Annotated in this window: 45 protein-coding genes (1 of these 45 cut by a window edge); 35 read left to right on the plus strand and 10 right to left on the minus strand. The window is 62.6% G+C overall.

Features of this window, described 5'->3' with window-relative positions; all coding sequences use genetic code 11:
- Positions 1–357: 357 nt before the first annotated feature.
- The 5 genes from ACTJJN_RS18305 to ACTJJN_RS18325 are packed head-to-tail and all read left to right on the plus strand — an operon-like array spanning position 358 to position 6,470.
- Positions 358–3,189, plus strand: a complete 2,832-nt coding sequence (locus ACTJJN_RS18305; protein WP_014755856.1) for a xanthine dehydrogenase family protein molybdopterin-binding subunit — start codon at positions 358–360, stop codon at positions 3,187–3,189.
- A complete protein-coding gene (locus ACTJJN_RS18310) occupies positions 3,182–3,718 on the plus strand; it encodes a (2Fe-2S)-binding protein (protein WP_014755857.1) in 537 nt (178 codons plus the stop codon). The genes ACTJJN_RS18305 and ACTJJN_RS18310 overlap by 8 nt, the downstream gene beginning before the upstream one ends.
- Positions 3,719–3,720: 2 nt before the next feature.
- Positions 3,721–4,932, plus strand: coding sequence for a cytochrome c (locus tag ACTJJN_RS18315; protein WP_012051706.1), 1,212 nt, complete (start codon positions 3,721–3,723; stop codon positions 4,930–4,932).
- 3 nt (positions 4,933–4,935) lie between these two features.
- Positions 4,936–5,907, plus strand: a complete 972-nt coding sequence (locus ACTJJN_RS18320; RefSeq protein ID WP_012051707.1) for an XdhC family protein — start codon at positions 4,936–4,938, stop codon at positions 5,905–5,907.
- Entirely contained in the window at positions 5,904–6,470 is a 567-nt protein-coding gene (locus ACTJJN_RS18325) for a nucleotidyltransferase family protein (protein WP_221101164.1), read from the plus strand. Before ACTJJN_RS18320 ends, ACTJJN_RS18325 begins: the two co-directional genes overlap by 4 nt.
- Positions 6,471–6,534: 64 nt before the next feature.
- Here the strand turns inward: ACTJJN_RS18325 and ACTJJN_RS18330 are convergent, their stop codons facing one another.
- Genes ACTJJN_RS18330 through ACTJJN_RS18340 form a run of 3 tightly spaced genes read right to left on the minus strand, consistent with a single transcriptional unit; the run spans position 6,535 to position 8,650 of the window.
- Positions 6,535–6,633, minus strand: a complete 99-nt coding sequence (locus ACTJJN_RS18330) for a T6SS immunity protein Tdi1 domain-containing protein (protein WP_080756757.1) — start codon at positions 6,631–6,633, stop codon at positions 6,535–6,537.
- Positions 6,634–6,666: 33 nt separating this feature from the next.
- Positions 6,667–7,284: a GAD-like domain-containing protein gene (locus tag ACTJJN_RS18335; RefSeq protein WP_143494136.1), complete on the minus strand. Its 618-nt coding sequence runs from the start codon at positions 7,282–7,284 to the stop codon at positions 6,667–6,669.
- 19 nt (positions 7,285–7,303) lie between these two features.
- Complete coding sequence (locus ACTJJN_RS18340; protein ID WP_440781490.1) at positions 7,304–8,650, minus strand: DUF6861 domain-containing protein; 1,347 nt, start codon at positions 8,648–8,650, stop codon at positions 7,304–7,306.
- 258 nt (positions 8,651–8,908) lie between these two features.
- On the opposite strand from ACTJJN_RS18340, the gene ACTJJN_RS18345 reads away from it, so the two are divergent.
- The 3 genes from ACTJJN_RS18345 to ACTJJN_RS18355 all read left to right on the plus strand — a co-directional run bounded on the left by ACTJJN_RS18345 (position 8,909) and on the right by ACTJJN_RS18355 (position 12,629).
- Positions 8,909–9,592 (plus strand): response regulator, encoded by a 684-nt coding sequence (locus ACTJJN_RS18345; protein WP_004576176.1) that lies wholly within the window; start codon positions 8,909–8,911, stop codon positions 9,590–9,592.
- Positions 9,589–10,911: an ATP-binding protein gene (locus ACTJJN_RS18350; protein ID WP_003254253.1), complete on the plus strand. Its 1,323-nt coding sequence runs from the start codon at positions 9,589–9,591 to the stop codon at positions 10,909–10,911. The genes ACTJJN_RS18345 and ACTJJN_RS18350 overlap by 4 nt, the downstream gene beginning before the upstream one ends.
- Positions 10,912–11,237: 326 nt before the next feature.
- The gene (locus ACTJJN_RS18355; RefSeq protein WP_012051710.1) at positions 11,238–12,629 is read left to right on the plus strand and encodes an aspartate aminotransferase family protein; all 1,392 of its coding nucleotides are present in this window, start codon (positions 11,238–11,240) and stop codon (positions 12,627–12,629) included.
- A 74-nt stretch (positions 12,630–12,703) separates the two neighbouring features.
- Here ACTJJN_RS18355 and ACTJJN_RS18360 read toward each other — a convergent pair whose 3' ends face one another.
- The 3 genes from ACTJJN_RS18360 to ACTJJN_RS18370 form a co-directional block, all read right to left on the minus strand.
- A complete protein-coding gene (locus ACTJJN_RS18360) occupies positions 12,704–13,825 on the minus strand; it encodes a cupin-like domain-containing protein (RefSeq protein WP_012051711.1) in 1,122 nt (373 codons plus the stop codon).
- Positions 13,826–13,889: 64 nt separating this feature from the next.
- Positions 13,890–15,179: a pyoverdine-tailoring periplasmic protein PvdN gene (pvdN, locus tag ACTJJN_RS18365; RefSeq protein ID WP_012051712.1), complete on the minus strand. Its 1,290-nt coding sequence runs from the start codon at positions 15,177–15,179 to the stop codon at positions 13,890–13,892.
- Between the two features lie 16 nt (positions 15,180–15,195).
- Positions 15,196–16,542, minus strand: coding sequence for a dipeptidase (locus tag ACTJJN_RS18370; RefSeq protein WP_029611829.1), 1,347 nt, complete (start codon positions 16,540–16,542; stop codon positions 15,196–15,198).
- Between the two features lie 182 nt (positions 16,543–16,724).
- On the opposite strand from ACTJJN_RS18370, the gene pvdP reads away from it, so the two are divergent.
- The 6 genes from pvdP (at position 16,725) to ACTJJN_RS18400 (ending at position 21,789) form a co-directional block, all read left to right on the plus strand.
- On the plus strand, positions 16,725–18,350 hold the full coding sequence (gene pvdP / locus ACTJJN_RS18375) for a pyoverdine maturation tyrosinase PvdP (protein WP_017148195.1): 1,626 nt from the start codon (positions 16,725–16,727) through the stop codon (positions 18,348–18,350).
- Between the two features lie 121 nt (positions 18,351–18,471).
- Positions 18,472–18,948 carry a sigma-70 family RNA polymerase sigma factor gene (locus ACTJJN_RS18380; protein WP_012051715.1) on the plus strand — a complete coding sequence of 159 codons (477 nt, stop codon included), beginning with the start codon at positions 18,472–18,474 and terminating at the stop codon, positions 18,946–18,948.
- Between the two features lie 168 nt (positions 18,949–19,116).
- Positions 19,117–19,596 carry a hypothetical protein gene (locus tag ACTJJN_RS18385; RefSeq protein ID WP_012051716.1) on the plus strand — a complete coding sequence of 160 codons (480 nt, stop codon included), beginning with the start codon at positions 19,117–19,119 and terminating at the stop codon, positions 19,594–19,596.
- Positions 19,597–19,668: 72 nt separating this feature from the next.
- Complete coding sequence (locus ACTJJN_RS18390) at positions 19,669–20,994, plus strand: MFS transporter (RefSeq protein WP_012051717.1); 1,326 nt, start codon at positions 19,669–19,671, stop codon at positions 20,992–20,994.
- Between the two features lie 94 nt (positions 20,995–21,088).
- Positions 21,089–21,385, plus strand: coding sequence for a type II toxin-antitoxin system MqsR family toxin (locus ACTJJN_RS18395; protein ID WP_010954960.1), 297 nt, complete (start codon positions 21,089–21,091; stop codon positions 21,383–21,385).
- Positions 21,386–21,387: 2 nt separating this feature from the next.
- Positions 21,388–21,789 carry a type II TA system antitoxin MqsA family protein gene (locus tag ACTJJN_RS18400; RefSeq protein WP_003254235.1) on the plus strand — a complete coding sequence of 134 codons (402 nt, stop codon included), beginning with the start codon at positions 21,388–21,390 and terminating at the stop codon, positions 21,787–21,789.
- 71 nt (positions 21,790–21,860) lie between these two features.
- On the opposite strand, the gene ACTJJN_RS18405 is transcribed toward ACTJJN_RS18400, so the two are convergent.
- Positions 21,861–23,543, minus strand: coding sequence for an electron transfer flavoprotein-ubiquinone oxidoreductase (locus ACTJJN_RS18405; RefSeq protein WP_012051718.1), 1,683 nt, complete (start codon positions 23,541–23,543; stop codon positions 21,861–21,863).
- 535 nt (positions 23,544–24,078) lie between these two features.
- Between ACTJJN_RS18405 and ACTJJN_RS18410 the strand changes: the two genes are divergently transcribed.
- The 9 genes from ACTJJN_RS18410 (at position 24,079) to ACTJJN_RS18450 (ending at position 30,963) form a co-directional block, all read left to right on the plus strand.
- Positions 24,079–24,828, plus strand: coding sequence for an electron transfer flavoprotein subunit beta/FixA family protein (locus ACTJJN_RS18410; RefSeq protein WP_003254232.1), 750 nt, complete (start codon positions 24,079–24,081; stop codon positions 24,826–24,828).
- The gene (locus ACTJJN_RS18415; RefSeq protein WP_010954958.1) at positions 24,829–25,758 is read left to right on the plus strand and encodes an electron transfer flavoprotein subunit alpha/FixB family protein; all 930 of its coding nucleotides are present in this window, start codon (positions 24,829–24,831) and stop codon (positions 25,756–25,758) included.
- A gap of 75 nt (positions 25,759–25,833) precedes the next feature.
- Positions 25,834–26,655: a substrate-binding periplasmic protein gene (locus ACTJJN_RS18420; RefSeq protein ID WP_012051719.1), complete on the plus strand. Its 822-nt coding sequence runs from the start codon at positions 25,834–25,836 to the stop codon at positions 26,653–26,655.
- A gap of 9 nt (positions 26,656–26,664) precedes the next feature.
- Entirely contained in the window at positions 26,665–27,018 is a 354-nt protein-coding gene (locus ACTJJN_RS18425; protein WP_003254227.1) for a DUF4398 domain-containing protein, read from the plus strand.
- Positions 27,015–27,827 carry an OmpA family protein gene (locus tag ACTJJN_RS18430; protein WP_088513742.1) on the plus strand — a complete coding sequence of 271 codons (813 nt, stop codon included), beginning with the start codon at positions 27,015–27,017 and terminating at the stop codon, positions 27,825–27,827. The genes ACTJJN_RS18425 and ACTJJN_RS18430 overlap by 4 nt, the downstream gene beginning before the upstream one ends.
- A gap of 171 nt (positions 27,828–27,998) precedes the next feature.
- Positions 27,999–29,441, plus strand: a complete 1,443-nt coding sequence (locus tag ACTJJN_RS18435) for an aminotransferase-like domain-containing protein (protein ID WP_003254223.1) — start codon at positions 27,999–28,001, stop codon at positions 29,439–29,441.
- Between the two features lie 64 nt (positions 29,442–29,505).
- Positions 29,506–29,940 (plus strand): hypothetical protein, encoded by a 435-nt coding sequence (locus ACTJJN_RS18440; protein ID WP_088513741.1) that lies wholly within the window; start codon positions 29,506–29,508, stop codon positions 29,938–29,940.
- Positions 29,941–30,069: 129 nt separating this feature from the next.
- Positions 30,070–30,324 carry a YkgJ family cysteine cluster protein gene (locus ACTJJN_RS18445; RefSeq protein WP_088513740.1) on the plus strand — a complete coding sequence of 85 codons (255 nt, stop codon included), beginning with the start codon at positions 30,070–30,072 and terminating at the stop codon, positions 30,322–30,324.
- Positions 30,325–30,357: 33 nt separating this feature from the next.
- Positions 30,358–30,963, plus strand: coding sequence for an START domain-containing protein (locus tag ACTJJN_RS18450; protein WP_029380551.1), 606 nt, complete (start codon positions 30,358–30,360; stop codon positions 30,961–30,963).
- A 129-nt stretch (positions 30,964–31,092) separates the two neighbouring features.
- On the opposite strand, the gene gltA is transcribed toward ACTJJN_RS18450, so the two are convergent.
- On the minus strand, positions 31,093–32,382 hold the full coding sequence (gene gltA / locus ACTJJN_RS18455; RefSeq protein ID WP_012051724.1) for a citrate synthase: 1,290 nt from the start codon (positions 32,380–32,382) through the stop codon (positions 31,093–31,095).
- A gap of 352 nt (positions 32,383–32,734) precedes the next feature.
- Here gltA and sdhC point away from each other — a divergent pair, with 352 nt between their 5' ends.
- From sdhC to ACTJJN_RS18510, 11 genes are all read left to right on the plus strand, one after another.
- Complete coding sequence (gene sdhC / locus ACTJJN_RS18460; RefSeq protein ID WP_008091902.1) at positions 32,735–33,121, plus strand: succinate dehydrogenase, cytochrome b556 subunit; 387 nt, start codon at positions 32,735–32,737, stop codon at positions 33,119–33,121.
- Positions 33,115–33,483, plus strand: coding sequence for a succinate dehydrogenase, hydrophobic membrane anchor protein (gene sdhD / locus ACTJJN_RS18465; RefSeq protein ID WP_003254214.1), 369 nt, complete (start codon positions 33,115–33,117; stop codon positions 33,481–33,483). The genes sdhC and sdhD overlap by 7 nt, the downstream gene beginning before the upstream one ends.
- A 3-nt stretch (positions 33,484–33,486) precedes the next feature.
- The gene (gene sdhA, locus ACTJJN_RS18470) at positions 33,487–35,259 is read left to right on the plus strand and encodes a succinate dehydrogenase flavoprotein subunit (protein ID WP_003254213.1); all 1,773 of its coding nucleotides are present in this window, start codon (positions 33,487–33,489) and stop codon (positions 35,257–35,259) included.
- Between the two features lie 11 nt (positions 35,260–35,270).
- The gene (locus ACTJJN_RS18475; RefSeq protein ID WP_003254212.1) at positions 35,271–35,975 is read left to right on the plus strand and encodes a succinate dehydrogenase iron-sulfur subunit; all 705 of its coding nucleotides are present in this window, start codon (positions 35,271–35,273) and stop codon (positions 35,973–35,975) included.
- A gap of 246 nt (positions 35,976–36,221) precedes the next feature.
- Positions 36,222–39,053 (plus strand): 2-oxoglutarate dehydrogenase E1 component, encoded by a 2,832-nt coding sequence (locus tag ACTJJN_RS18480; RefSeq protein WP_003254210.1) that lies wholly within the window; start codon positions 36,222–36,224, stop codon positions 39,051–39,053.
- A gap of 42 nt (positions 39,054–39,095) precedes the next feature.
- The gene (odhB, locus tag ACTJJN_RS18485) at positions 39,096–40,319 is read left to right on the plus strand and encodes a 2-oxoglutarate dehydrogenase complex dihydrolipoyllysine-residue succinyltransferase (RefSeq protein WP_003254209.1); all 1,224 of its coding nucleotides are present in this window, start codon (positions 39,096–39,098) and stop codon (positions 40,317–40,319) included.
- A 93-nt stretch (positions 40,320–40,412) separates the two neighbouring features.
- Positions 40,413–41,849 carry a dihydrolipoyl dehydrogenase gene (gene lpdA, locus ACTJJN_RS18490; protein ID WP_021784850.1) on the plus strand — a complete coding sequence of 479 codons (1,437 nt, stop codon included), beginning with the start codon at positions 40,413–40,415 and terminating at the stop codon, positions 41,847–41,849.
- A 171-nt stretch (positions 41,850–42,020) separates the two neighbouring features.
- On the plus strand, positions 42,021–43,187 hold the full coding sequence (gene sucC / locus ACTJJN_RS18495) for an ADP-forming succinate--CoA ligase subunit beta (RefSeq protein WP_003254205.1): 1,167 nt from the start codon (positions 42,021–42,023) through the stop codon (positions 43,185–43,187).
- A complete protein-coding gene (sucD, locus tag ACTJJN_RS18500) occupies positions 43,187–44,071 on the plus strand; it encodes a succinate--CoA ligase subunit alpha (protein WP_003254203.1) in 885 nt (294 codons plus the stop codon). Before sucC ends, sucD begins: the two co-directional genes overlap by 1 nt.
- A gap of 403 nt (positions 44,072–44,474) precedes the next feature.
- A complete protein-coding gene (gene brnQ / locus ACTJJN_RS18505; protein ID WP_440781491.1) occupies positions 44,475–45,788 on the plus strand; it encodes a branched-chain amino acid transport system II carrier protein in 1,314 nt (437 codons plus the stop codon).
- A gap of 235 nt (positions 45,789–46,023) precedes the next feature.
- Positions 46,024–46,773, plus strand: a complete 750-nt coding sequence (locus tag ACTJJN_RS18510) for a DUF599 domain-containing protein (protein WP_003254200.1) — start codon at positions 46,024–46,026, stop codon at positions 46,771–46,773.
- Between the two features lie 27 nt (positions 46,774–46,800).
- Here the strand turns inward: ACTJJN_RS18510 and ACTJJN_RS18515 are convergent, their stop codons facing one another.
- Positions 46,801–47,343 (minus strand): thiamine pyrophosphate-binding protein, encoded by a 543-nt coding sequence (locus ACTJJN_RS18515; protein WP_440781492.1) that lies wholly within the window; start codon positions 47,341–47,343, stop codon positions 46,801–46,803.
- Complete coding sequence (locus ACTJJN_RS18520; protein WP_003254197.1) at positions 47,340–48,536, minus strand: PepSY-associated TM helix domain-containing protein; 1,197 nt, start codon at positions 48,534–48,536, stop codon at positions 47,340–47,342. The genes ACTJJN_RS18515 and ACTJJN_RS18520 overlap by 4 nt, the downstream gene beginning before the upstream one ends.
- A gap of 248 nt (positions 48,537–48,784) precedes the next feature.
- Between ACTJJN_RS18520 and ACTJJN_RS18525 the strand changes: the two genes are divergently transcribed.
- Positions 48,785–57,671, plus strand: part of the annotated coding region (locus tag ACTJJN_RS18525) for a non-ribosomal peptide synthase/polyketide synthase (protein ID WP_440781493.1) (this coding region is incomplete at its 3' end). 6,494 nt of the annotated region lie beyond the right edge of the window; 8,887 of its 15,381 annotated nt are in view.

A 57,671-nucleotide genomic window follows, 5' to 3' on the forward strand; every position in this document is an offset into this window, starting at 1 on the left:
GGTTGGGGTGGTCAGGGAGTAGTAAGAGTTTGGTTCTGGATTTGCAGGGTCTTCGTTGTTGGATTTTCGAGGGGGCGGCGCTCGATCTCACAGGCGCTGAAACTCTCCCGGCGAACACCTACCAGGCGCTGAAACTCTCCCGGCGAACACCTACCAGGCGCTGAAACTCTCCCGCCAAACACCTACCCGCCAAAGCGCGAATTCCGCCTCTTGCCCTATACACACCGCGACACATTGTCGGCTTGACTTTGCCTATACCCACCCAATTGCTGTAAAGTTGACGCCAAGGTCAGCTTTTCTCAAGCCAGGCCAAGAATCAAAAGAAAGGGCAGGCCCCAACTGCCCAGAGGATCAAGCATGTCCAACCGTGATATTTCCCGGCGCGCCTTTCTGCAAGGCGGCCTGATCGCTGGTGTCGGCGTGACCATGGCGCCACTTGGCAGCCAGGCCTTCGCCGCGTTGATGGAGGAGCGCGTCACCACCTCGCCGCAGAAGTGGATGAACCACGACGGCAAGGCGCGTTTCCGTAACGATGCGTTGTCCAAGGTCTGCGGCGACAAAGTGTTCGCCCGCGACATCCGCGCCAAGGACATGCCCGGGTGGCCCGCGCAGCAGGGCCATGCGCTGCTGCTCAAGGCCACCACGGTTGATCGTATCTATGCCGGGCATGACCTCAGCCTGCTCGGCACCGACCTGCAGCCGGACCGCATCGTCACCGCCGCCGACCTCGAACAGGACGGCATTGCCTGGCCCGAGGCCCATTCGCCCGACCCGCTGCTGCCGCCCGGCAAGGTGCCGATGTTCATCGGCCACCCGGTGGCGATCCTGATCTGGCACGATTTCGAGCGCTTCCGCCAGGCCAAGCGCAAGCTGCAGTTCAATCAGCAGGCGATCCGTTACGGTGCCCAGGCGCCGCTGTACCAGCGCGACCCTTATGGTAGCTTCCGCTTCGTGCGGGTGGGCGGCGCCACGCCGTTCGACGACGATGAGTTCTCCAGCCTGAAGAACGCCATGCTGTTCCCCACCATTCTCAACCGCAAGCCGGTGTGGTCGAAGCAGCCCAACCAGCACGGCGACCTGACCGAGCAGGGTTTGTTCTACGCCAAGCGCATGGCCGAGCAGCTGGACAACCCGCCCGAGGACTGGCTGGTGTTCGACGAGCGCTACAAGACGCCGTCCATCGAACCTGCCGCGCTGGAGCCGGACAACGGTAACGGCTGGTATGACCCGGCCACGGGCACGCTGCACTTCGTGGTCGCCACTCAGTGCCCGTTCGAAGTGGCGCAGGAATGCGTGCACATGATCAAGCCGTCGCGCTTTGCCCTGAACACGCTGAACATGCATCCGGGCTATACCGTGGGCTATGGCTCGAAAGACAACAACATCTTCGTCTTCTATGCCGCGGTGGCTGCGCTTTACGGCGCCGGCGTGCCGATCCGCCTGGCCAACGACCGCTACGAGCAGTTCCAGAGCGGCATCAAGCGCCATGCCTTCGATATCCGCTACCAGCTGGCGGTGGACAAGAAGGACAACAGCTTCAAGATCTTCCGCGCCGACATGAGCTGCGACGGCGGCGGGCGCATCAACTACAGCCCGTCGGTGGCAGCCGTGGGCGCCACGGCAGCGCAGTCGATCTACTACATGCCACAGAACGACCTGTCGGTGACCGCCTACTATTCCCGTGGCGTCGAGGCCGGCTCCATGCGCGGTTACGGCACCCTGCAGAGCATGGCGGCCACCGAGATGATGGTGGATGAGATCGCCGGCCGCCTGGGGGTCGATGCCATCGACCTGCGCCGCGCCAACGCGCTGAAATCGGGCATGAAGAACACCCAGGGTGCGGTCCCGGCCGGCGCCCTGCGCCTGTACGAGATCCTCGACAAGGCCGCTGTGCACGAGTGGTGGCGCAACCGCGATGCACGCAAGCAACAGATGGACGCCAGGGACCCGGACCACTGGTACGGCGTCGGCTTCGCCATCTGCCAGAAGGACTTCGGCACAGGTTCCGAGGCGCCGATGGCCAGTGTCGAGTTCAGCGCCGATGGCCGCATCAGCCTGCGCCATATCGGCACCGAGCTGGGCACCGGCATGTCCACCTCCCAGGCTTTGGTGGTCAGCGATTTCCTCGGCCGTTCGGCCGACGAGGTGACGACTGCAGTCACCGAATGGCCAGAGCTGCAATTGAGCACTAGCGGAAACCCGTACCTGATCAGCCAGCCGGAGCAGGACGCCGCGCTGCGCAACCCGCGCTGGGTCGGCAAGCTGGCGTCGCCATCGTCGGCGACCAACTCGGCGTTTTACTTCAGCCATGCCACCCGCGAAGCGGCGCGTGTGCTGTTCAATCATGGGTTGTGGCCGGCGGCCATGGCGATCTGGAGCCAAGGCCCGCACGGCGGCCAGGCCAACCCGCTGGTGGTGCGCCGCGAAAATGCGGTGTGGGTCAACGGTGAGCTGACCGGCAATGGCCTGGCGCCGATTCCGTTTGCCCAGCTGGCGCAGAAGGCCCACGACATGGGGCTGGTTACTGGCGTGAGCGTGCACGGCTTCAACCGCTGGAGCTGGGCCGAGGCCGACTTTGTCATCGATGGCGTGCGCGAGCGCTTCCCCCTCGATGCCATGGCGGTGAAGTACGGCGATGGTGCGGTGAATGCCAAGAAGGCGCAGATGGGCAGCCATGGCTATCACCTGCTCGACCGGCAGAATGCGGCCTACCCCGACACCCAGCTGAACAACGCCATGGTCACCTACTACAGCCCGGTGGCGACCATCGTCGAGGTCAAGGTCAACAAAGGCACCTTGGAGACGCAGGTGCTCAACCACCACAGTTGGGTCGAGTGTGGCCGGGTGCTGGTGCCGGAACTGGTCAAGGGCCAGCTCGAAGGCGGTATCGCCATGGGCATTGGCCATGCACTGACCGAAGAAATGCCGTTGTACGAGGGTGGGCCCGGGGAGGGCGACTGGAACTTCAACCGCTACCGCCTGCCGCATGCGCGCAATGTGGCGGTGTGGCAGCAGACCAGCGAAATCCTCCCGCCGCTGTCACCGACCGACCCCTCCAAGGGCATCGCCGAAGTGGTGATGATCCCGGTCGTCGGTGCCATCGGCAATGCCGTCGCGCATGCCATCGGCAAGCGCGTGCGCGATCTCCCCATCACCCCAGCCCGTATCAAGGAGGCCCTCAATGGCTAACCGTCCACTGCAACTGACGCTCAACGGTCAACCGGTCGGGCCGGTCGAGGTTCCCGCGGACCTGGCGATGATCGACTACCTGCACGAACACCAGAACCTCACCGGCTCGCGCCTGGGTTGCGGCCAGGGCATCTGCCACGCCTGCGTGGTGATCGTCGACAACCCCGACGGCACCAGCGAAGAAGTGCGCACCTGCATCACCGGTGCGCATTACTTCGAAGGCAAGAAGGTTCGCACCATCGAAGGCCATGCCAAAAAAGACCAGGCCGGCAACCTGACGCTCAACCCGATCCAGCAGAAGTTCGTCGACCTGTTCGCCTTCCAGTGCAGCTACTGCGCACCAGGCTTCGTCAACGCCGCTACCGTGCTGGTGGAAACGGCCCAGCGCCAGCCGCTGAAGAAGAGCGAAGTGGAAGACCGCATCGAGGCCAGCCTCGGTCACCACATCTGCCGCTGCACAGGCTACGTGCGTTACTACGATGCCACCCGCAAGGTGCTCAACGATCTCGGCCTGGTCAAGGAGGGTTGAACATGGGCTTCGTACGTAGCGCCTCGGCGTTGGCCCTCGGGCTGGCGGTCAGTTCGTTTGCCTTGGCGGCCGACGATGCGCAGGTCAAGCGCGGTGAATACCTGGCCCGCGCGGCCGACTGCATGGCCTGCCATACCGCCGAAGGCGGCGCGCCGTATGCGGGCGGCTTGCCGATCCATTCGCCGTTCGGCACCATTTATGGCAGCAATATCACCCCGGACAAACAGTACGGCATCGGCAACTACAGCGCCGACGAGTTCTTCGCCGCAGTCACCGAGGGCAAGCGCAAGGACGGCGCCAACCTTTATCCTGCGATGCCTTACACCTCGTACCACCTGATCAAGCGTGAAGACTCGGACGCGATCCTCGCCTACCTGATGACCATACCGCCGATCAACCGCCCGGCACCGCAGACCGCGTTGCGCTTCCCGTTCAATGTGCGCATGGGGCTCAGCGGCTGGAACATGCTGTATGGCAAGAGCGTGCAACTGCAGCCGACCGAGGGTAAAAGCACGGCCTGGCAGCGCGGCCAGTACATGGTCGAGGTCATGGGCCATTGTGGCGAATGCCATACCCCGCGCAATCCGATCGGTGCGCTGCAGCAGGACCAACGCCTGAGCGGCGGCCTGCTGGGTGGCTACCTGGCGCCAAGCCTGCTGGCCCAGGACCTGGCCGAGCGCGGCTGGACGCAGCCGGACCTGACCACCTTCCTCAAGCACGGCATCAGCGCCCAGGGCAGCATGTTCAACGAGATGTTCCCGGTGGTGCACCACAGCACCCAGCACCTGGAAGATGCAGACCTTGCGGCCATGGCCACCTACCTGCTGGGCGACCAGCCGCCGCCGGCCAAGGCTATCGAGGCCGTTGCCCTGGAGCGGATGAGCGACAGTGCCAAGCGGGGCCACCAGCAGTACCTGAACGTCTGCGCCGGCTGCCATGGTGTCGACGGCGAGGGCAAGCCGCACATCGCCGTGGCCATGCGCGGCAACACCGTGCTGCGTCAGGCCGACTCGCGCAATCTGGTCAAGGTGGTCCTCGAGGGTATCCGTGAACAGCAGTTCACCGGCTTCGAGCGCATGCAGCCGATGCCGGGCTTTGCCGACAAGCTTGATGACCAACAGGTGACAGATATGGTCAACTACTTGCGCCAGGCCTGGGGTGGATTGCCCGGCGACCTGAACGTACAGCAGCTCGCCGAGCTGAAGGCGGAGTAAAGCGTGCAGCATCTCGATCTACAGGTGATCCGTCAGGCTTTGCAGTGGTCCTGCAACGGTCAGCGGGTATGGTTGTGCACGGTGCTCGCCACCTACGGCTCGGCACCGCGTGCGCCGGGCTCGCTGCTGGCGGTGAACGCCAGCGGCCAGTGGCTGGGCTCGCTGTCCGGTGGCTGTGTCGAAGACGACTTTCTCGAACGCGTGGCCCTGGGGGAATTCCCGGAGCCGGTTGCCATCGTGCGTTATGGCGACGGCAGCGACCCGCGTTCGCGCGTTCGCCTGCCGTGTGGCGGTGTGCTGGAAGTGCTGGTGGAGAACCTGCCGGTTGAATGCGAGGTGCAGGCGCATCTGCGTGAGTTGGAACGTGCGCTGCTGGGCCAGCGCCGGGTACTGCGTGAGGTGAGCCTGCCTACGGGTACCCGCCAGCTGCTCGATGACCATAGTCAGGGGCCACGGGTCGAACGGGAAAATGCCCGGGTGCGCTTGCGTGTCGGCGCCGCCCAGCGGCTGCTGCTGGCCGGCTATTCCAGCGTGGCGCATTTTTGCGCCGAATTCGGCAGGGGGCTGGGTTTTGAGGTCATCCTTTGCGAGCCGCGTGACGAAGTACTCGACGGCGTAGTGCTGAATGGCATAGAGGTGCGCCGCGAGCTGCCGTCGGAATTCATCGCCCATGGCGGTTGCCATGCCGATACGGCAGTGGTGGCATTGACCCATGATCCAAAAATCGATGACCTGGCCATGCTTGAAGCCGTACGGACCGAAGCGTTCTACATCGGCGTGATGGGCTCCAAGGCCACCTCCGACAAGCGTCGCGAACGCTTGCAGCGAATTGGTGGCCTGGGTTGCGACGAGCTGGCGCGCATCCATGCGCCGATAGGCCTGAACCTGGGCAGCAAGACCCCGGCCGAGATCGCCCTGGCGGTACTGGCCGATATCCTTCGTGCGCGCAATGGCATCGAGCGGGCGGCGCTGTGAGCGTGGTTGCGTTGGTATTGGCGGCAGGCAGCAGTGTGCGTTTCGGCGCTGACAAGCGCCGTTCGCTGCTGGCTGACGGTCGAAGCTTGCTGGTACACAGCGTAGAGAGCGCCTGCGCAGTGTTCGATGATGTGCGGGTGGTGTTGCGTGAAGGGGAGCGAGGCGTGGACCTGGGGTTGCCTGCGCGGTGCAGGGTGGTCTCCAGTCCGGATTTCACATTGGGCATGGGCCATAGCCTGGCGGCCGGGGCCGCTTCGCTGGCTGACAGCGAGGCGCAGGCAGTAGCGATTCTGTTGGGTGATATGCCCTGGGTGGCGTCCGCGACCCTGGATTTGCTTGCACGCGAGGCCAGTGGGTCAACGATAGTCCTGCCTTGTCATGCTGGACGACAGGGCCATCCGGTGTTGTTCGGGCGCGATTTCTGGCCGGCGCTTGCCCGGTTGAAGGGTGATGAAGGGGCGCGTTCGGTGCTGAAGGCCCATGTGGACCGTTGCGTCCGGCTGGATGTCGAGGATGCCGGCGTGCTGCAGGATGTCGATTCGCCCGATGCGCTGCGCCAGTGAGCGTTGTAAGCGCGTGCTAATCATCTTCCTTTTCATCGAGTTCGTAGGGTCCCAGTTCGCCCGTCTACGCTAGCAGAATCAGATGCACGTCGGCCTTCAGCCGCTGAAGATTGGCCAGGCTGGCAGACACGCCCAGCATCAACGCCGGGACGAAGCCGTGCATCTCATCCGCCGCTTTTCACGGCCAATACTGTGTTTAGAAGTCAGAAAAGCTATAGGGTTCGAGGGTGGAGATCTGTGCAAGTAGTATTAAGTGCTCGACAGCTTTGACTTTTTCTAGGTGGGCAAGATCGCAGGGGCCACCGAATGCCAAGGCTGGAACGAAACCATACATCTCATCATGATTGAGTTTGCCTAATTTGTTATATGCAGGCTCGAATAAATCGCCAAAGTCGTTGGACTCCCGTTCGATCAATAGAAAGAAATCTTGCACCTCCTTGTCCATGTTGCCTGCATCAAGTTCATTCACTCTGCCGCAGTATTGTGAAGTGTGGGCTACGATGTCTAATGAAAAACCGGAATTTTCTCCGTACAGATAGAGATCACCAAAGGCGCCCCGAGCGATGACATGATAGGTATCTCGCCCTTCGAGCGCAGTGCCCTCTATGAATGAGGCGGCTACGCCCTCGTAGTCTTGCGGATTGACCGTCCAGAATATTCCATCACCATATCCGCACCATCCGTGCTCGGTCCAGTATTCCAACAGTTTCTTCGGCAATTTACCGCTGTAGCGCTCGATGCTAGAAGGAGGCACCTCCTGCCTGAAAATCGGCTCGCCCATCTCTTCTATGAAGAGGGAGAAGAATTCGTCCATTGTCGCGCTCCTTATCTTGTTAGCATTTGTGCAGTCTGACATTTAAAAAGCCTGATGCGCGGCCATCTTTGGCTTGTTCTTCGACTGATCTTGTCAGCTCTCCTACCCTGCTTCTCCATTGGGGACCTATAGTGGAATTTACTTGCCTATCCCCGAAGTCAGAGATGACATCCTTGCCGCCGGCGATTAGATCTGGATTGTGCAGCGCAGCAAGAGAGGACATCGTTTCCTTAGCCTGCATCGTTGAAATTTTTCTTGCTTCAATTGGGTTCATGTCCTTGGGCAGTTTTCTATAAGCTCTTTTCCTTAGGTCGTCATACAGTTTTTGTCTTGCTTTTCTCGCAGTTTTTGGATCTCGCTTTATGGGGTTTGCAATATTTTCCAGGAACTCTTCAACCGTCAGCCGATTGAGTCCATCTTGTTGTCCCTTTAACTGCCGCTCAAACTCGCCATGCTTCGACGCTGGCAATTTATCCGCCTTGAAACACGCCACCGTATGCAACGGCATCCTACCGGGCTTAGCTGTCGAGGGCTCCTTGTCTTTTCCCGCCTGCCGATTCGGCTGAACTGGCTGCGGATCATCCATCGCCCCTTTGCGCCGCTCCGGCACTTGCAGATCCGGCCGTTTCTTCAACCCCTCTTCATGCTGGAGCATCCATTGCCCCAATCGCGCGCCTTTGCGGCTGGCCGCCATCTCCTGGGCCAGCACTCGGGCATCGCCGCGCCCGCGGGTGAGGTATGACACGATCGCCCCCAACAACAGCACCACGACTTCCACATGGCCTTGGGCAATCTGATGCGTGGCCCGAGATATCGCATAGGGGTCGTCCCGGCAGAACGGGCCGGTGCCTTCATTGCCGCAGGTGCCTTCCCAGGCGAAGCGGATGCCATCGACGTAGTACTCGCCGATACGCGGTAAGCCCTCGACGAAGAACTCGGCAATGGAGGCCAGCCCCAGCGCTCCGAGGATCCAGCCGCTGACCTTGAGGCCCATGGCCGCGCCTGCGCCAGCGAACGGAATGGTTCCGGCGCCGCCGGCGAATGCGCCTACCCCCGCGCCAAGCAGGCCGCCGGTAACGGTGCTGCCGATGACGATCATCGCCATCTGCTGCACAACCCTCAGCAGTTCGTCGACGATACTGTTGATGTCGAGGTCGGCGAAGCGCTGGCGTAGCATGTTCGCCGCCTGCCATTCAGCCTGGTAGAAGGCTGTGCGGACAGCTTCGATCCGGCGCAGGTTGAGGCCCAGCGAGGCGACCTCTTCATTGAGGCCGGTGCGGAACTGGCCACCGCTTGGGTAGCCCACCATGGCGATGACACGTGACTCGATCTCGTGCCACGAGGGCACGAGGTAATCCAGGTACATGAGGTGTCTCCCTGACAGCGTGTGCAGGGGGAAATCCCATCATGGATTCGGATCAGAGGTTTCTGGGTCAGTTGTAGGAAAGGGCGACTTCGTTTCTGTTGTGTTCGAGAAGCTCGGGAATTGGCGTTGAGGCTGCGAGGGGCAGGGTGGCGACCCGCGCGGCGCTCGATCTCCCCCCAACCCTCCCCAAAAGGTCCATAATCCCCCCTTAATCCGCCCAAGGTGCAATACCAGCCACACCACTCCGGGAGCCCCACCATGCACGTTCTGCTCTGCGAGGACGACGACCTGATCGCCGCCGGCATCTGCGCCGGCCTCACCGCTCAGGGTCTGACCGTGGACCGGGTTGGCAACGCCGCCGCTGCGCGAGCGATGCTGCAGGCCGCGCAGTTCGACGTGATGATCCTCGACCTCGGCCTGCCCGACGAAGACGGCCTCAAGCTGCTGCGCCGCCTGCGCGAAAAAGGCGAGACCCTGCCGGTGCTGGTGCTCACCGCCCGCGATGCCGTCACCGATCGTGTCGATGGCCTGCAGGCCGGTGCCGACGATTACCTGCTCAAGCCCTTCGATCTGCGCGAGCTGGCCGCACGCCTGCATACCTTGCTGCGGCGGGTGGCCGGGCGGGCGGTGAACGTGATCGAGCACGGCCCGCTGCGCTATGACCCGAGTAGCTGCGAGGCGACCCTGGCCGGCCAGCATGTCGACCTGTCCCGCCGTGAGCAGGCCCTGCTCCAGGCGCTGCTGCAGAACCCCGGGCGAGTGCTGTCCAGCGAGCAACTAAAGGACTGCGTATACGGTTTCAGCGACGAGGTCGAGAGCAACGCCCTGAATGTGCACATCCACCACCTGCGTCGCAAGCTGGGTAACGGCATTGTCGAGACCGTGCGTGGCCTGGGCTACCGGCTGGGCCCGGCGCAGGCACCGCAAGAGGCCGCATCATGAGCCTTCGGGTACGCCTGAGCCTGATCCTCGGCAGCGCCTTCGTGATCATCTGGGCGCTGGCCGCGGCGTGGATGCTGCGTGACCTGCGCCAGCAGATGATGTTTTCCCTCGACCAGCGCCTGGTGGCGTCGGCGCGTATGGTCGCCGGGTTGATCGACCAGTTGCCGCAGCCGCTGACTGCCAAGGGCGGGGAGGCGCATTTTTCCGCCGACCAGTTCAGCGTACCGGACGGCATGGCCTGCCAGGTCAGCTCGCTGCGTGGCGAGATCCTCGCCAGCAACCACAAGCACGATGGCGCCATGGACGACGAGCGTAGCGGGTTCCGTGACCAGACCATCGACGATGCGCTTTGGCGCACCTTTACCTACAACCACGGCGATGTGCGCATCACCACGGCCGACCGGCACATGGAGCGCGAGGCACTGAACCAGTCGATTCTCCTGGCGGCATCGGCGCCGGTACTGATGGCCCTGCTTGGCAGCCTGGGGCTGTTGTGGATCGGCCTTGGCAAGGGCCTGGAGCCGCTCAACCGCATGCGTGATGCGTTGCGCCGCAGGCGTGCGGACAGTGTCGAGCCGCTGCAGGTGGCGGGCATGCCCAGCGAGTTACAGCCGTTGCTGGAGACCCAGAACCAGCTGTTCCTGCGCATTGCTCAGACCCTCGAGCGTGAGCGGCGCCTGACCGACGATGCCGCGCATGAACTGCGCAGCCCGTTGACCGCGATCAAGACCCACCTGCAGGTGGCGCGCATGACCGACGGTGCAGTGCGCGAGCAGGCGCTGGAACATGCCGAGCAGGGCACCGACCGCATGCACCGCACGCTTGAGCAGTTGCTGATGCTGGCGCGGGTGGAAGGCAGCCTGTCGTTCGAGGATGGCGTGCAGTGCAGCGCCGAGCAGGTGGCGCGGCAGGCGATGCAGGATGCGGGCGGCGGCGACAACCGGCGTATCGTGCTGCGTCTGCCTGAGGAGGCTACGCAAATCTACCTGGGCATGCCGGCACCGTTGGCGGTGGCAGCACTGCGCAACCTGCTGGACAACGCCTTGCGTCATGGCGGTGATGAAGCTGTAGAGCTGGACGTGCAGATGGCAGACGGCCAAGTGGGCTTCATGGTGCGTGACCATGGGCCAGGGATTGCCGAAGCGGACCTGGAGCACCTGACCGAGCGCTTCTGGCGTAATGGGCAAAGTGGTGGTTGCGGGTTGGGGCTGGCGATAGTGCAGGCGATCGTGCAGCGGTGTGCCGGTAGCCTGCGCTTTGACAGCCGTAGTGACGGCTTGCGGGTCTTGTTGCGGGTACCGGCGCGTCCGGTGCATTGATGTTTATTGCCTGTGCTGGCCTCTTCGCGGGTGAACCCGCTCCTACGGGCGGTGCGTTCTGTGGTGCGGGGTTGTCTGTGCTGGCCTCTTCGCGGGTGAACCCGCTCCTACGGGCGGTGCGGTCTGTGGGGGCGGGTTTGCCTGTGCTGGCCTCTTTGTGGGTAAACCCGTTCCTACGGGGGGTGCGGTTCTTGTAGGAGTGGGTTTACCCGCGAAAGGGCCGGCACAGACAAAAATAAAATCCAGTAACAACCGCTAAATCCTCCCCCCACTCAAGCGTTTCCAAAGCGATAACCGCCCATCCGCTTGCTTGCGAGGATTCACCCATGTCCACCGCTTCCAGCCTTGCCCAGGTTGCACCGGCCAGCTTGCCGCATCCCTTGTACGAATTCACCGATTCGCCTTTGCTGCAACGCCAGCAACAGCAGGAATCCAACGCCCGCAGCTACCCGCGGCGCATCCCGCTGGCGCTCAAGCGCGCCCGGGGCATCCATGTCGAAGACGTCGAAGGCCGCCAGTTCATCGACTGCCTGGCCGGCGCTGGCACCTTGGCGCTGGGTCATAATCACCCGGTCGTAGTCGAGGCAATCCAGCGCGTGCTGGCTGACGAACTGCCGCTGCATACACTCGACCTGACCACACCGGTCAAGGACCGTTTCGTCCAGGACCTGTTCGGCATCCTGCCCGAGGCGCTGCGTCGCGAGGCCAAGGTGCAGTTCTGCGGCCCAACCGGTACCGACGCCGTTGAAGCGGCGCTCAAACTGGTGCGTGGTGCAACCGGGCGCAGCACCGTGCTGGCCTTCCACGGCGCCTACCATGGCATGAGCCAGGGCGCGTTGAGTCTGATGGGTAGCCTTGGCCCCAAGCAGCCACTGGGTGCGTTGCTGAGCAGCGGCGTGCAGTTCATGCCGTACCCTTACGACTACCGCTGCCCGTTCGGCTTGGGCGGCGAGGCCGGGGTCAAGGCCAACCTGCATTACCTGGAAAACCTGCTGCTCGATCCGGAAAGCGGCGTGCCGCTGCCCGCCGCCGTGATCCTCGAAGTGGTACAGGGTGAGGGCGGGGTAATTCCGGCCGACATCGAATGGCTCAAGGGCGTGCGGCGCATTACCGAGCAGGCGGGCGTGGCGTTGATCGTCGATGAGATCCAGAGTGGCTTCGCCCGTACCGGGCGCATGTTCGCCTTCGAGCACGCCGGCATCGTGCCCGATGTGGTCACCTTGTCCAAAGCCATCGGTGGCAGCCTGCCGCTGGCGGTAGTGGTCTATCGCGACTGGCTGGACACCTGGAAGCCGGGTGCACATGCCGGTACCTTCCGTGGCAACCAGATGGCCATGGCGGCGGGTTCGGCGGTGATCCACTACCTGGTCGAGCATCGCCTGGCCGAGCATGCCGAGGCCATGGGGCTGCGCCTGCGTCAGCACTTGCAGCAATTGCAACGTGACTATCCGCAATTGGGTGATGTACGCGGGCGTGGCTTGATGCTTGGGGTCGAACTGGTGGAGCCGCAGGGCGAGCGTGATGCCTTGGGGTATCCACAGGCCAACCGAGAGCTGGCGGCCAAGGTGCAGCGCGAGTGCCTCAAGCGCGGGTTGATCCTGGAACTGGGCGGGCGGCATGGCGCGGTGGTGCGCTTCCTGCCGCCGTTGATCATCAGCGCTGAGCAGATCGATGACGTGGCGCAGCGCTTTGCAGAGGCGTTGATCGCGGCAGTCTGAACCTTTGTCAGGGCCGCGTTGCGGCCCATCGCCTGCGCCAATGGTCCATCAAGATCAGGTTGCCGTCACGCCGGTTACCAGCCGCGTCCGGAGTCTACCCAGAAGTTCACGGACAGCGACGTGGACACTGACTCTACCTGGTGGAACCAGCCCTCGGGCAGGAACAGCAAGTCGCCGGCCTGCAATACCACGCGCAAGAAGGGCACTTCACGGGCTTCGGGGAAGCGCTCGTAGTCGGGGGCATCGGGGTTGAAGTCGCAGCCGTCCAGGCCGCCCTTCGGGCTGGTTGACCAGGTGCCCAGTGCGGCACGATGGTGCGGTGCTGCCAGGATGAACGATTTTTGCCCCCAGACCTGGGCGAACAGGTTGTCGGTGTCATCCCGGTGCAGGGGTGTAAGGGTGCCTTTGGGACCGATCCAGATGCGCGGTGGAATGAAGCGCTGGCGATCGAAGTAGTCCGGGTAGCGGATCAGAGCCTGCAGCTTTTCCGGCACGATATTGTTGCCCATGTAGGCGGGCGGCTCGCCGGGCTTGGCCGGCTTGTCGAGCGAAGCGATGAAGTCGGCCATGGGGGTGGCGCGGAAGTCGCGGTCGGTAGAGAAGGTCTTCTTCACGTAGTCACCATGCCGGGTGATGCCCTGCAGCTCGGCAAAGTGGGCCAGCGAAGCGTCACGGCCCATGGTGAACAGCGGCCAGTCGCCAAGGGCATCGCTCAGCACCACTGGCACGCCCGTTGAAAGGTGTTCATGGTGAAACCGCGACGGCGGCATTTCGGCCCGTGACAGGCGTTGTACCTCATACAGCACGGGTTGGGCTGCCGAGACCTCCTCGCTGTAGCGTCCTGGCGTGGGGTAGCGCTGGTTCATTGCTGCCTTGCTGGTGGTCGCGCCTTGCCGCGCGCTGCTGATAACCTGCGGCAGCAGGGTCGCCAGGCCCATGTTGCCGGTTATTTTCAGGCGTCCACTGGCGAAAAGCTCCTCTACGTCGACAGCGCCCGCCATGATGCCGAGGAAGTCATCTTGAGCCACTTCGATCGTGACGTCCGGAGCCTCATGCCGGCCACCCCCCGTGCAGGGGTTGTCGCATACCTCGGACCAGTAGGCGAGTCCCTGGCCGAAGTCGAACTGGAACACGCCTTCGATGCCGACGGCATGGGCATTGACGAACAGTTTTTCGAGTATGCGCTGAAGGTCCACGGTAAGCCTCGTCGGTTGTCGTTGTGCAGGGTTGGCATGGGCGCGTGTGGCCGGGCCCGGGTTGTCAGGCGCGCAGGCGTTGGCGCAGTACTTCGACCAAGCGGTCGATTTCCGCTTCGGTATTCAGCAAACCCGGCGCAGTGCGCACCACTGGCCCGGCATCGCGCGAGACGGCGTCGACGATGATGCGTTGGCTAGTCAGGTACCTGGCCAGCGCGTCGGCGTCCTGGCCTTTGCCGCGAAAGAAGGTGAAGCCCGCCGAATGGGTGCTGCTGCGCGGCGTCACCAGCTCGATGGCAGGCAGGCTTTCCAGCTGTTGCTTCAGGTAGTCGTTGAGGGCGTGGATGCGTGCCTGCACGGCAGCCTTGCCGGTTTGCAGGTGCAGTTCGAACGCCTTGCCCAGGGCCCAGCGGTGCTCGAAGGCGTGGTAACCGCCCGGGCTCATGATGGTGGCGAAGTCTTCGTTTTCCGAGAAGGTGGCGATGCTCGGTTGCAGCTGCCCCAGTGCCGAGGATGCGGCGCAGATGATGCCTGTCCCGCGGGGGCCGAACATCCACTTGTGGGTCCCGGATATGAAGTAGTCGCAGTTCAGGTCGGCGAAGCGCATGTCCTCGACGCCAAAACCGTGAACCCCGTCGATGACATACAGGATATGGTCGCGTTCGTCCCTGTTCTGATTGACCTCGCGTAGGAGCGCACCGATTTCGCCAACCGGCAGTTTCACCCCGCTGCCCGAATGTACCCAGGTCATGCCCAGCACGCGCGTTTGCGGGGAAATGGCGGCCCGCACGGTACCCAGCACCTGGTCGGTGCTCACCTGCCAGGGTTGCTCGAACAGGCGTAGCCTGCGTACCGGGTTGCCATCGCGGGCGCTGCGGTAGTTCATGGTCTGCCGTGCGGCGGAATGCTCGTGCACCGTGGTCAGGATTTCCTGGCCGGGCGCCAGCTTGATGCCGCCATAAATCAAACCCAGGCCCTCGGTAGTGCTGCCCGTCAGGGCAATCTGGCGTGGCGCCACCTCCAGGTAGCGTGCCGCCCATTGGCGTACCTCAGCCTCATGCTTCCACTCCGACTGGGCATCCCAGTCGACCATCAGCGCCGGGTGACGGTCGAAACGTGCACGCAGGGCCTCGATGGCTTCGCGTACCGGCCTTGGATGAGAGGTGATCAGAAAGTTGGCGAAGTGCGCATAGTTTGGGTTGAGTTCGAACAGGCGGCGAAAATCGGCCCATCGTTGGTTGCCGGCGCTCGGTATCGGCGTGGCGGCCTCGGCAACGGGTAGCAGATCGCTGGCGAGGGGCAGGCCGGCGGCGAGGATGCCGGCCCTTTTGAGAAAATTGCGGCGGTCGTTCATAAAGGTGCCCAATGGCTTAGCGCAGAGAAGTGTCGGTACCGCGGGCGGCGCTCTGTACCTGTGCCCAGACGCGCAGGAAGTTGCCACCCCAAAGCTTGGCGATGTCGGCTTCGGAGTAGCCGCGGGTAATGAGTTCGGCCGTTACGTTGCGTGCTTCGCTGGCGTCGTGCCAGCCGTCGATGCCGCCGCCTTCGTTGAAGTCCGAGCTGATGCCTACGTGGTCTATGCCGATCTTGCGCACGGTGTAATCGATGGCATCACCGTAGTCCTTCAGGGTCGCTGGCGGCTCCTGTTCGAGGATTGCGTAGAGTTCGTTGGCATATTGCCCGACCTTCTGCTCGGGCCAGCCGGCTATGACCGGGTCGCCAGGCATCAGCGCGTAGTTCAGGTCAGCCAGTGGCGGCAGCGCGTAGCGGGCACGCAAGGCATTGAGCTTTTCCTGGGTCTGCGCGCTGAGCGGCTTGAGGTAGCTGGAGAACGCGACCAGTTGCACGACCCCGCCGCCTTCCTTGATCAATTGCATTTCCTTGTCGGACAGGTTGCGGTTGATATCGACCATGGCCCGTGGTGCCGAGTGCGACGCCACCACCGGAGTACGGCTGAGCTGAATGACCTGGTTCAGCGCCTTGCTGGACATCTGCGAGACATCGATGATCACGCCCAGGTCATTGAGCCGCTGTACGGCGCGCTTGCCGATGGGGGACAGACCCTCGAGCGCATCGACAGTGTCATTGAAGAACGGCAAGGGGCGAGACGAGTCGGCCCAGCTGTTGTTGCCGACGTAGCTGAAGCCGAACATGCGCACCCCGCGCGCCGCCCAGCGGTCGAGCTGGTCGATATCGTCCCCCAGCGCATACGCATTGAGCATGCTCAGGAACACCGCGAACTTGCCTTCGCCGTGCAGGCGCCGCATGTCCTGTGGGGTGTAGGCGATGGCGACGCGTTCGGGGAAGTCGCGCACCATTGCGGTGATGGCGTTGTAGCGCACTTCCTGGGTGTGGCGGGCGGCCTCGACGAAGCCTGGTGTGGGGCGATGCGGGCTGTTTGCGCCCGTCCAGGATTCGGGCCAGGCAAAGATGGTCAGCGCCGCGCCAGACAACCGCCCTTGGGCAGCCTTGGCCAGGTCGAAGCGGCCCGGCCCGTCCTTGTCGGCTTCGCTGCCTTCGTTGCCGAAGTCCAGCGGCAAGGTGACATGGCTGTCGAACGAGATGATGCGTTCCTGCAAGTCGTTGGCTTGACGAACGACTTCCCGGGCGTAGCCGCCAGGGGCCGCGAAATGGTACCAGGCAGCCAGACCGGCACCCGCGGCGACTGCCGCAGCCAGGCTGATGTACAGGGCTTTTTTCCAGCGTGGTGTCGTCATCTTGGTCTCGGTAGGTTCGCCGTCGAGGGAGGGCACAGAGGCCGTCGCTACCTGGGGTGAACGAGTCGACACGGAGGAAATTTAGCCGCCCCGGCCGCGGCGTTAAATTTCAGTGCAGGTACAACGTTCTAGCCTTGGACGGGCCGTGCTCCATGGCCGCAATGAAGGCGCAGGTAGTTGCAATGACGATTTCTCGACGCGGGTTCATCGCTGCTGTGGCATTGACGGGCGTAGCGGTACCCGGAGCGCTGTATATGCAGCGCCAGCGGGATGCCGAGGCGTTTGCGGAAACGCCTGGCGAGGCTGTTGTCGAGTTGGCCGATACCCGCCTGCAGCAGCTGGGCGACACCCTGCGGGGCATCTGGCGCTGGACTGCACATGGCAAGGATGCCCAACTGCTGGGTTTGCCCGACGGGGAGCTGGAATTGTTTCTGGATGTCGCCAGCAATGGCCGGGGGCTGCGAGGTTACCTGGACACCGCCGAACGCCTGCGCAGTGAGCAGGAACCCCGTTATCGGGTCATGGGTGACTTGCTGACGGACAAGCCCGGGATGTTGCGCTGGCGGCTGTTTTCAACCGAGCCCGGTGCAGGGCAGGCGCGCTATGAATGCCATGTGGTGCTCGATGAGGTCTGGGGCGCCTATGGCAATGCCGGGCCGGCAACGCTCAATGGTCGTATCTCGGCCCTGGACCGCGCCCTGTCTCTGCCTGTTCTGGACAACGGCTTCCTGGCCTTGAAGCGGCCTTTCCCGGAGGCTCGCGAACGTACGCCGCTGTCGCCACAGCTGCTGGCTTGGCTCATTTCGCCGGAGCATCGGCTGTTCCACCAGCTATGGCACGCATCGCGGGACAAGTGGCACAAGCTGGAAGAGGACAAGCAATCCGCCCTGCGTGGCTTGGGCTGGCAACCCGGGCCGCGTGGCCAGGAGCGTGATGCGCGTGGCCGGCACAAGGATCGCAACGGTTCCGGAGAGGACTTCCTGTTCATGCACCGGCACATGCTTGGCAGTGCCAGGGCCCTGCAGGACCTGCCTTCGTGGACGCGGTTCCCGCTGCCTCAGCCGGAGCTCGAGCGTGACCGCATCGGTTTCGCCCGTTACTTCGACAACCACGACGGCAATGCCTTGCCACCGACCTGGCTGGCCCATGACGACCAGGAGTACACCCAGTGGGTACGCGACATCAAAAGCCCGGATACCTTCCACGGCAACTTTCAGGTCTGGGAGTCGCGCTACAGTGATCCGGAATACCTGAGCAAGCTGACCTTGGGGCAGTTCGGCTCAGAACTGGAGCTGGGCCTGCATGACTGGTTGCACATGCGTTGGGCGGCGGTGCCGCGCGACCCGTCCAACGGTATGCCGGTGCCTGCTGCACGTACCCCGGGTGATTTCGCTGAGCGCTGGTTCGAAGCACGCAACGATTTTCTCGGCGACCCGTTCTCGTCACATGTAAACCCGGTGTTCTGGCATTTTCATGGCTGGATCGACGACCGAGTCGACGATTGGTTTCGAGCCCATGAGCGGGTCCACCCGGGTGAGATCCGCCGCTTGCAGGTGAACGGCGTGCCCTGGTTCGCACCCGGGCGTTGGGTGGCGGTGGCTGACCCGTGGCTGGGTCCCGATACCCATGGCTGTTCGACGGTGCCGGGCTTGCGGCCCGGTCGAAGCGTCGAAATGGACCCGGAAACCATGAAGCTGGCGTTGCGCATCATTTATGGCAACGAAGACCTCTTTGCCCGGCTGCAACCACGGGTGCCGCAGCGCCCCTGGTATGCCCGCAATCTCAAGGTTGTGCGGCCGTCGGGCTGACGGTGAGCACAGCGCAGGTGTACGTTGCTGAGAATCATTATATTTTGTAAGATCGCACGCTGATATCACTCAGTTCTGCATCTGCCCCAGCGTGGGTGTGCAGACGATTCCAGGTGTGTTTGTGGAACGTTACTATCGTGAGTTGGTGAGTTTCCTGTCCGCGCGCTTGGGTAACCGTCAGGCGGCAGAGGATGTTGCCCACGATGCCTACCTGCGGGTACTGGAGCGAACGGACAACGGGCAGATCGAGCATCCGCGCGCATTCCTGTATCGTATCGCCCTGAACCTGGTGATCGACCGTCATCGTCGCCATCTGGTGCGTCAGGCCGAACCGCTTGAGATACTCGACAGTGATGAGGGCGGGCATGTGCCGGCGCTGTCGCAGGAACTGCAGCTCAACCAACGCCTGGCCCTCATGCAGCGGGCGCTTGACGAACTGACCGGCCCCTGCCGCGAATGCTTCCTGCTGCGCAAGATCGAAGGCCTTTCACATCTGCAGATCGCCGAGCGGCTGGGCATCTCCCGCAGCCTGGTGGAAAAGCACATCGTCAATGCCATGAAGCACTGCCGGGTGCGCATGCGGCAATGGGAATCCTGATTGCCAGGTTAAAGGCAAATGCAAATTCCGTCAGTCAATCACTTGATTTATGCGGCTTTCCCGACTTCTATCAAAGAAGACCGTTGCCGGGCATGGCCTTGGCATTAGCCGTTACTGGCGCAGTAGGGTCATGGAGCGTGCCCATTATCCAATGGCCCAGGTCCGACCATGGTAAACAAGACCCTGCGCATTCTCATCGCCGATACACACCCGTGCCAGCGCCTTCAGCTGGAGCGGTTGCTCAATGGTTTGGGCTATTACCGGATAGCCCCAGTGGCCAGCTTCGAGGAGCTGCAGCGCCTGGTGCAGTGCGCCTTGCAGCCCTTTCACCTGTTGCTGGGCAATATCGAGCTGGCCAGCCATTGTGGCGTCGATCTGGAGCGCTTCTGCCGTGTCAGCACACAGATCCAGCATGCCCTGCTTTACCATTCCAGCCAGTTGAAAGTGCCAGCAGTGCCGCAGGCCGAGCGCCAGGCGGTCAGCCTGAGCCTGCCTCAGGCGCCCGATAACGAGGCGCTGGAGACGTTCATGGCAATCATCGACGCACCGATGGTGGTCGGCAGGCTACCGCTGCCGGGCACCCTGCCGGCCAGTACAGCGCGGCCACGGCCGCGAGCCAACTTTGCGCATACGGTGTTCAACCGCTAGCGGTACCACCGGCGGGGCAATCGGGCAGCTATTTGTTATGCTCTTGCCCTTTGCCGATCTGCGGACCCTGCCATGACTGCCATCGATACCGCTCGCCCGCCCCGGTTCAGCCGCGGCGACCATCGGACCCTGGGCCTGGCGGCGCTGGGTGGCGCGCTGGAAATCTACGACTTCATCATTTTCGTGTTCTTCGCGCTGACCCTCAGCCAGCTGTTCTTCCCGCCCGAGATGCCCGAATGGCTGCGCTTGCTGCAAAGCTTCGGAATCTTCGTCACCGGCTATCTGGCGCGGCCGCTGGGCGGCATCCTGATGGCGCACTTCGCCGACCACCTGGGGCGCAAGCGGGTATTCAGCCTGAGCATCCTGATGATGGCCCTGCCGTGTCTGCTGATCGGGGTGATGCCGACCTATGCCGACATTGGCTATGCCGCCCCGCTGATCCTGTTGGCCTTGCGCATCCTCCAGGGGGCTGCCGTAGGCGGTGAAGTGCCAAGCGCCTGGACGTTCGTTGCCGAGCACGCGCCCAACGGGCGGCGCGGTTATGCCCTGGGCTTTCTGCAGGCCGGGCTGACTTTCGGCTACCTGCTGGGGGCGCTGACCGCCACCTTGCTGGCGCAACTGTTCACCCCGCAGGAAATCCTCGATTACGCCTGGCGCTACCCGTTCCTGTTGGGTGGGGTGTTCGGTGTGGTGGGTGTGTGGCTGCGCCGCTGGCTCAGTGAAACACCGGTGTTCCTCGCCCTGCGCGCGCGCCAGGAGCAACCTGTGACGTTTCCGCTGCGGCAAGTGCTGGGCGAGCACCGCCGGGCGTTGATCCCTGCCGCGTTGCTGACCTGTGTGCTGACCTCGGCGGTGGTGGTGCTGGTGGTGATCACGCCGACGGTGATGCAGCAGCGCTTCGGCATGACTGCCGGGCACACCTTCGCCCTCAGCAGTGTGGGCATCGTCTTCCTCAACATGGGCTGCGTGCTGGCCGGGCTGCTGGTCGACCGTGTGGGTGCCTGGCGCGCGCTGATGCTGTATAGCCTGTTGCTGCCGCTGGGTATTGGCGCGTTGTACGCCAGCCTGGTGGGGCAGTGGGGCATGACCTGGCTGGCCTATGCGCTGGCGGGGTTGAGCTGTGGCGTGGTGGGGGTGGTGCCCTCGGTGATGGTGGGGCTGTTCCCGGCGCAGATCCGCGTATCGGGCATTTCCTTCACCTACAACGTGGCCTACGCACTGTGGGCCAGTACCACGCCGTTGGCACTGATTGCGCTGATGCCGTGGAGCCCGTGGGTGTGTGTCGGGTTTTGTCTGATCATGGGCGCGGTGGGGCTGCTGACGGCCTTGTATTTCGGGCGTCGTGAGCCATTGGCGTTTGCGGCTGAGCCGATGCCGGTCATGTGTGGCGACAAATGAGCCGGTAACGGCTGCGGGGCATTGGGGCAGACTTCCAGGTGGGGGCTATTGGAATAACCTATTAGCCAAATTTAACCTGGAAGGTTAATTTCTCATGGAAAAGAGAATGCCTCATTGCCCGCTGGAGCGGGTAAAAGCCCTGGCTGCGGCAAGGCGAATCCGCCCTACGGGTGCTGCATTGAAAGGCGCCAAGGCGCTGGGAATGGATTTTCCGGGCATGCTTGAGGTGATCACCAGCTTGAAGCGCACTGATTTCTACAAGAGCATGACCAGCCATATTGACCACCGGGTTTGGCAGGATGTGTATCGCCCGCTTACAGCAATTGGGTACGTTTATTTGAAATTGTCCGTGGTAGACGACGTGCTCATCGTGTCTTTCAAGGAGTTGTAACCATGAGATGTCCAATATGCGGCGGCTCGGAGCTTGCACCTGACATTCAGGGCATGCCCTATAGCTACAAAGGCGAGATGACAGTGATCCCTGAGGTAAGTGGCGATTACTGCTCCGCATGTGGTGAATGTGTACTGAGTCATGATGAAGCCATGCGCGTCAGTCACTTGATGACGGCATTCGAGCGCCAGGTCAACGCAAATGTTGTGGATCCTTCCTTTATTGCCTCCATACGCAGAAAGTTCGACCTCGACCAGCGTGAAGCGGGGGAAATCTTCGGTGGTGGGGTCAATGCGTTCTCCCGTTATGAAAACGGCAAGACCACCCCGCCAGTGGCGTTGGTGAAACTGCTCAAGCTGCTGGATCGCCATCCAGAACTCTTTGAGGAAGTGCGTACTGCCTGATAATGGCAGCCAACAAAAAGCCCCCGGCTCATGAGAACCGGGGGCTTTTTGTTGCCGCAAGGGCAGGGGCCTTACATGTTCGGGTAGTTCGGCCCGCCAGCGCCTTCAGGGGTGACCCAGGTGATGTTCTGGGCCGGGTCCTTGATGTCGCAGGTCTTGCAGTGCACGCAGTTCTGCGCGTTGATCTGGAAACGCTTGTTGCCGTCTTCCTGGGTGACCACTTCGTACACGCCGGCCGGGCAGTAGCGCTGGGCTGGCTCGTCGTACAGCGGCAGGTTGCTGGCGATCGGTACGCTCGGATCGGTCAGCTTCAGGTGGCAGGGTTGTTCCTCTTCGTGGTTGGTGCTGGAGAGGAATACCGAGCTGAGCTTGTCGAAGCTGAGCTTGCCGTCCGGTTTCGGGTAGTCGATCTTTTTCGAGTCGGCGGCCAGCTTGAGGCAGGCATAGTCCGGCTTGGTGTCGTGCAGGGTGAACGGCAGCTTGCCACCGAACCAGTTCTGGTCGACATAGTTGAACGCCGCGCCCAGCAGCGGGCCGAACTTGTGCATGGCCGGGCCGAAGTTGCGGCTGGCGAACAGTTCTTCGTACAGCCAGCTCGCCTTGAAGGCGCTGACATAGCTGTTCAACTGATCACCGCCTTCGCTACCGGCGATCAATGCGTCGGCCACTGCTTCGGCAGCAAGCATGCCGGACTTCATCGCGGTGTGGCTGCCCTTGATCTTGGCCACGTTCATGGTGCCCAGGTCGCAACCGATCAGCGCGCCACCCTCGAAGACCATTTTCGGCAGCGAGTTGATGCCGCCCTTGGCCAAGGCGCGGGCGCCGTAGCTGATGCGCTTGCCGCCTTCGAGGTACTGGCTGATCACCGGGTGGTGCTTGAGGCGCTGGAATTCGTCGAACGGCGACAGGTAGGGGTTGGCGTAGGACAGGTCGACGATCAGGCCGACCACCACCTGGTTGTTTTCCAGGTGATAAAGGAACGAGCCACCGGTGTTTTCCTTGGCCACCACGTCCAGCGGCCAGCCGGCGGTGTGTACCACCAGGCCCTGTTCGTGCTTGGCCGGGTCGATTTCCCAGATTTCCTTCAGGCCGATGCCGTAGTGCTGGACGTCGGACTCGCTGTCGAGGTTGAAGCGTTTGATCAGTTGCTTGCCAATATGGCCACGGCAGCCTTCGGCGAACAGGGTGTACTTGGCGCGCAGCTCCATGCCCGGGGTGTACAGGCCGTCCTTGGGGTTGCCTTCACGGTCGACACCGAGGTCGCCGGTAACGATGCCGCGGACCACGCCGTTGTCGTCGAACAGCGCTTCCTGGGCGGCGAAGCCCGGGTAGATCTCTACACCGAGGTTTTCGGCCTGCTGCGCCAGCCAGCGGCACAGGTTGCCCAGCGAGATGATGTAGTTGCCATGGTTGTGCATGGTCTTGGGCACGAACAGGTCAGGCACCTTGGTCGCGCTGCCGGCATCCTTGAGCACGTAGATGTCGTCGCGCTTCACTTCGGTGTTCAGCGGTGCGCCGAGCGCTTTCCAGTCGGGGAACAGCTCGTTCAGGGCGCGGGGCTCGAACACTGCGCCAGAGAGGATGTGGGCGCCGACTTCAGAGCCTTTCTCCACCACGCAGACGCTGATTTCGCTACCGGCTTCGGCGGCCTTCTGCTTCAGGCGGCAGGCGGCGGACAGGCCCGCCGGGCCGGCGCCGACGATGACCACGTCGAATTCCATGTATTCGCGTTCCACTGGTTCTCTCCTACTCATCAAGGCTCGTGCTGTTGCTTTGTCTTATGGGTGCGGGGCATTCGCAGCGGTTCTACGCAACGGCGGAACTGTAGCTGGGCAAATGACGGACTACACCGTTTTGTCTTGGCCGCGCATTATATCTACACCACTTGGCGGGTCCAATACAAACGTTTGTTTGAATTTGCCGCAGGCCAGTAAAATCACAGGAACGCGGCTGGAGGGTGACCGATTTGCCGTATTGACCGGAATGGGTGTTACGGTCAAGATACGAGCGGTTTTACGTTCGCCGTAGGCTTGCAGCCGGGCGCAGGTACACCTCTAAAGACCAGGTGTGGAGCAGGGTTTTGCGGGCTTAGGCCAGTTTGTAGTGGAGTTTACACGCCACGACAGGAAATGACCCGTGAGGATTTGTCGCAAGAGTCCGAACAAGACTGTTTGGTCACTGTGAAGTTGCTGCCTCCCGATACGTTTTTAGAGGTGCCCTTGTACCCACGCGCATCGCTGGGCTCTGCCCCAGGCGACTATCTATTCACCGGAGAGTAACGAGGAATCCATGAAGGTTCTTGTAGCTGTCAAACGAGTGGTCGACTACAACGTCAAGGTTCGCGTCAAAGCGGACAACTCCGGCGTCGACCTTGCTAACGTCAAGATGTCCATGAACCCCTTCTGCGAAATCGCCGTCGAAGAAGCCGTGCGCCTGAAGGAAAAAGGCGTTGCGACCGAGATCGTCGTCGTTTCCGTCGGCCCGACCACTGCCCAGGAGCAACTGCGTACCGCCCTGGCCCTGGGTGCCGACCGTGCCATCCTGGTAGAAGCCGCTGACGAACTGAACTCCCTGGCCGTGGCCAAGGCGCTGAAGGCCGTTGTCGACAAGGAGCAGCCGCAGCTGGTCATCCTCGGCAAGCAGGCCATCGACAGTGACAACAACCAGACCGGCCAGATGCTGGCCGCGCTGACTGGCTTCGCCCAGGGCACCTTCGCTTCCAAGGTCGAAGTTGCTGGCGACAAGCTGAATGTCACCCGTGAAATCGATGGCGGCCTGCAGACCGTTGCGCTGAACCTGCCCGCGATCGTCACCACCGACCTGCGCCTGAACGAGCCACGCTACGCGTCGCTGCCGAACATCATGAAGGCCAAGAAGAAGCCGCTGGAGACTGTTACTCCAGACGCACTGGGCGTTTCCCTCGCCTCCACCAACAAGACCGTGAAGGTTGAAGCCCCGGCTGCCCGCAGCGCGGGCATCAAGGTCAAATCGGTGGCCGAACTGGTCGAGAAGCTGAAGAACGAAGCGAAGGTAATCTAAATGACTATCCTGGTTGTCGCTGAATACGAGGCCGGCGCCGTAGCCCCGGCCACCCTGAACACTGTCGCTGCAGCCGCCAAGATCGGTGGTGATGTGCACGTCCTGGTCGCTGGCCAGAACGTCGGTGGCGTTGCCGAATCCGCTGCCAAGATCGCCGGCGTTGCCAAGGTGCTGGTGGCTGATAACGCCGCCTACGCCCACGTCCTGCCGGAAAACGTCGCGCCGCTGATCGTCGAGCTGGCCAAGGGTTACAGCCATGTGCTGGCCCCGGCTACCACCAACGGCAAGAACATCCTGCCACGTGTTGCCGCGCTGCTGGACGTGGATCAGATCTCCGAGATCATCTCGGTCGAGTCCGCCGACACCTTCAAGCGCCCGATCTATGCGGGTAACGCCATTGCTACCGTGCAATCGAGCGCGGCCATCAAGGTGATCACCGTGCGTACCACCGGCTTCGACGCCGTGGCCGCCGAAGGTGGCTCGGCTGCCGTCGAGGCTGTTGGCGCTGCGCACAACGCCGGCATTTCGGCTTTCGTTGGCGAAGAGCTGGCCAAGTCCGATCGCCCAGAGCTGACCGCAGCCAAGATCGTCGTTTCCGGCGGCCGTGGCATGGGCAACGGTGACAACTTCAAACACCTGTACAGCCTGGCCGACAAGCTCGGCGCCGCCGTCGGTGCTTCGCGCGCCGCGGTCGACGCAGGCTTTGTGCCGAACGACATGCAGGTCGGCCAGACCGGCAAGATCGTTGCGCCACAGCTGTACATCGCCGTCGGTATCTCCGGCGCGATCCAGCACCTGGCCGGCATGAAAGACTCCAAAGTGATCGTGGCGATCAACAAGGATGAAGAAGCGCCGATCTTCCAGGTGGCTGATTACGGCCTGGTTGCTGACCTGTTCGAAGCGGTGCCGGAGCTGGAAAAGCTGGTCTGATCCGCCTGCTTCACTTATAAAGAACCCGGCCCTCGTTTTGAGGGTCGGGTTTTTTTATGGCTTGAGGGGTGAGGGATGACGTTGCGCGGAACGGGCAGGGTGCTGGCATGTGTGGCGCTGTTGGTGTCACCACTGGCCATGGCCGCAGGCAAGTGCGAGCGCCTGGTGGCGACCGGCAGCCCTGATGCGCCGCCCTATTCGTGGCAGGACCCGAAAGACCCGAAGCACCTGATCGGCGCCAACGTTGACCTGTTGCGCCAGGTGGCGGAAGAGCTGGGTGTGAAGGTCGAGGTGCTGAGTGCCGGTCGCCGTGATCAGGCGCTGGAAGAGGTGCGCAGCGGGCGCATGGACCTGCTGCTCGACACCCCCATGCAGGTGGAGCAACTGACCGCGCTGGACTACATCCATCCGCCGTTGCAGCTCAATGAGTACCTGGTGTGGACCCGCCACGATGCAGCGGTGACCTTTGATGGCCCGGCCGATCTGGCCAGGTACCAGGGCAGTTTGTCCGAGCGTGCGCGCCTGACCCCGGCCTTTACTGCGTTCGCCAAGGCCCAGCTCAAGCTGGTGCCGGCGCAGAACCTGACCCAGGCGTTCCAGAAACTGGTACTCGGCCAGGTGGATTATGTGCTGGCTGGCCGTTACTCCGGTATGGCCATGGCCCAGAGCCTGGGTATGAGCAATGACCTGATAGCCCGCGGCTTGCCGGTGGACAGGCCGGGCCTGTACCTGGCGCTGTCGCACAACTCGGCGTGCAATGACAGCTGGTTGCGTGGGCAATTGGCAAAAAAACTGACAGAATTGCCGATCTCTGGTGCATCCGAAGCTGTGCTGCAACGTAATGTCGAGCGCTGGAAAGCGCAGTTGCACGTGCCTGCGGACGCCCCCAAACACTAGGAAGATTGCGTGAGAACCCAACCACTAATCCTCGCCCTGGCCGTGCTCGGCCTGGCTGGCTGCGCCAATGATCCGGCCCCTGACGAGCAGATGCGCATTTCCGAACAGGCTCTGGACCAGGCCAAGGCCGTCGGCGCCACTGAGCAGGTAGAAACGCTGAAACTGGCTGAAGACAAGCTGGCCCGCGCCAAGGCCAACATGCTTACCCAGGACTATCGCGATGCTCGCATGCGCGCCGAGCAAGCCGAGCTGGATGCGCGCCTGGCCGAGGCCCAGGTGCTGAACCAGAAGAGCGAAGAGCAGCTGCAGGTGCTGCAGTCGCGGGTCAAGCGCTTGCGCAAGCAACTGGAGGTGCAGCCATGATCCGTCGTACGCCTTTGGCTGCACTGGCATTGTTGGCGCTGACGGCAGGTTTGCAAGGTTGCGCCAGCCAGCGCAGCAGTGCCGCGCTGGATGAGGCCACCGTTGCCTTCCAGGGGGTCAAAGATGATTCCGATGTGCTGCGCAGCGCGCCGCGTGACGTGATTCGGGCGGGTGAATCGCTGGCTCGCGCCGAGCGCCTGTCCAGTTACATCGGCACCGGTTCTGATGTGCGGCATTATGCTTACCTCAGCCAGCGCTACAGCGAGATTGCCCGCGAGCATGCCAAGCTGGCGCTGAACCAGGAGCGCCAGGCCAAGCTGGACCTGGAGCGCCAGCGCCTGCAGTTGGCCTTGCGTGAGGCCAAGCTGGCCAGCGTGCAGCAGCAGGGCAAGTGGGTCGAGTCGCAGATTGCCGCGTTGGCTTCGGAGCAGGCCGATCGTGGCTTGGTGATGACCTTGGGCGATGTGCTGTTCGATACCGGCAGCGCCGACCTGAAGAACTCGGCCAGCCGTACTGTGCTCAAGCTGGTGCAGTTCCTGCAGCTCAACCCGCGCCGGGTAGTGCGTATCGAGGGCTATACCGACAGTACTGGCGCGGGCGAGGAGAATCTCAAGCTGTCGCGCGACCGGGCGCAGTCCGTGGCCGACATGCTTGTGGACCTGGGCATCGATGAAAAGCGCCTGCAGGTTGAGGGCTATGGCGACCAGTACCCGATCGAGGCCAATGCTTCGGAGCGGGGCAGGGCGCAGAACCGTCGAGTGGAGATCGTATTCTCCGATGACAAGGGTCGGCTCGCGCCAGTGCGCTGAGTCTTGTCGAAACGGGCCGCTTTGCGGCCCGTTTTATGTCGGTTTAATCGTTTCGATAGCGGTCACGCTGTTGTATTGTCGACTATGTTGCAATCTGTCCCAGTACACTTTGCAACTGTTACGGTATTCTCTACCGTCAGTGACCCGTACAAGAATAACGAGCATGTCGACATGACCAACCTGCTGCTGTACCAGCGTATCGCCCAGCAACTGGCCGATGATATCCGTCGCGGCGTCTACCAGCCAGGCGAGCGGGTACCCTCCGTGCGCAAGATGAGCGCCCAGCTCAACGTCAGCCATGCCACGGTGTTGCAGGCCTATGCCAATCTTGAGGACCAAGGGCTTATCCGGGCGCGGCCGCAGTCTGGCTATTACGTGCACCAGACCCCTGCCTTGACCGCGCAAACCCCGGACATCGCCCGGGTGGAGCGCCCCGGCCTGGTCACGCGCGCCAGCATCATCCAGCAGGTGCTGACTGAGGCGCGCCGCGATGGTGTGTTCCCGTTTGGCGCTGCAGTGCCGCATGTCGACTACCTGCCAGTGCGCGCCCTGCATCAGCAAATCGCCAAGGTGACGCGCTTCCACAGCCCGCGCGCCTTCAGCTACATGTTCAGCCCCGGTTTCGAGCCGCTGCGCCGACAGATTGCCATACGCATGCGCGATGCCGGCGTGCTGGTCGACCCGCGCGAAGTGATCGTGACCCATGGGTGTGTCGATGCCCTGCAGATGTCGCTGCGGGTGCTCACCCGCCCAGGTGACCTGATCGCCGCCGAGTCGCCGACCTATTACGGCTTGCTGCAGCTGGCTGACCTGCTGGGTTTGAAAGTGATCGAAATCCCCAGTGACCCGTCCACCGGTATCAGCCTCGAAGCCTTGCAACTGGCGGCTAACCAATGGTCGATCAAGGCGCTGGTGCTCACTGCGCGCTTGAGCAACCCGCTGGGCGGCACCGTTCCCGAAGAGCGGCAAAAGCAATTGCTGCGCCTGGCCTCGGACTTCGATATCCAGATCATCGAGGATGACATCTACGGTGAGCTGATGTTCGAGCAGGGCAAGACCAAGGCGCTGAAGGCGTTCGACCGGCTGGACCGGGTGATCTACTGTTCGAGCTTCTCCAAGACCCTGTCCCCTGGGGTGCGGGTGGGCTGGATGATCGCCGGGCGTTACCAGGACGAGATTCAGCGCCTGCAGACGTTTACCACCCACTCGGCCTGTAGCGTGACGCAGATGGGCGTGGCAGCCTACCTGGAGAATGGCGGCTACGATCGGCATCTGCGCTACATACGCCAGGAATATCGCAAGAACCTCAGTGCCTATCAGCTGGCAGTGCAGCAGCACTTCCCCGAGGGTACCCAGATGACCCGGCCGACAGGCGGCTTCATTCTCTGGGTGAGCCTGCCGGGTCGGGTCAATACCCAGGAGCTGCATGTGCGCGCGCTGGAGCAGGGCATCAGCATTGCCCCTGGACTGATATTCAGTAACACAGAGCAGTTCAACCACTGTGTCCGACTCAACTGCGGCATACCTTGGAATAAAGAGGCCGAGCGGGCTGTGATTACGCTCGGTTTGCTGGCGCAGCAGTTGTGCAGGGAGACTGCGGTTACGCTTTTGTAAGGCTTGCAAGCTGCCTGTGGAACAGGGAGCATACGCATTTTTCCTGCCAGTCTGTCCATTTGCCATGAACGTTTTGCGCTGCTTTGTTCTGATCGTGTGCCTTTTGCCGTTTTGCTGCCCGGTCGCCCCTGCCTTGGCTGCGCAACCGGCAAACGAGGTTCAGGCGGCTCAGGGTAAGCACGTGCCAAAAAAGGCGACAGCCAAGCCCGCGCACAAGCCGGTCAGCAAAGCGGTTGCCAAGCCATTGCCCAAGACAGGGCTGGACCTTAGCTTGCCCGTCGAGATGGTCAACAACCTTGAGCCGAATGTGGGCACGCTTTCCCCAATCCAGCGGCGCAAACCTTTGTTGCCGCCCATGTTCACAGAAAAGCCAGAGACCAATGACAGCCCGTTCCAGCTCAATGGCCGGCTGATCAACAACGAAATGCAGCTGCAACTGCGCAATGATAGCCGTCGTGAGGTGGAGGGCGCTGCCATCGATTTCGAGTATCGCCAATAGGCGAGTACTGACTGCTGGGTCACAGCAGATTTCATCGTGCCAGCAATTTCAAACGACTGTTTGAGCGGTTACTATCCAGGGACGTTCGTCCCGTTTTGTTCCAGGGAGTCCTGATTTTGGTGAATAGCCATGAAATGCCGTGAGGGCTGTGGTGCCTGCTGCATCGCCCCGTCCATCACTTCTCCGATGCCGCTAATGCCCAATGGCAAGCCGGCGGGTGAGCGCTGTCTGCACCTGACTGCGGCCAACCTTTGCGACCTGTTCGGCAAGCCCGAACGGCCGGCGGTGTGCGGTGGCTTCAAGGCGGATGCCGAGGTGTGCGGCAGTGATCGTGACGAGGCAATCAGGATTCTTGGCTGGTGGGAGCAGATGACGGCGGCGTGACAGGCTGGATCTTCGACAACAAGGATAAACATGATGAGATCGTTCAAGCGTATTGCACTGCTGTGTGGCATGGGTGTTCTGCTGGCACCGGCGGCCTGGGCCGAGAACTGGCAAGTGGCCAAGGACGAGGAGGGGATCAAGGTATCCCTCAGCGAAGTGGCGGGTTCCAAGTACAAGGCTTACCAGGGTGTTACCTTGATCAAGGCGCCGCTGGCCAAGGTGCAGGCGCTGCAGGAAGACGTGGCCGGTGCCTGTGCGTGGATTCACGAATGCAAGTCGCAGAAGCTGCTCAAGCACGAGGGCGACCAAAGTTGGACCTACACCCAGTTCAATACGCCTTGGCCGGTGACCCCGCGTGATTCCGTGCTGCACATTACGACCGTCAAGGAGGCGGATGGCAGCCTGACCCGTAACCTGAAAGAAGAGCCGACTTACCTGCCGGAAGAGAAGGGTTTTGTTCGGGTGGCAAAAGTCGAAGGCTTCTGGAAGCTGGTGCCCAAGGGTGACAGCACTGAAGTGACCTACCAGGTGCACACCGAGCCAGGTGGTAGCGTGCCGGCGATGGTGGCCAACAAGTTCGTGGTGGATGCGCCGTTCAATACCCTGAAAGGGCTGCGCGAGCGGGCGGAGAAAAACTGAGGTTTTGTGGTGTCTGTGCCGGCCTCTTCGNCAGTACCTGTGGGGGCGGGCAAGCCCGCGAAGAGGCCGGTACAGGACAAATAAAAAAGGCTGCCCGAGGGCAGCCTTCTTGCGTTCGGCTACTGCAGCTTACTTGCGGTCTTTCAGGTCAACGATGTCGCGCTTCTGCTCACCGGTGTACAGCTGGCGCGGACGGCCGATCTTGTACGGGCTGGAGAGCATTTCTTTCCAGTGCGAGATCCAGCCCACGGTACGTGCCAGGGCGAAGATCACGGTGAACATGCTGGTCGGAATGCCGATCGCCTTGAGGATGATCCCCGAGTAGAAGTCGACGTTCGGGTACAGCGAACGCTCGATGAAGTAAGGATCGGTCAGGGCGATCTCTTCCAGGCGCATGGCCAGTTCCAGCTGCGGGTCGTTCTTGATGCCCAGCTCGCGCAGGACTTCGTCGCAGGTCTGCTTCATCACGGTGGCGCGCGGGTCGCGGTTCTTGTACACGCGGTGACCGAAGCCCATCAGCTTGAACGGGTCGTTCTTGTCCTTGGCCTTGGCGATGAATTTGTCGATGTTCGAAACATCGCCGATTTCATCCAGCATGGTCAGTACGGCTTCGTTCGCACCGCCGTGGGCCGGGCCCCACAGTGCGGCGATACCGGCGGCGATACAGGCGAACGGGTTAGCACCCGACGAGCCGGCCAGACGAACGGTGGAGGTGGAGGCGTTCTGCTCGTGGTCGGCGTGGAGGATGAAGATCCGGTCCATTGCCTTGGCCAGCACCGGGCTGATCGGTTTGATCTCGCACGGGGTGTTGAACATCATGTGCAGGAAGTTTTCCGCGTACGACAGGTCGTTGCGCGGATACATCATCGGCTGGCCCATGGAGTACTTGTAAACCATCGCAGCCAGGGTCGGCATCTTGGCGACCAGGCGCACCGCGGAGATTTCGCGGTGTTGCGGGTTATTGATGTCCAGGGAGTCGTGATAGAACGCCGACAGCGCGCCGACTACGCCGCACATCACCGCCATCGGGTGAGCGTCGCGGCGGAAGCCGTTGAAGAAGGACTTCAGCTGCTCGTGAACCATGGTGTGGTTCTTGACGGTGCTGACGAACTGGGCCTTCTGCTCGGCATTCGGCAGTTCGCCGTTGAGCAGCAGGTAGCAGGTTTCGAGGTAGTCGGACTGTTCGGCGAGTTGCTCGATCGGGTAGCCGCGGTGCAGCAGGATACCTTTGTCGCCGTCAATATAGGTGATCTTCGACTCGCACGAGGCAGTCGCCATGAAACCTGGGTCGAAGGTGAAGTGACCAGTGGCCCCTAACCCGCGGACGTCGATTACATCAGGACCAACGGTGCCGGTTAAAATGGGCAGCTCGACGGGGGCAGCGCCCTCGATGACCAACTGCGCTTTTTTGTCAGCCATGTGGCCTCCTATTAATGCTTGAAATCATCAGACAGACCCCCCACGCAGGGCCCGCACCACTATAGAGGGATAAATTCAGATGTCAATTTGCCTAAAGGCTTGTTGAATCAGGCATTCAAGCCTGATTTTTCCCGAAATTCTCGCCCATTTACGCCTTTTGTTCATTAAAGGCAATGCGCTATTTGGGCTACCCCGTCACGTTGTCATAAGCAGCCTAACTGTCTATACTCGGCACCCGACCGCCAGGGGCTTGCAAGCCCGAACTGCTGGGGGTCGCCGTTCCCTGGGTGGTGGGTACCTGACCAGTACACTTACCAACAACTTTGCCCTGATTCGCTAGGGGCTCTTCAGTGTGAAAAAAGCCGTGAAAAGCCAACGACCTGTAAACCTAGACCTAAGGACCATCAAGCTCCCCGTCACTGCGTACACGTCCATCCTGCACCGTATCTCCGGCGTCATCCTGTTCATCGGCCTTGCCATCATGCTTTATGCACTGGGCAAGTCGCTGGGTTCCGAGGAAGGCTTCGGTGAGGTGAAGGCGTGTCTGACCAGCCCGCTGGCCAAGTTCGTGACCTGGGGTCTGCTGTCCGCCCTGCTTTATCACCTCGTGGCAGGTGTTCGTCACCTGATCATGGACATGGGTATCGGTGAGACGCTGGAAGGCGGCAAGCTGGGCTCGAAAATCGTGATCGTCATCTCCGTGGTGCTGATCGTTCTGGTGGGAGTTTGGGTATGGTAACCAATGTCACGAACCTGTCGCGTTCGGGCCTCTATGACTGGATGGCGCAGCGCGTTTCTGCGGTCGTTCTCGCGGCTTACTTCCTCTTCCTGATCGGCTACGTGGTCGCCCACCCAGGCATCGACTACACCCAGTGGCATGGTCTGTTCTCCAACAACGCGATGCGGATCTTCAGTCTGCTGGCCCTCGTTGCCCTGGGCGCTCACGCCTGGGTCGGCATGTGGACCATTGCAACCGACTACCTGACGCCTATGTCGTTCGGCAAGTCGGCAACTGCGATTCGTTTCCTGTTCCAGGCGGTATGCGGCGTTGCGATGTTCGCTTACTTCGTCTGGGGTGTGCAGATTCTCTGGGGTATCTGATCCATGGCTAGCATTCCAACCATTTCCTTCGACGCCATCATCATCGGTGGCGGCGGCGCCGGCATGCGCGCAGCGCTGCAACTGGCTCAAGGCGGCCACAAGACTGCCGTAGTCACCAAGGTCTTCCCGACCCGTTCGCACACCGTATCCGCCCAGGGCGGCATCACTTGCGCCATCGCTTCGGCCGACCCGAACGACGACTGGCGCTGGCACATGTACGATACCGTCAAGGGTTCCGACTACATCGGTGACCAGGACGCTATCGAATACATGTGTCAGGAAGGCCCGGCTGCGGTCTTCGAACTGGACCACATGGGTCTGCCGTTCTCGCGCACTGAAACCGGCCGCATCTATCAGCGCCCGTTCGGTGGTCAGTCCAAGGACTTCGGTAAAGGTGGCCAGGCCGCCCGTACCTGTGCCGCTTCGGACCGTACCGGTCACGCGCTGCTGCACACCCTGTACCAGGGCAACCTGAAAGCGGGCACCACGTTCCTCAACGAGTACTACGCAGTTGACCTGGTGAAGAACCAGGACGGCGCATTCGTGGGTGTGATCGCCATCTGCATCGAAACCGGCGAAACCCTGTACATCAAGTCCAAGGCCACCGTACTGGCCACTGGCGGTGCAGGCCGTATCTACGCGTCCACCACCAACGCCCTGATCAATACCGGTGACGGTATCGGCATGGCCCTGCGTGCAGGCGTGCCGGTGCAGGACATCGAGATGTGGCAGTTCCACCCGACCGGTATCGCCGGCGCCGGTGTACTGGTCACCGAAGGTTGCCGCGGTGAAGGTGGCTACCTGATCAACGCCCACGGCGAGCGCTTCATGGAGCGTTACGCGCCGAACGCCAAAGACCTGGCCGGCCGCGACGTGGTTGCCCGTTCCATGGTCAAGGAAATCATCGCCGGCAACGGCGTGGGCCCGAACAAGGACCACGTACTGCTGAAGCTGGACCACCTGGGCGAGGAAGTGCTGCACAGCCGCCTGCCAGGTATCTGCGAACTGTCCAAGACCTTCGCCCACGTCGACCCTGTGGTCGCGCCGGTGCCGGTGGTTCCAACCTGCCACTACATGATGGGCGGCGTTGCCACCAACATCCATGGCCAGGCCATCACCATGGACGCCGACGGTCAGGATCACATCATCCCGGGCCTGTTCGCCGTAGGTGAAGTGGCGTGCGTATCGGTTCACGGTGCCAACCGCCTGGGCGGCAACTCGCTGCTCGACCTGGTGGTGTTCGGCCGTGCTGCCGGCCTGCACCTGGAGAAGGCGCTGAGCGAGGGCGTGGAATACCGCGACGCCAGCGACACCGACGTCGATGTTGCCCTGAACCGCCTGAACAAGCTCAACGAGCGTACCAGCGGTGAAGACGTTGCCAGCCTGAAGCGCGAGCTGCAGAGCTGCATGCAGAACTACTTCGGTGTATTCCGTACTGGCGAATACATGCAGAAGGGTATCGAGCAACTGGCCGGTCTGCGTGACCGTATCGCCAACGTCAAGATCAACGACAAGTCCCAGGCCTTCAACACCGCGCGTATCGAAGCGCTGGAGCTGCAGAACCTGCTGGAAGTTGCCGAAGCTACCGCCATCGCGGCGGAAGCCCGTAAAGAGTCCCGCGGCGCTCACGCCCGTGAAGACTTCGAAGACCGTGACGACGAAAACTGGCTGTGCCACACCCTGTACTACCCGGGTGAGAAGCGCGTTGCCAAGCGCGGCGTCAACTTTGCGCCGAAGACTGTTCCAGCCTTCGAACCAAAAGTCCGGACTTACTAAGGGTGGCTGCTATGTTGAAAGTCGAAGTTTATCGTTACAACCCGGACACCGACTCGGCGCCAAAAATGGAGTCGTTCGACGTCGATACCGGCGGCAAGGACCTGATGGTGCTGGATGTATTGGCACTGATCAAGGAAAAGGACGAGGGTTTCTCGTACCGTCGCTCCTGCCGTGAAGGCGTTTGCGGTTCCGATGGCATGAACATGAACGGCAAGAACGGCCTGGCCTGCATCACCCCGCTGTCGGCGGTCGTGAAGGGCGGCAAGCTGGTTCTGCGTCCTCTGCCAGGCCTGCCGGTCATTCGTGACCTGGTGGTCGATATGAGCATCTTCTACAAGCAGTACGAGAAGGTGAAGCCGTTCCTGCAGAACGACACCCCGGCCCCGGCCATCGAGCGCCTGCAGTCGCCGGAAGACCGTGACAAGCTGGACGGCCTGTACGAGTGCATCCTGTGCGCGTGCTGCTCGACTTCCTGCCCGTCGTTCTGGTGGAACCCGGACAAGTTCCTGGGCCCGGCAGCCTTGCTGCAAGCCTACCGCTTCCTTGCCGACAGCCGCGATACCAAGACTCAGGAGCGCCTGGCGTCCCTGGATGACCCGTTCAGCGTATTCCGCTGCCGCGGGATCATGAACTGCGTAAACGTTTGCCCGAAAGGTCTGAACCCGACCAAGGCAATCGGTCACGTACGTAACATGCTGCTGCAAAGCGGCACCTGATACAAAGCGTTGTACCTGCAGTAAGCCGAGGTGCGGGTGGTGAGCCCGCACTGAGGTAAAACCCGAACAAGGGCCCACAAAGCCCGCGTTCATTACCTATGAAGATATGAGACCAGCAGGGGCTTTCCGGGCTGGTACCCGGAAAATCAGCAGGATCCAGGTGGCGTGGTTCAGTCGCTGTTTTCGGACTTTTCCAGGTTTGCTGTGGCTCTCGCCGATCAGTCCCCTAATCGAGGGTGACCAAGCATGCAAGAAAGCGTGATGCAGCGCATGTGGGATAGCGCCCACCTTTCAGGTGGTAACGCTGCATATGTGGAAGAGCTCTACGAGCTCTACCTGCACGACCCTAACGCTGTGCCAGAAGAGTGGCGCACTTACTTCCAGAAGTTGCCAGCCGACGGCAGCACCGCTACTGATGTATCGCACTCGACAATCCGCGACCATTTCGTACTGCTGGCAAAGAACCAGCGCCGCGCTCAACCGGTTTCCGCCGGGAGCGTGAGCAGTGAACACGAGAAGAAGCAGGTTGAAGTTCTGCGACTGATCCAGGCCTATCGTATGCGCGGCCATCAGGCTGCCAAGCTCGACCCGTTGGGGTTGTGGCAGCGCCCTGCGCCCGTAGACCTGTCGATCAATCACTACGGCTTGACCAATGCCGATCTTGATACGACCTTCCGTGCCGGCGACCTGTTCATCGGCAAAGAGGAGGCGAGCCTACGCGACATCTTCGATGCACTCCAGAAGACATATTGTCGCACCATTGGCGCCGAATTCACCCACATCGTCGATTCCGAGCAGCGCAGCTGGTTCCAGCAGCGCCTGGAAAGCGTGCGCGGCCGTCCGGAGTTTTCCGCTGACGTGCAGGCCCACCTGCTCGAGCGCGTGACCGCCGGTGAGGGCCTGGAAAAGTACCTGGGCACCAAGTACCCGGGCACCAAGCGTTTCGGCCTTGAAGGCGGCGAGAGCCTGATTCCGATGCTGGATGAAATGATCCAGCGTTCCGGCTCTTACGGCGCCAAGGAGGTCGTGATCGGCATGGCCCACCGTGGCCGCCTGAACGTGCTGGTGAACACCTTCGGCAAGAACCCGCGCGAGCTGTTCGACGAGTTCGAAGGCAAGAAGATGAACGAGCTGGGCTCCGGTGACGTGAAGTATCACCAGGGCTTCTCCTCGAACGTGATGACCCCGGGTGGCGAAGTGCACCTGGCCATGGCGTTCAACCCGTCCCACCTGGAAATCGTTTCGCCGGTGGTCGAGGGTTCGGTGCGCGCCCGTCAGGACCGCCGCAACGACACCGTTGGCGACAAGGTGCTGCCGATCTCGATCCACGGCGACGCTGCGTTCGCTGGCCAGGGCGTGGTCATGGAAACCTTCCAGATGTCGCAGACCCGCGGTTTCAAGACCGGCGGTACCGTGCACATCGTGATCAACAACCAGGTTGGTTTCACCATCAGCAACCCACTGGATGCGCGCTCCACCGAGTACGCGACCGACGTTGCCAAGATGATCCAGGCACCGATCCTGCACGTGAACGGCGATGACCCGGAAGCCGTGCTGTTCGTCACCCAGCTGGCCATCGACTACCGCATGCAGTTCAAGCGTGACGTGGTCATCGACCTGGTCTGCTACCGTCGCCGTGGCCACAACGAGGCTGACGAGCCGAACGGCACCCAGCCGCTGATGTACCAGCAAATCAGCAAGCAGCGCACTACCCGTGAGCTGTATGCCGAGCAGCTGATCCAGGCCGGTCGCATCGACGCCGAGCGCGCTCAGGCCAAGATCGACGAGTACCGCAACGCGCTGGACAATGGCCTGCACGTGGTGAAAAGCCTGGTCAAGGAGCCGAACCGCGAGCTGTTCGTCGACTGGCGTCCGTACCTGGGCCATGCCTGGACCGCGCGTCACGACACCCGTTTCGACCTCAAGACCCTGCAGGATCTGTCGGCCAAGCTGCTCGAGCTGCCGGAAGGTTTCGTGGTCCAGCGTCAGGTGTCGAAGATCTACGAAGACCGTCAGAAGATGCAGGCCGGTGGCTTGCCGATCAACTGGGGTTATGCAGAGACCATGGCTTACGCCACCCTGCAGTTCGAAGGTCACCCGATCCGCATGACCGGCCAGGACATCGGCCGTGGCACCTTCTCGCACCGTCACGCGGTGCTGCACAACCAGAAGGACGCCAGCACCTACATTCCGTTGCAGAACCTGTTCCCTGGCCAGCCACGTTTCGATCTGTACGATTCGTTCCTGTCCGAGGAAGCGGTACTGGCCTTCGAATACGGCTACTCCACCACCATGCCGAACGCGCTGGTGATCTGGGAAGCCCAGTTCGGCGACTTCGCCAACGGTGCGCAAGTGGTGATCGACCAGTTCATCACCAGTGGTGAGCACAAGTGGGGCCGCCTGTGTGGCCTGACCATGCTGCTGCCACACGGCTATGAAGGGCAGGGGCCGGAGCACTCCTCCGCGCGTCTGGAGCGTTACCTGCAGCTGTGCGCCGAGCACAACATCCAGGTCTGCGTACCGACGACGCCGGCACAGATTTACCACCTGCTGCGTCGCCAGGTCATTCGCCCGCTGCGCAAGCCGCTGGTCGTCCTGACGCCGAAGTCGCTGCTGCGCCACAAGCTGGCCATCTCGACCCTGGAAGACCTGGCAGAAGGCTCGTTCCAGACCGTGATCCCGGAAATCGACGCAATCGATCCGGCCAAGGTCGAGCGTCTGGTGCTGTGCAGCGGCAAGGTCTACTACGACCTGCTGGAAAAACGCCGTGCCGAAGGCCGCGAAGACATCGCCATCCTGCGTATCGAGCAGCTGTATCCGTTCCCTGAGGACGATCTGGTCGAAATCCTCGCCCCTTACACCAACCTCAAGCATGCGGTCTGGTGTCAGGAAGAGCCGATGAACCAGGGTGCCTGGTACAGCAGCCAGCACCACATGCGCCGTATCCTGGGCCGCCACAACAAGGCACTGGTCCTGGAATACGCCGGTCGCGACGCTTCTGCCGCGCCAGCCTGTGGTTACGCTTCGAAGCACGCCGAACAGCAGGAAAAACTGCTGCAAGACGCCTTCACTGTCTAACGCCTTCGCGCACCTGAAACCGAATTTAAGGAAACACAGATAATGGCTATCGAGATCAAAGCCCCAACCTTCCCGGAATCGGTTGCCGATGGCACCGTTGCCACCTGGCACAAGAAGCCGGGCGAAGCCGTCAAGCGTGACGAGCTGATCGTCGACATCGAGACTGACAAGGTTGTCCTGGAAGTACTGGCGACTGCCGATGGCGTGCTGGGCGACATCGTCAAGGGCGAGGGCGACACCGTCCTGTCCGACGAATTGCTGGGTTCGATCGTTGAAGGCGGTGCTGCCGCCGCGCCTGCCGCGGCCGCCGCACCAGCAGCGGCTCCGGCCGCTGCCAGCGCTGACGCCGGCGAAGATGACCCGATCGCTGCCCCGGCTGCGCGCAAGCTGGCTGAAGAAAACGGCATCGACCTGGCTACCGTGGCAGGCACCGGTAAAGGCGGTCGCGTCACCAAGGAAGACGTGGTTGCTGCTGTTGCCAACAAGAAGTCGGCTCCTGCCGCTGCACCGGCTGCCAAGCCTGCCGCTGCTGCCGCTGCCCCGGTTGTCGTCGCCGCTGGCGACCGTACCGAGAAGCGCGTGCCGATGACCCGCCTGCGTGCCAAGATCGCCGAGCGTCTGGTCGAAGCCCAGTCGAACATGGCGATGCTGACCACCTTCAACGAAGTGGACATGACCGAAGTCATGGCCCTGCGTTCGAAGTACAAGGACCTGTTCGAGAAGACCCACAATGGCGTGCGCCTGGGCTTCATGTCGTTCTTCGTCAAGGCTGCTACCGAAGCGCTGAAACGCTTCCCGGCTGTCAACGCCTCGATCGACGGCAACGACATCGTCTACCACGGCTTCGCCGACGTCGGTGTTGCCGTGTCCAGCGACCGTGGCCTGGTGGTGCCGGTGCTGCGTAACGCCGAGTCGATGAGCCTGGCTGAAATCGAGAACGGCATCGCTACCTTCGGCAAGAAGGCCCGTGACGGCAAACTGTCCATCGAAGAGATGACCGGTGGTACCTTCACCATCACCAACGGTGGCACCTTCGGTTCGATGATGTCGACCCCGATCGTCAACCCGCCGCAGGCTGCCATTCTCGGCATGCACAACATCATCCAGCGCCCGATGGCCATCAATGGCCAGGTCGTGATTCGCCCGATGATGTACCTGGCGCTGTCGTACGATCACCGCCTGATCGACGGCAAGGAAGCGGTAACCTTCCTGGTCACTATCAAGAACCTGCTGGAAGATCCGTCTCGCCTGCTGCTGGACATCTAACCCTCTGGCTGCGTACCGTGCCGGGCCTGGCTTCGCGAGAAGCCATGCCGCGCGGTTCGCGGCTTGTAGCTTGTAGCTGATAAGGAATCTTTTATGACCCAGAAATTCGACGTAGTGGTAATCGGTGCAGGCCCAGGCGGCTATGTGGCTGCCATCAAGGCCGCACAACTTGGTCTGAAGACTGCCTGTATCGAGAAGTACACCGACGCCGAGGGCAAGCTGGCCCTGGGCGGCACCTGCCTGAACGTAGGTTGCATTCCATCCAAGGCGCTGCTGGACAGCTCCTGGAAATACAAGGAAGCCAAAGAGAGCTTCAACGTCCACGGTATCTCCACTGGCGAAGTGAAGATGGACGTGGCCGCGATGGTTGGCCGCAAGGCGGGCATCGTCAAGAACCTGACCGGTGGCGTTGCCACCCTGTTCAAGGCCAACGGCGTCACTTCGATCCAGGGCCACGGCAAGCTGCTGGCCGGCAAGAAAGTCGAAGTCACCAAGGCTGACGGCACCACCGAAATCATCGAAGCCGAGAACGTGATCCTGGCTTCCGGCTCGCGCCCGATCGACATTCCGCCGGCCCCGGTCGACCAGAACGTCATCGTCGACTCCACCGGCGCCCTGGAATTCCAGGCCGTACCGAAGCGCCTGGGCGTTATCGGTGCAGGCGTGATCGGCCTGGAGCTGGGCTCGGTATGGGCTCGCCTGGGTGCTGAAGTGACCGTCCTGGAAGCCCTGGACACCTTCCTGATGGCTGCCGACACCGCCGTGTCGAAAGAAGCCCAGAAGACCCTGACCAAGCAAGGCCTGGACATCAAGCTGGGCGCTCGCGTCACCGGCTCGAAAGTCAACGGCAATGAAGTCGAAGTGACCTACACCAACGCCGAAGGCGAGCAGAAGATCACCTTCGACAAGCTGATTGTTGCAGTCGGCCGTCGCCCGGTGACTACCGATCTGCTGGCTTCCGACAGCGGCGTGACCATCGACGAGCGTGGCTACATCTTCGTCGACGATTACTGCGCCACCAGCGTTCCGGGCGTGTACGCCATCGGTGACGTGGTACGCGGCATGATGCTGGCCCACAAGGCTTCGGAAGAGGGCATCATGGTCGTCGAGCGCATCAAGGGCCACAAGGCCCAGATGAACTACGACCTGATCCCATCGGTCATCTACACCCACCCGGAAATCGCGTGGGTCGGCAAGACCGAACAGGCCTTGAAGGCCGAGGGCGTTGAGGTTAACGTGGGCACCTTCCCGTTCGCGGCCAGCGGCCGTGCGATGGCTGCCAACGACACCGGTGGTTTCGTCAAGGTCATCGCCGATGCCAAGACCGACCGCGTTCTGGGTGTTCACGTGATTGGCCCATCGGCTGCCGAACTGGTGCAGCAGGGCGCAATCGCAATGGAATTCGGCACCAGTGCCGAGGATCTGGGCATGATGGTCTTCAGCCATCCAACCCTGTCCGAAGCGTTGCATGAAGCAGCGCTGGCGGTGAATGGCGGCGCCATTCACGTGGCCAACCGTAAGAAGCGTTAATTATAAGAAACCACGGCGGGCTGCCCGTCGTGAGTCTTGCGTGCATGACTCACCGCGGAAAGTCCGCCGGACCGGATCACACGGGAAACCCGGGGTCAACGGTCACAGGTGGTGCGGCGCCACTGATGGCGCAGCGCCGAAGCGCAGTACCTAACGAAGACGGTAAAAAGCATGAATCTTCACGAGTATCAGGGTAAGCAGCTGTTCGCTGAGTACGGCCTGCCAGTTTCCAAGGGTTTCGCAGTCGACACCCCTGAGCAAGCTGCAGAAGCCTGCGACAAGATCGGCGGGAACGAGTGGGTTGTAAAAGCCCAGGTTCACGCGGGTGGTCGCGGTAAAGCGGGCGGCGTAAAGCTGGTTCGCAGCAAGGAAGACGCCAAGGCGTTCGCTGCACAGTGGTTGGGCAAGAATCTGGTTACCTACCAGACCGATGCCAACGGTCAACCCGTCTCCAAGATTCTGGTCGAATCCTGCACTGACATCGCCAAAGAGCTGTACCTGGGCGCTGTAGTCGATCGTTCGAGCCGCCGTATCGTGTTCATGGCTTCCACCGAAGGTGGCGTGGACATCGAGAAAGTCGCTCACGAAACGCCTGAGAAAATCCTCAAGGCCACCATCGACCCACTGGTCGGCGCTCAGCCGTTCCAGGGTCGCGAGCTGGCTTTCCAGCTGGGCCTGGAAGGCAAGCAAGTTCAACAGTTTGCCAAGATCTTCGTTGGCCTGGCCAAGCTGTTCAAGGATCATGACCTGGCGCTGCTGGAAGTGAACCCGCTGGTGATCAAGGCCGATGGCGACCTGCACTGCCTCGATGCCAAGATCAACATCGACGCCAACGCCATGTACCGTCAGCCGAAGCTGAAAACCTTCCACGACCCGTCGCAGGACGACGCCCGTGAAGCCCACGCTGCCAAGTTCGAACTGAACTACGTTGCCCTTGAAGGCAACATCGGCTGCATGGTCAACGGTGCCGGCCTGGCCATGGGTACCATGGACATCGTCAACCTGCACGGCGGCAAGCCGGCCAACTTCCTCGACGTTGGCGGTGGTGCTACCAAAGAGCGCGTTACCGAAGCGTTCAAGATCATTCTGTCCGACAGCAATGTCGCGGCCGTTCTGGTCAACATCTTCGGCGGCATCGTTCGCTGCGACATGATTGCCGAAGGCATCATTGGTGCAGTGAAAGAAGTCGGCGTTAAAGTTCCGGTCGTCGTTCGCCTCGAAGGCAACAACGCCGAACTGGGCGCTAAAGTACTGGCAGAAAGCGGTTTGAACATCATTGCGGCAACCAGCCTGACCGACGCTGCTCAACAAGTTGTCAAAGCTGCGGAGGGCAAGTAATGAGCGTCCTGATCAATAAAGATACCAAAGTCATCTGCCAGGGCTTCACCGGCTCGCAGGGTACTTTCCACTCCGAACAGGCCATTGCCTACGGCACCAAGATGGTCGGCGGCGTAACCCCAGGCAAGGGTGGCACCACCCACCTGGGCCTGCCGGTGTTCAACACCGTCAAGGAAGCCGTGGAAGCGACCGGCGCTGACGCTTCGGTCATCTATGTACCGGCTCCGTTCTGCAAAGACTCGATCCTGGAAGCTGCCTTTGGCGGCATCAAGCTGATCGTCTGCATCACCGAAGGCATTCCTACCCTGGACATGCTGGATGCCAAGGTCAAGTGCGACGAGCTGGGCGTGACCCTGATCGGCCCTAACTGCCCAGGTGTCATCACCCCGGGCGAGTGCAAGATCGGCATCATGCCAGGCCACATCCACTTGCCAGGCAAGGTCGGTATCGTTTCGCGTTCCGGCACCCTGACCTACGAAGCTGTGAAGCAGACCACCGACGCCGGCTTCGGCCAGTCGACCTGCGTCGGCATCGGCGGTGACCCGATTCCGGGCTCCAACTTCATCGACATCCTGAAGCTGTTCCAGGAAGACCCGAAGACCGAAGCGATCGTGATGATCGGTGAGATCGGCGGTTCGGCTGAAGAAGAAGCCGCGGCCTACATCAAGGCCCACGTGACCAAGCCTGTCGTTTCCTACATCGCCGGTGTTACCGCACCGGCGGGCAAGCGCATGGGCCACGCTGGCGCCATCATCTCCGGTGGCAAGGGTACTGCGGACGAGAAGTTCGCCGCCCTGCAGGACGCGGGTGTGAAAACCGTGCGTTCGCTGGCTGACATCGGCAAGGCCCTGGCCGAGCTGACTGGCTGGGAAGCCAAGAAGTAATACTGCTACACCCCCCACGCGCACAGAGGCCACCTTCGGGTGGCCTTTGTCGTATGTGGGGTTCGTAGGAGCGGGTTTACCCGCGAAGAGGCCGGTGCTGGCGATAGAGATTCTTCGACAGGTTTAATAGGAATTTTCACGCAGACGAATGTTTCAATCCGAGGATAATGCCTGCTGTCCTCGGTCGCGCAGACGACAAACATGTACGCACATCGGACAAGCAGCACTGTGCCAGTGCGTTTGACTGACAAAACAGTTACATTACGCGTTCACTCTGTGCCCGTGCCCCAAAAGGGAACGACACGCTAAACGGGTCTGGCCTATCAAGCCGGGCAGCATTTCCCCTTACCCAAAGGGAAATCCCCTCTCGAATCCCGATTTCAGCAGTGTGGTACTACCTTAAATGAAAGTTCTCAAAGGCCAGGATATCCTGGCGCTTGGCTTTATGACGTTTGCGCTTTTCGTGGGTGCAGGCAATATCATCTTCCCGCCTATCGTCGGCCTGCAGTCTGGCCCGCATGTATGGATGGCTGCACTGGGCTTCCTGGTGACTGCCGTCGGCCTGCCGGTCATCACCGTGGTCGCCCTGGCCAAGGTCGGTGGCGGCATGGATGCCCTGAGCAGCCCGATCGGCAAGTTCTTCGGTGGCTTGCTGGCTGCTGTGTGCTACCTGTCGGTAGGCCCACTGTTCGCCACCCCGCGTACCGCGACCGTGTCGTTCGAAGTGGGCGTTGCACCGCTGACCGGTGAAAGCCCGCTGGCGCTGTTCATCTACAGCCTGGTGTACTTCATCGTCGTGCTGGCCGTGTCCATGTACCCTGGCAAGTTGCTCGACACCGTGGGCCGCTTCCTGGCACCGTTGAAGATCATTGCCCTGGCCGTACTGGGCATCGCTGCCTTCGCCTTGCCCGCCGGTACCATCGGTGACGCACAGCCTGCCTATGCCGCCGCTGCGTTCTCCAAGGGCTTCTCCGATGGCTACCTGACCATGGATACCCTGGGTGCCCTGGTGTTCGGTATCGTCATTGTCAATGCCATTCGCTCGCGCGGTGTCGAGTCGCCGAGGCTGATTACCCGCTACGCCATCATCGCCGGCCTGATCGCCGGTGTCGGCCTGGCCCTGGTTTACATCAGCCTGTTCCGCCTGGGTGCCACCAGCCACGACATCGCGGCGGACGCCACCAACGGTGCGGCGGTGCTGCATGCCTACGTACAGCACACCTTCGGTTCCCTGGGCAGCGGCTTCCTGGCCGTGCTGATCGCACTGGCCTGCCTGGTGACCGCGGTTGGCCTGACCTGTGCCTGCGCCGAGTACTTCAGCCAGATCCTGCCGCTGTCGTACCGCGCGCTGGTGGTGATCCTCGCCGGCTTCTCGCTGCTGATTTCCAACCTTGGCCTGACCAAGCTGATCATGTTCTCGATCCCGGTGCTCACCGCCATCTATCCTCCGTGCATCGTGGTGGTTGGCCTGAGCTTCGTGAAAGACCTGTGGAACTCGCCAACGCGCATCCTGGCACCGGTGATGCTGGTGTCGCTGTTGTTCGGCATGGTCGATGCGATCAAGGGCAGCAGCCTTGCCCACGTGTTGCCAGACCTCATGGCGCACCTGCCATTGAGTGATGCCGGCATGGCCTGGCTGGTACCTTCGGTGGTGACCCTGGTGGGTGCCGTGGCCTGCGACCGCATGCTCGGCAAGCCGCGCGAGGCGCTGGCCTGACCGGACAAGTCGAAGCCTGAGGGCGGCACCGGCCACAAGCCGAAGGGTGCCCGCCAAGGGTGAAAACAAGAGAGCCCCGTCTCCGAAAGGATGCGGGGCTTTTTGCTGTTTGCCTGTTTCGGCCGCTTCGCAGCAGGTAATGCATTTTTCAGTGTGCAGGTGTGCCTTTTGCCGCTTGCCAGCGTCGAAATCCGGTCCCTATCCTTTAGGCACATGGCCCTTTCGGTAACCCTGCATGAACTTCATCCAAAGCAACCTCAACAACCTGCTGGCCATCGCCTGGTTCGCCCTGTGCTGGGGTGGCTATACCCGCTATGCGATCTGGAAGGGGCGCGACACCGCGTGCCTGGCCAGTGTGCTGCACTTGTACCGCGAAGACTGGATGCGCCGCATGCTGCTGCGCGACAACCGCATCGCCGATGCCAGCGTGATCGGTAACTTGGAGCGCAACGCTTCGTTCTTTGCCTCCAGCACGCTGATCATTCTGGCTGGCATCCTCACCGTGCTCGGTGCCTCCGACCGGGCACTGTCGTTGCTGGCCGACCTGCCGCTGGTTCAGCAAACATCCCAGGGCATGTCGGAGATCAAGCTGCTGTGCCTGGCCATGGTATTTGTCTATGCCTTCTTCACGTTCAGCTGGTGCATGCGCCAATACAACTTTGCCGCCGTGCTGGTGGGGTCGGCGCCGATGATCGGCGAACGGCTGGTCAATGAGCTGGAGCGCAAGGCGTTCGCCTCCCGCGCGGCGCGGGTGCTGTCACTGGCCGCCAACCAGTTCAACTTCGGCCTGCGCTCGTATTACTTCGGCATGGCCATGCTGACCTGGTTCATCAGCCCTTGGCTATTCATGGTGGTGAGTGTGGGCGTGGTATTGATCCTGTACCGCCGTGAGTTCCATTCCGATGTACTGGAAGTGATGGTCTTCACGCCCACTGAAAGCGCCCCCACGGACGCGGGCAAGGAAAGCGCCGCTGGCAACGCTTGACCCGATCAGGGGGCGCCGCCGGGTTGTCTAGCGGCTGCCAACCTGCGCCTGCAGCCAGGCAACTGTCGCCGGCGAGGCCTGGCTGAGGGGAATCGAAGCCTGGTGCACGCTGCCATCCCAGCCTTCCATGGTGATCCATAATTCAGCGTTGGGACGGGTCTTGGCCGGAACCGGGACGGAAGCGCCCATGCTGTAGGGTGAACCGAAGAAGATGCTCCCGGCCGTGCGCAGGCTGCGTGGCTTACCCACCCGCAGGTAGGTGGCCTTCACTTCGCCGATACAGTGGTTGCACAGCGCCGCACTGAAACTCTTGAAATACCCGGCCGGGCCTTCCTGGCGGGGCGCCGACGCACGGAATTCGGCCAGGCGCAGGCTCCATGGGCCCACTGCGACCACACCCGCCTCACGCTCACCCAGCCCGGCTTCACCTTTGAACAACGCCTGGTCGGCAAAATACCTGGGCATGAACCCCAAGGGGATGAGTATCAGCAGGATGTTCAGGTGAAAGCGCCATTTCAGCCACAGGCGGCGTGAGGCCGAAGGTGCCTCGGTGGTGGTGGCTCGGCTCATCGGGCGGTCTCCGGCAGGTGGGCGTCTTGCGCGGCATTGGCCGTTGGTGCGCTGCGCGGCTTGCGTTTCAGTGCGGCTGCAGTGGCCTGTGCGGTGCGCTTGCTCCAGATCAACAGGCCGCTGAGCACCATCAAGGTCAGCACCAGGCCAAAAACGAACCAGATCATCTTGACCCACAGTCCGCCGAAGTCGCCTGTGTGCAACGGGCGCATGGATTCGGTGACGAACTCCAGCGACGTGCGATCATCCAGGGTGTGCGAGGTGGCGACCACGCCTGTGTACGGGTTGATGCTGGCGCTCTGGAACATCAGCGGGTACCAGCCGCGGCCGCGGATGTTGAAGGTGTCATAGGCATTGCCGGGCAGGCGCACGAAGGATGCCTCGAAGCCGGGGATCTGCGCCTTCACCGTTTCGATGGCATGCTCCAGGCTGACCAGCCGGGGCGCTTCGCCAGCCTGCAGCAGCGGTACGTCCTCGCGGGCCACCACGGCGGGGACGTCGCGGCTTGAGATCGAGATGTGGTTGTCGGCCAGCAACGCCTGGATCAGGAACCAGGTGCCGGTGATCGCGATCACGGCAATGAACCAGATCGACCAGATACCGCTCAGGCGATGGAAGTCACCCCAGAAGATGCGGGCACCTTGGCGAAAGCGCAGGGTAGGTTTCAGAAAGCCTTTCCAGAAGCGCTTGTAGACGACCAGGCCGGTGACCAGCGAGGCAAGCATCGGCAAGCCCAGCAGCGAGACCAGGTACCACCCCCACGGGTAGCCGTTGCCGAAAGGTACCAGCCACCAGCCATGCAAGGCGCGAGTGAACTGGCGGAAGTCGAAGGAAGGGCTGATGCCCTGGATCTTGCCTGTATAGGGGTTCACGTAGAGGTTCTGGGTGGTGTTGTCCGGTTGCACCACCTGCACCTGCAGCGCGAAGTGCGACTCGTCCGGGCGCATGATGTATTGCACATCCAGATCGGGGCGGGCTTCACGCAGGGCCTTGAGCACCTGGTCGTAAGTCAGCAGTGGCGCATCATCGCTCGGCTTCGCCGCGCGTATCTCCGGTTTGGCCAGCCACACCAGTTCCTGGCTGACCACTGCCAGGGTGCCGGTGAAGCAGACGATCAGCACGAAGAACCAGATGGGCAGGGCCAGCCAGCTGTGAACCAGGAACCAGAGTTTCGAGCGTGACTTTTTGGACATAGGGGCCGGTGCCTTGTGGTTTGGGTGGCTTGCGCGTCGATCCCTCGCGGTATGAGGAAAATCCCGCCGGTACCCTTATAACGCGCGAGGGCAGGCAAACCGGAAAACCGTCTGTCATGGCGAACCCCAGGCCCCCGCTGAGCCTGCCTTTGCCGGTGGCCGTGACGGGTTAATTTTCCCGGTGTTCCATCCGTTTCGTAGGGATAGCCGAGTTGTTACTCGAAACCCATGTGCACGGATGAAACCCGATGAATGTTGAGAAGTCCCTGAAGCTCGCCCGCCGTTTCATTGAGCTGCCGGTGGAAAAGCGGCGGCTGTTTCTCGAAACCCTGGCCAGCGAGGGTATCGACTTTTCACAATTCCCGATCCCTGCGGACGTCGCCGTCGACGATCGCCATGCACTGTCCTATGCCCAGCAGCGCATGTGGTTTCTGTGGCAACTGGACCCACACGGTGCCGCCTACAACCTGCCCAGTGCGGTGGTGTTGAAAGGGGCGCTGGACACCTCGGCGGTACAGCGCGCGTTCGAGCAGGTACTGCAGCGTCACCAGGCCCTGCGTACTGTGTTCCAGACCCAGGGTGACGAAGTGGTGCAAGTGGTGCAGCCAGCGGCCATCGTCATTGAAGAACACGACCTTCAGGCGCTGGCCGCCGAGGCCCGCGACGCCGCCGTCGCGCAGGCGGTGCGGGACGAAGCCGGTTTGCCCTTCGACCTCCAGCAGGGCCCGCTGTTTCGCGTACGCTTGTTGAAGCTGGCGGCACAGGAGCATGTGCTGCTGTTGACCCTGCACCATATCGTCGCCGACGGCTGGTCGATGAACGTGCTCATCCAGGAATTCGTCCACGGCTACGACGCCTTGGTTCGCGGGCAGGTGCCGGTGCTGCCTGAGTTGCCGATCCAGTACAGTGACTATGCGCTGTGGCAGCGGCGTTGGCTGGAGGCCGGGGAGCAGGCGCGACAGCTGGCTTACTGGCAGGCCAAGCTGGGCGACCAGCACCCGGTATTGCAGTTGCCTGCCGACTACCCGCGCCCGCTGCATGCCAGCCGCCAGGGCCAGCGCCTGCCCATCGCGGTGCCACAGGGCCTGAGCGAGCGCCTGGCGGGCCTGGCGCGTCAGCAAGGGGTCACCTTGTTCAGTGTGCTGTTGGCCGGTTTCAAGCTGCTTTTGCAACATTACAGTGGCCTGCAGGACATCCGTGTCGGGGTGCCGGTCGCCAACCGCAATCGCGAAGAAGTCGAGGGGCTGATTGGCGTATTCGTCAACACCCAGGTGTTGCGCACCGAGCTCGACCCGCAGATGTCCGTCGCCCAATTGCTGGCCGATATCCGCGAAACCACCCGCGCTGCCCAGAGCCACCAGGATTTGCCGTTCGAGCGTTTGGTCGAAGGCCTGCAAGTCGAGCGCAGCCTCAGCCATACGCCGTTGTTCCAGGTGTTGCACAACCATCAGGCGAACGTCGCCGACATCGGCGCCTTGCGCAGCGAATCAGGCCTTGAGCTGCACGTGCTGGAGCGCCACGAGCGCAGTGTCCAGTTCGAGCTCACCCTCGATACCGTGGAGCGCGATGGCCAGGTGCAGGCAGCCTTCACCTATGCCCGCGAATTGTTCGCCCCGGCCACCATCGAACGTATGGCGAGCCATTGGCTGAACCTGTTGCAGGCCATGGCCGCCGACCCGCTGGCGGCCATCGGCGATTTACCGCTGCTGGGTGCCGGCGAGCGGCAGCGGCTGCTGCAGGCCAGCCAACCGGCCGCCAGCGAGTTCGCTGTCGACAGCATACTTGCGCTGTTCGCCGCGCAGGTGGCGCAGCAGCCGCAGGCCCCGGCACTGGTGTTCGGCGACCGGCAACTGAGCTATGCCGAACTCGATGCCGATGCCAACCGGCTGGCACACCAACTGATCGAGTGGGGCGTCGGGCCTGAAGTACGGGTGGGAATTGCAGTCGAACGGTCGGTGGAGATGATCGTTGGCCTGCTGGCCATCCTCAAGGCCGGCGGTGCCTATGTGCCGTTCGACCCCGAATACCCGCAAGAGCGGCTTGCCTACATGCTCGACGACAGCGGTGTTCAACTGCTGCTGACCCAGCAGGCGCTGCTGCCCCGTCTACCGCAGGACACACAAGTGCGCTACCTGGTGCTCGACCAGGCAGCAGAGGAACTGGCGCGCTTCAGTACGACGGCTCCGCCTGCACAGCTGAATGCCGATAACCTGGCCTATGTCATCTATACCTCGGGCTCTACCGGGCGTTCGAAGGGTGTCACCATCAGCCATGGCGCCCTGGCCAACTATGTGCAGGCGGCCTTGCAGCGCCTGGCGCTGGGCCGGGTCGCGAGCATGGCGGTGGTTTCCACGCTGGCGGCCGACCTTGGCCATACCACCCTGTTCGGCGCACTGTGCAGCGGCAGCTGCCTGCATGTGATTGCCCTGGACATCAGCCTGGACGCCGAGCGTTTCGCCGCCTACATGCACGCACACGCCGTGGACGTGCTGAAAATTGTCCCTTCCCACCTGCAGGCATTGCTCGATGGCCCGCACCCGGCCCGGGCACTGCCGCAGCGTGCGCTGGTGCTGGGCGGCGAGGCTTGCCCCGCCGGGCTGATGGCACAACTGGCGCAGCTGGCCCCGCACTGCACGCTGTTCAACCATTACGGCCCAACCGAAACCACCGTGGGCGCGCTCGCTGATGCGGTCGAGGCGCCACCGGCGACGGGGCGTGCGCCGCTTGGGCGGCCGTTGGCCAACATGCAGGCTTATGTGCTGGACGCTTCGCTGCAACCGCTGAGCACCGGCTGCCAGGGCGAGTTGTATCTTGCCGGCGCAGGGGTGGCGCGAGGCTATCACCGCCGCGCGGCGATGACCGCCGAACGCTTCGTGCCCAACCCGTTCGGGGCCGCCGGTAGCCGCGTGTACCGAACCGGCGATCTGGCGCGGCAGTTGGCGAACGGCCAGGTCGATTACCTGGGGCGGGTCGACCATCAGGTGAAGATTCGCGGTTACCGCATCGAACTGGGTGAAATCACCGACACCCTCAAGCGCCAGCCCCGTGTGCACGACGCCGTGGCCGTTATCCACGGCACCGGCAGCGCGGCCCGTATCGTCGCCTACGTGGTGCCCGACAGCCAGGCCGACGCCCCGCAGGTGCTTGCCGACGTACAAGCGGCGCTGGCCAGGCAGTTGCCGGACTACATGCTGCCGAGCCGCTTCATGGCATTGCCCGGTATGCCACTGACACTCAACGGCAAGCTCGATTTACGCGCCTTGCCGGTGCCTGACGAAGGCCCGGCACAGGCCTACCGTGCCCCGCAGACAACCTTGCAACAGCAGTTGGCGCTGATCTGGCAGGACGTGCTGAACGTCGCCCAGGTAGGGCTTGATGACAACTTCTTCGCCTTGGGTGGGCATTCCCTGCTGGCGACGCAGATCATCGCCCGGGTCCGGCGCATCCTGGGGCGTGACGTGCCGTTGCGCAGCCTTTTCGAAAGCAACTCGCTGCAGGGCTTTGCCGAACAGGTACTGGGCGCTGGCGCGCAGCACGTCGAGCCGATCGCAGCGGTGCCGCGTGACCAGCCCCTGGTCGCGTCGCACGCCCAGCAGCGGCAATGGCTGTTCTGGCAGATGCAGCCGCACAGCACCGCCTACCACACACCTATGGTCGTGCGCCTGCGTGGCGAACTGGATCGTGCCGCATTGACCCAGGCCTTCGCGATCCTCTGCGAACGCCATGAAGCCTTCCGCACTACGTTCGTCGAGCGCGATGGCGTGTTGCTGCAGCGCATTCAGCCTGCGGGTGAATTACCGCTAACCTGGGACCGACTGCCAGCAACGGCCGAGCTGGCACAGATACAGGCTCAGGTACTGGCCGAGACCCAGCGGCTGTTCGACCTGGGCACCGGCCCGTTGTGGCGCGCCAAGGTGCTGCAGTTGGGCGAGCAGGACCAGTTGCTGGTGGTCACCTTGCACCACATCATTTCCGATGGTGGTTCGATGAGCGTGATGGTGCGTGAGTTCGTTGCCCTGTACCAGGCCTTGCACCGGGGCGAGGCGCCGGCATTGGCCAGGCTGCCGATCCAGTACGCCGATTACGCCGCCTGGCACAAGCACTGGCTCGACCAGGGCGAGCTCCAGCGCCAGCTGGACTACTGGCGCGGGCAGCTGGGAAGCGAGCAGCCCATCCTGGAACTGCCAATCGACCACCCGCGCAGCGCGCTGAAAGACCACCGGCTGGGGCGCGTCGCGTTCGCCCTGGACAGCGAACTGGCGCAGCGCTTGCGGCAGTTGGCGCGTGAGCATGAGCTGACCCTGTTCCAGCTGTTCCTCGGGGCTTTTGCCCTGTTGTTGCAACGCTACTGCGAACAACCCGATGTGCGCATCGGCATACCGGTGAGCAACCGCAGCCGGCAAGAGCTGGAAAACGTCCTGGGCTTTTTCGTCAATACCTTGGTCATGCGCGTCGAAGTCGACCCGGCCATGAGCGGCGCGGCGCTGCTCAGCCAGGTCAAGGCCACGGCGCTGGCCGGCCAGGCGCATCAGGACCTGCCGTTCGACCGCCTGGTCGAGGCCTTGAACCCGCAACGCTCGCTGGACCGCAACCCGCTGTTCCAGGTGATGTACAACCACCTCAGCATTGCCGGCCAGCAGGTGGGCAGCACCAGCCTGGCAGGTTTGCATGCCGAGGAAATGACCCTGCAGGGTGGCACCGCGCAATTCGACCTGACCCTGGAAACGCTGGAGACCGACGCGGCGATCAACGTGTCGTTCCTCTACGCTGCCGAGCTGTTCGAAGCCGCTACCCTGCAACGCATGGCTGAGCACTGGTGCAACTTGCTGCGCGGCCTGGCCGCCGACCCAGCCCAGGCTGTCGGCGAGCTGCCGTTGCTGGCGCCGCAGGAGCAGGCGGCCCTGTTGCAGGGCTGGCAACAGGCGGGGCTCGCGGCCGCGCCGGCGGCGGTTCACCAGCTGATTGCCGAGCAGGCCCGGCGCCAACCGCAAGCGGTAGCGCTGCTGATCGGCGACCAGCAACTGAGCTACGGCCAGCTTGAGGCCCGGGCCAACCAGCTGGCACACCGCCTGCGGGCGCTGGGTGTCGGCCCCGACGTGCTGGTGGGCATCGCCCTGGAGCGTTCGCTCGACATGGTTGTCGGTTTGCTGGGCATTCTCAAGGCCGGGGGCGCGTTCCTGCCGCTGGACCCCCAGTACCCGGCAGAGCGCCTGGCCTACATGATGCAGGACAGCGGCATCGACCTGTTGCTCAGTCACAGCCGGGTGCTGCCGGGCCTGGACGTGCAGGCCGGCATGCGTACGCTGCTGCTCGACCAACGGGTTGAGCAGCCGGGCGCCGACCATGCGCCCACCGTGGCATTGAGCCCGCAAAACCTGGCCTACGTGATCTACACCTCGGGTTCTACCGGCCAGCCCAAAGGCGTTGCGGTCGCACACGGGCCGCTGGCCATGCACTGCCTGGCCACTGGCCAATGGTACGAAATGACCCCGGCGGACCGTGAGCTGCATTTCCTGTCGTTTGCCTTCGACGGTGCCCATGAACGCTGGCTGACTTCGCTGGTCATGGGGGGTAGCCTGCTGCTGCGCGACGATGAGCTGTGGAGCCCCGAGCGCACCTACGAGGAGATACGCCGGCATGGGGTGACCATGGCCGGATTCCCGCCGGCCTACCTGCAACAGCTGGCCGAGCATGCGGCGCATGCCGGTAACCCTCCACCGGTTCGTCTTTACAGCTTTGGCGGCGATGCCATGCCGCGGGCGACTTACGAGCGGGTGCAGCAAAGCCTGCAACCCCAGGTGATGATCAATGGGTATGGCCCCACCGAGACCGTGGTCACGCCGATGGTCTGGCGTACCCGCGCCGGGCATCATTGCGACAGCGCCTATGCACCGATCGGCCAGCCTGTCGGCGAGCGCAGTGCGTGTGTGCTGGACGCCGCCCTGGGCCTGCTGCCAGCAGGCGTGGCCGGGCAGCTGTACCTGGGCGGTGCCGGCCTGGCCCGCGGCTACCTGGGGCGCCCGGGGCTGACGGCCGAGCGCTTCGTGCCCGACCCGTTTGGCACCGAGGGTGCGCGCCTGTACCGCACCGGTGACCAGGTTCGCCTGCGCGCCGACGGGCAGTTCGATTACCTGGGGCGGATCGATAACCAGGTAAAAATCCGCGGCTTCCGTGTCGAACTGGGCGAAATCGAGGCGTGCCTGCTGGCCTGCGCCGAGGTGCGCGAGGCCGTGGTGGTAGCCGTCGACGGCCCAAGCGGCAAGCAGCTGGCGGCTTACCTGGTGCTGGCCGATAGCATTGCCGCACACGGGCCGGCCGAGCAGCGCGAGCAGCTGAAGGCGGCGCTGCGCCAGAGCCTGCCGGACTACATGCTGCCGACCCACTGGCTGGTGCTGGAGCAACTGCCGTTGCTGCCCAACGGCAAGCTCGACCGCAAAGCACTGCCGGCACCCGACTTCAGCGCCCTGCAGCAGGCCTACGTGGCGCCACGCAATGCCCTGGAGCAGCGTCTTGCCGCGTTGTGGCAGCGCGTGCTGAAGCTGCCGCAGGTGGGCGTGAGTGACAACTTCTTCGAGCTCGGGGGCGACTCGATCATCTCGATCCAGCTGGTCAGTCGGGCGCGTCAGGATGGCCTGCTGTTCAGTGCCCGTGATCTGTTCGAGCATCAGACCGTGGCCGCACTGGCCAGCGTTGCCCAGGTCGGCGCATGCGAGGTGCAAGCCGACCAGGGGCCGCTCAGTGGTGAGCAACTGCTGCTACCGGTGCACCAGCTGTTCTTTGCCCAGGAGATCCCGGCACGTCACCACTGGAACCAGTCGATCCTGCTTGAACCACGGCAGCCTTTGAACGCTGCTGACCTGGAGCAGGCCCTGCACGCCCTGGTCGAGCACCATGATGCCTTGCGCCTGAGCTTTGCGCCCGCCGATGACAGCTGGAAGGCGCGCTACCGCAGCCCTGCCCAGTGCGCCCAGGCGGCGCTGCTATGGCAGGCCGCGGTGGCCGACGAAGGTACGTTGCAAAGCTTGGTAGAGCAGGCGCAGCGCAGCCTTGACCTGGAAAACGGGCCATTGCTGCGTGCCTTGCTCGCAACGCTGGCGGACGGCAGCCAGCGCTTGCTGTTGGTCGTTCATCACCTGGTGGTGGACGGGGTGTCATGGCGCATCCTGCTGGAGGACCTGCAACAGGCCTACGCTGCCGTGCTTGCGGGTAACCAGCCGAACCTGCCCGCCAAGAGCCATTCCATGCAGGCATGGGCCAAGCGCTTGCAGGGGCATGCAGCGCACATGCAGGGCCAGCTTGGCTACTGGTGCGAGCAGTTGCAGGGGCGCGCCGCACTGCCGCGTCGGCAGGTCAGCGACCTGGCCGCAGCCAATCAGCAGTGCCACGCCCACACGGTTTACAGCCGCCTGGACCGGGCATGGACCGAGCGGCTGCTGCGCGAGGCGCCGGCCGCCTACCGCACACGGGTCAACGACCTGCTGCTGGCAGCCTTGGTGCGGGTGATTGCAGGCTGGACCGGGCGCGACGAAGTGTCGGTGCTGCTGGAAGGTCATGGCCGTGAAGCGCTGTTCGACGACCTGGACCTCAGCCGCACGCTCGGCTGGTTCACCACGGTGTTCCCGCTGAAGCTGGCGGTGCCCAGCGAGCGTTCCCACACCTTGAAGCAGGTCAAGCAGCACCTGCACAGCATTCCCGACAACGGCATCGGTTTCGGGGTGCTGGGCCAATGGGGCAGCGCCGAGGCGCGTCAGCAACTGGGCCATGCACCGCTGCCGGAAATCACCTTCAACTACCTGGGCCAGTTCGATGGCAGCTTCGATCAGGCCGAAGCGCTGTTCGTGCCGGCCAAGGAAGACAAGGGCGCCGATCACGACGCGCAGGCGCCGCTGGGCAACCTGTTGAGCCTCAATGGCCAGGTGTACGGCGGTGAGCTGAGCCTGGGCTGGACGTTCAGTCGCGAACTGTTCGATAGCGCCACCCTTGAGCGCCTGGCCGCAGATTACACCCGCGAGTTGCAGGCGTTGATCGAGCACTGCTGCACACCGGGGGTGTGCGGTGTAACGCCGTCCGACTTCCCGCTGGCGCGCCTGTCGCAGACCCAGCTGGACCAACTGCCAGTGCCCGCGGCCGAGATCGCCGACCTCTATCCGCTGGCGCCGATGCAGCAGGGCATGCTGTTCCACGCCTTGTACGAGCAGCAGGCGGGGGATTACGTGAACCAGATGCGCGTCGATGTCGACGGCCTGGATGTCGAGCGTTTCCGCCGTGCCTGGGAGGCTGTACTGCAGCGCCACGATATCTTGCGCACGCAGTTCCACTGGGAACACGAGCAGGCCCTGCAGGTGGTACGCAAACACGTTGAACTGCCGTTCGTGGTGCACGACTGGCAGGGGCGCGAAGGCCTTGAGGCTGCCCTTGAGCAACTGGCACTCGACCAGCGCCAGCAGGGCTTCGACCTCAGCCAGGCGCCGTTGCTGCGCCTGGCGCTGGTGCGCACCGGTCCGGCCCGACAGCACTTGCTCTATACCAGCCATCACATCCTCATGGATGGCTGGAGCAACTCCCAGCTGTTGGGCGAAGTGCTGCACCAGTACGCCCTGCTGGGCGACGGTCAGCCCTCGGCATTGCCACCGGTCACCAGCCGCTACAGCGATTACATCGGCTGGCTGGGCCGGCAGGACGCCGCTGCCGGTGAAGCGTTCTGGAAAGACTGTCTGCGCGACCTGCAAGGGCCCACCCGCCTGGCGCAGGCCATTGCCTACGAGGCCCAGGCCGAAGCCGGGCAGGGCTACGCCGAGCATGTGCAGGTGATCGATGCCGCCACCACCGGGCAGCTGGTGGCACTGGCGCGCCAACACAAGGTCACCCTCAACACCTTGCTGCAGGGTGCCTGGCTGTTGCTGCTGCAACGCTATACCGGGCAGGACAGCGTCACGTTCGGGGCCACGGTTGCCGGGCGCCCGGCGGCGCTCAAGGGCATCGAGCAGCAAGTGGGCCTGTTCATCAACACCTTGCCGGTCACTGCCAGCCCGGCCCCGCAGCTGCCGTTCGCGCAATTCCTGCAGCAGCTGCAGGCGCAGAACGTGGCCATGCGCGAGTTCGAACACACCCCGCTGTTCGACATCCAGCGCTGGA

This window comes from Pseudomonas sp. 22515 (genome assembly GCF_052044625.1).
In the GTDB taxonomy this organism is placed as follows: Bacteria; Pseudomonadota; Gammaproteobacteria; order Pseudomonadales; family Pseudomonadaceae; genus Aquipseudomonas; species Aquipseudomonas alloputida.

Coding starts and splice junctions, on each gene's coding strand:
- ACTJJN_RS18515 (WP_440781492.1), bottom strand. CDS start 47,343: ATGAGCCGAGCCACCACCACCGAGGCACCTTCGGCCTCACGCCGCCTG.
- pvdP (WP_017148195.1), top strand. CDS start 16,725: ATGACGATTTCTCGACGCGGGTTCATCGCTGCTGTGGCATTGACGGGC.
- ACTJJN_RS18305 (WP_014755856.1), top strand. CDS start 358: ATGTCCAACCGTGATATTTCCCGGCGCGCCTTTCTGCAAGGCGGCCTG.
- ACTJJN_RS18450 (WP_029380551.1), top strand. CDS start 30,358: ATGAGATCGTTCAAGCGTATTGCACTGCTGTGTGGCATGGGTGTTCTG.
- ACTJJN_RS18415 (WP_010954958.1), top strand. CDS start 24,829: ATGACTATCCTGGTTGTCGCTGAATACGAGGCCGGCGCCGTAGCCCCG.
- sucC (WP_003254205.1), top strand. CDS start 42,021: ATGAATCTTCACGAGTATCAGGGTAAGCAGCTGTTCGCTGAGTACGGC.
- ACTJJN_RS18405 (WP_012051718.1), bottom strand. CDS start 23,543: ATGAGTAGGAGAGAACCAGTGGAACGCGAATACATGGAATTCGACGTG.
- gltA (WP_012051724.1), bottom strand. CDS start 32,382: ATGGCTGACAAAAAAGCGCAGTTGGTCATCGAGGGCGCTGCCCCCGTC.
- brnQ (WP_440781491.1), top strand. CDS start 44,475: ATGAAAGTTCTCAAAGGCCAGGATATCCTGGCGCTTGGCTTTATGACG.
- lpdA (WP_021784850.1), top strand. CDS start 40,413: ATGACCCAGAAATTCGACGTAGTGGTAATCGGTGCAGGCCCAGGCGGC.
- odhB (WP_003254209.1), top strand. CDS start 39,096: ATGGCTATCGAGATCAAAGCCCCAACCTTCCCGGAATCGGTTGCCGAT.
- ACTJJN_RS18480 (WP_003254210.1), top strand. CDS start 36,222: ATGCAAGAAAGCGTGATGCAGCGCATGTGGGATAGCGCCCACCTTTCA.
- ACTJJN_RS18335 (WP_143494136.1), bottom strand. CDS start 7,284: ATGGACGAATTCTTCTCCCTCTTCATAGAAGAGATGGGCGAGCCGATT.
- sucD (WP_003254203.1), top strand. CDS start 43,187: ATGAGCGTCCTGATCAATAAAGATACCAAAGTCATCTGCCAGGGCTTC.
- ACTJJN_RS18385 (WP_012051716.1), top strand. CDS start 19,117: ATGGTAAACAAGACCCTGCGCATTCTCATCGCCGATACACACCCGTGC.
- ACTJJN_RS18345 (WP_004576176.1), top strand. CDS start 8,909: ATGCACGTTCTGCTCTGCGAGGACGACGACCTGATCGCCGCCGGCATC.
- ACTJJN_RS18520 (WP_003254197.1), bottom strand. CDS start 48,536: ATGTCCAAAAAGTCACGCTCGAAACTCTGGTTCCTGGTTCACAGCTGG.
- ACTJJN_RS18390 (WP_012051717.1), top strand. CDS start 19,669: ATGACTGCCATCGATACCGCTCGCCCGCCCCGGTTCAGCCGCGGCGAC.
- ACTJJN_RS18370 (WP_029611829.1), bottom strand. CDS start 16,542: ATGACGACACCACGCTGGAAAAAAGCCCTGTACATCAGCCTGGCTGCG.
- ACTJJN_RS18395 (WP_010954960.1), top strand. CDS start 21,089: ATGGAAAAGAGAATGCCTCATTGCCCGCTGGAGCGGGTAAAAGCCCTG.
- ACTJJN_RS18330 (WP_080756757.1), bottom strand. CDS start 6,633: ATGCACGGCTTCGTCCCGGCGTTGATGCTGGGCGTGTCTGCCAGCCTG.
- sdhA (WP_003254213.1), top strand. CDS start 33,487: ATGGCTAGCATTCCAACCATTTCCTTCGACGCCATCATCATCGGTGGC.
- ACTJJN_RS18435 (WP_003254223.1), top strand. CDS start 27,999: ATGACCAACCTGCTGCTGTACCAGCGTATCGCCCAGCAACTGGCCGAT.
- ACTJJN_RS18355 (WP_012051710.1), top strand. CDS start 11,238: ATGTCCACCGCTTCCAGCCTTGCCCAGGTTGCACCGGCCAGCTTGCCG.
- ACTJJN_RS18340 (WP_440781490.1), bottom strand. CDS start 8,650: ATGTACCTGGATTACCTCGTGCCCTCGTGGCACGAGATCGAGTCACGT.
- ACTJJN_RS18315 (WP_012051706.1), top strand. CDS start 3,721: ATGGGCTTCGTACGTAGCGCCTCGGCGTTGGCCCTCGGGCTGGCGGTC.
- ACTJJN_RS18410 (WP_003254232.1), top strand. CDS start 24,079: ATGAAGGTTCTTGTAGCTGTCAAACGAGTGGTCGACTACAACGTCAAG.
- ACTJJN_RS18445 (WP_088513740.1), top strand. CDS start 30,070: ATGAAATGCCGTGAGGGCTGTGGTGCCTGCTGCATCGCCCCGTCCATC.
- sdhD (WP_003254214.1), top strand. CDS start 33,115: ATGGTAACCAATGTCACGAACCTGTCGCGTTCGGGCCTCTATGACTGG.
- ACTJJN_RS18420 (WP_012051719.1), top strand. CDS start 25,834: ATGACGTTGCGCGGAACGGGCAGGGTGCTGGCATGTGTGGCGCTGTTG.
- ACTJJN_RS18310 (WP_014755857.1), top strand. CDS start 3,182: ATGGCTAACCGTCCACTGCAACTGACGCTCAACGGTCAACCGGTCGGG.
- ACTJJN_RS18510 (WP_003254200.1), top strand. CDS start 46,024: ATGAACTTCATCCAAAGCAACCTCAACAACCTGCTGGCCATCGCCTGG.
- ACTJJN_RS18430 (WP_088513742.1), top strand. CDS start 27,015: ATGATCCGTCGTACGCCTTTGGCTGCACTGGCATTGTTGGCGCTGACG.
- ACTJJN_RS18400 (WP_003254235.1), top strand. CDS start 21,388: ATGAGATGTCCAATATGCGGCGGCTCGGAGCTTGCACCTGACATTCAG.
- ACTJJN_RS18350 (WP_003254253.1), top strand. CDS start 9,589: ATGAGCCTTCGGGTACGCCTGAGCCTGATCCTCGGCAGCGCCTTCGTG.
- ACTJJN_RS18440 (WP_088513741.1), top strand. CDS start 29,506: ATGAACGTTTTGCGCTGCTTTGTTCTGATCGTGTGCCTTTTGCCGTTT.
- pvdN (WP_012051712.1), bottom strand. CDS start 15,179: ATGAACGACCGCCGCAATTTTCTCAAAAGGGCCGGCATCCTCGCCGCC.
- ACTJJN_RS18475 (WP_003254212.1), top strand. CDS start 35,271: ATGTTGAAAGTCGAAGTTTATCGTTACAACCCGGACACCGACTCGGCG.